Annotated in this window: 54 protein-coding genes (1 of these 54 running past the window's edge); 42 read left to right on the top strand and 12 right to left on the bottom strand. The window is 41.5% G+C overall.

Features of this window, described 5'->3' with window-relative positions; genetic code table 11:
* From HFD85_RS20440 to rpmA, 4 genes are all read left to right on the top strand, one after another.
* Positions 1-1,463: the 3' portion of a transglutaminase-like domain-containing protein gene (locus HFD85_RS20440; RefSeq protein WP_167614046.1), read on the top strand. 562 nt of this gene lie to the left of the window's left edge; the window shows 1,463 of its 2,025 coding nt (coding positions 563-2,025); its start codon lies off the left edge, out of view; the stop codon is at positions 1,461-1,463.
* An 11-nt stretch (positions 1,464-1,474) separates the two neighbouring features.
* Entirely contained in the window at positions 1,475-1,654 is a 180-nt protein-coding gene (locus tag HFD85_RS20435) for a hypothetical protein (RefSeq protein ID WP_167614043.1), read from the top strand.
* A 144-nt stretch (positions 1,655-1,798) separates the two neighbouring features.
* Positions 1,799-2,110 carry a 50S ribosomal protein L21 gene (gene rplU / locus HFD85_RS20430; protein WP_167614040.1) on the top strand — a complete coding sequence of 104 codons (312 nt, stop codon included), beginning with the start codon at positions 1,799-1,801 and terminating at the stop codon, positions 2,108-2,110.
* 20 nt (positions 2,111-2,130) lie between these two features.
* The gene (gene rpmA, locus HFD85_RS21975) at positions 2,131-2,685 is read left to right on the top strand and encodes a 50S ribosomal protein L27 (RefSeq protein WP_167614037.1); all 555 of its coding nucleotides are present in this window, start codon (positions 2,131-2,133) and stop codon (positions 2,683-2,685) included.
* 145 nt (positions 2,686-2,830) lie between these two features.
* Here the strand turns inward: rpmA and HFD85_RS20420 are convergent, their stop codons facing one another.
* The gene (locus HFD85_RS20420; protein ID WP_206082043.1) at positions 2,831-3,883 is read right to left on the bottom strand and encodes an alpha/beta hydrolase; all 1,053 of its coding nucleotides are present in this window, start codon (positions 3,881-3,883) and stop codon (positions 2,831-2,833) included.
* Between the two features lie 188 nt (positions 3,884-4,071).
* Between HFD85_RS20420 and serS the strand changes: the two genes are divergently transcribed.
* Positions 4,072-5,346: a serine--tRNA ligase gene (gene serS, locus HFD85_RS20415; RefSeq protein ID WP_167614034.1), complete on the top strand. Its 1,275-nt coding sequence runs from the start codon at positions 4,072-4,074 to the stop codon at positions 5,344-5,346.
* Between the two features lie 220 nt (positions 5,347-5,566).
* Positions 5,567-6,493, top strand: a complete 927-nt coding sequence (locus HFD85_RS20410) for a CHAD domain-containing protein (RefSeq protein ID WP_167614032.1) — start codon at positions 5,567-5,569, stop codon at positions 6,491-6,493.
* Here HFD85_RS20410 and HFD85_RS20405 read toward each other — a convergent pair.
* Positions 6,490-8,706 (bottom strand): DUF4838 domain-containing protein, encoded by a 2,217-nt coding sequence (locus tag HFD85_RS20405; protein WP_167614029.1) that lies wholly within the window; start codon positions 8,704-8,706, stop codon positions 6,490-6,492. The two genes, HFD85_RS20410 and HFD85_RS20405, sit on opposite strands and share 4 nt — an antisense overlap.
* Before the next feature lie 35 nt (positions 8,707-8,741).
* Complete coding sequence (gene folK, locus HFD85_RS20400) at positions 8,742-9,251, bottom strand: 2-amino-4-hydroxy-6-hydroxymethyldihydropteridine diphosphokinase (RefSeq protein ID WP_167614026.1); 510 nt, start codon at positions 9,249-9,251, stop codon at positions 8,742-8,744.
* A 158-nt stretch (positions 9,252-9,409) separates the two neighbouring features.
* On the opposite strand from folK, the gene sppA reads away from it, so the two are divergent.
* The 9 genes from sppA (at position 9,410) to HFD85_RS20355 (ending at position 20,671) form a co-directional block, all read left to right on the top strand.
* Positions 9,410-11,194, top strand: a complete 1,785-nt coding sequence (gene sppA, locus HFD85_RS20395; RefSeq protein ID WP_167614023.1) for a signal peptide peptidase SppA — start codon at positions 9,410-9,412, stop codon at positions 11,192-11,194.
* Between the two features lie 126 nt (positions 11,195-11,320).
* Positions 11,321-12,427: a tetraacyldisaccharide 4'-kinase gene (lpxK, locus tag HFD85_RS20390; RefSeq protein ID WP_167614021.1), complete on the top strand. Its 1,107-nt coding sequence runs from the start codon at positions 11,321-11,323 to the stop codon at positions 12,425-12,427.
* The gene (locus HFD85_RS20385) at positions 12,366-13,178 is read left to right on the top strand and encodes a purine-nucleoside phosphorylase (protein ID WP_167614019.1); all 813 of its coding nucleotides are present in this window, start codon (positions 12,366-12,368) and stop codon (positions 13,176-13,178) included. Before lpxK ends, HFD85_RS20385 begins: the two co-directional genes overlap by 62 nt.
* 212 nt (positions 13,179-13,390) lie before the next feature.
* A complete protein-coding gene (locus tag HFD85_RS20380) occupies positions 13,391-14,344 on the top strand; it encodes an SMP-30/gluconolactonase/LRE family protein (protein ID WP_167614017.1) in 954 nt (317 codons plus the stop codon).
* 2 nt (positions 14,345-14,346) lie between these two features.
* On the top strand, positions 14,347-15,051 hold the full coding sequence (locus HFD85_RS20375; RefSeq protein WP_167614015.1) for a PrsW family glutamic-type intramembrane protease: 705 nt from the start codon (positions 14,347-14,349) through the stop codon (positions 15,049-15,051).
* A gap of 516 nt (positions 15,052-15,567) precedes the next feature.
* Positions 15,568-15,879, top strand: coding sequence for a hypothetical protein (locus HFD85_RS20370; protein ID WP_167614013.1), 312 nt, complete (start codon positions 15,568-15,570; stop codon positions 15,877-15,879).
* Positions 15,880-15,935: 56 nt separating this feature from the next.
* Complete coding sequence (locus HFD85_RS20365) at positions 15,936-16,685, top strand: GLPGLI family protein (protein ID WP_167614011.1); 750 nt, start codon at positions 15,936-15,938, stop codon at positions 16,683-16,685.
* Positions 16,686-16,754: 69 nt separating this feature from the next.
* On the top strand, positions 16,755-19,421 hold the full coding sequence (locus HFD85_RS20360; RefSeq protein ID WP_167614009.1) for a TonB-dependent receptor: 2,667 nt from the start codon (positions 16,755-16,757) through the stop codon (positions 19,419-19,421).
* A gap of 302 nt (positions 19,422-19,723) precedes the next feature.
* Positions 19,724-20,671: a pyridoxal-phosphate dependent enzyme gene (locus HFD85_RS20355; RefSeq protein ID WP_167614007.1), complete on the top strand. Its 948-nt coding sequence runs from the start codon at positions 19,724-19,726 to the stop codon at positions 20,669-20,671.
* Between the two features lie 85 nt (positions 20,672-20,756).
* Here HFD85_RS20355 and cls read toward each other — a convergent pair whose 3' ends face one another.
* Positions 20,757-22,202, bottom strand: a complete 1,446-nt coding sequence (cls, locus tag HFD85_RS20350) for a cardiolipin synthase (protein ID WP_167614005.1) — start codon at positions 22,200-22,202, stop codon at positions 20,757-20,759.
* Positions 22,203-22,300: 98 nt separating this feature from the next.
* Here cls and HFD85_RS20345 point away from each other — a divergent pair, with 98 nt between their 5' ends.
* A complete protein-coding gene (locus tag HFD85_RS20345; protein ID WP_167614002.1) occupies positions 22,301-22,717 on the top strand; it encodes a DUF6146 family protein in 417 nt (138 codons plus the stop codon).
* On the opposite strand, the gene ribD is transcribed toward HFD85_RS20345, so the two are convergent.
* Positions 22,705-23,760, bottom strand: coding sequence for a bifunctional diaminohydroxyphosphoribosylaminopyrimidine deaminase/5-amino-6-(5-phosphoribosylamino)uracil reductase RibD (ribD, locus tag HFD85_RS20340; RefSeq protein WP_167613999.1), 1,056 nt, complete (start codon positions 23,758-23,760; stop codon positions 22,705-22,707). The genes HFD85_RS20345 and ribD overlap by 13 nt on opposite strands.
* A gap of 39 nt (positions 23,761-23,799) precedes the next feature.
* Here ribD and prmC point away from each other — a divergent pair, with 39 nt between their 5' ends.
* Both prmC and HFD85_RS20330 read left to right on the top strand, forming a co-directional pair.
* Positions 23,800-24,639, top strand: a complete 840-nt coding sequence (prmC, locus tag HFD85_RS20335; RefSeq protein ID WP_167613996.1) for a peptide chain release factor N(5)-glutamine methyltransferase — start codon at positions 23,800-23,802, stop codon at positions 24,637-24,639.
* A 106-nt stretch (positions 24,640-24,745) separates the two neighbouring features.
* The gene (locus HFD85_RS20330; protein WP_167613993.1) at positions 24,746-25,816 is read left to right on the top strand and encodes an endonuclease/exonuclease/phosphatase family protein; all 1,071 of its coding nucleotides are present in this window, start codon (positions 24,746-24,748) and stop codon (positions 25,814-25,816) included.
* A gap of 266 nt (positions 25,817-26,082) precedes the next feature.
* On the opposite strand, the gene HFD85_RS20325 is transcribed toward HFD85_RS20330, so the two are convergent.
* Positions 26,083-27,018, bottom strand: coding sequence for a bifunctional riboflavin kinase/FAD synthetase (locus HFD85_RS20325; RefSeq protein ID WP_167613990.1), 936 nt, complete (start codon positions 27,016-27,018; stop codon positions 26,083-26,085).
* Positions 27,019-27,288: 270 nt separating this feature from the next.
* On the opposite strand from HFD85_RS20325, the gene HFD85_RS20320 reads away from it, so the two are divergent.
* From HFD85_RS20320 to HFD85_RS20310, 3 genes are read left to right on the top strand one after another with little or no spacing between them, the layout of a single operon-like run.
* Positions 27,289-28,449, top strand: coding sequence for a TlpA disulfide reductase family protein (locus tag HFD85_RS20320; protein WP_167613987.1), 1,161 nt, complete (start codon positions 27,289-27,291; stop codon positions 28,447-28,449).
* 18 nt (positions 28,450-28,467) lie between these two features.
* Positions 28,468-29,214 carry a UDP-2,3-diacylglucosamine diphosphatase gene (locus tag HFD85_RS20315; RefSeq protein WP_167613984.1) on the top strand — a complete coding sequence of 249 codons (747 nt, stop codon included), beginning with the start codon at positions 28,468-28,470 and terminating at the stop codon, positions 29,212-29,214.
* Between the two features lie 22 nt (positions 29,215-29,236).
* Positions 29,237-30,319, top strand: a complete 1,083-nt coding sequence (locus tag HFD85_RS20310) for a 3-oxoacyl-ACP synthase III family protein (protein WP_167613981.1) — start codon at positions 29,237-29,239, stop codon at positions 30,317-30,319.
* Positions 30,320-30,401: 82 nt separating this feature from the next.
* On the opposite strand, the gene ung is transcribed toward HFD85_RS20310, so the two are convergent.
* On the bottom strand, positions 30,402-31,064 hold the full coding sequence (gene ung, locus HFD85_RS20305; RefSeq protein ID WP_167613978.1) for a uracil-DNA glycosylase: 663 nt from the start codon (positions 31,062-31,064) through the stop codon (positions 30,402-30,404).
* 127 nt (positions 31,065-31,191) lie between these two features.
* On the opposite strand from ung, the gene HFD85_RS20300 reads away from it, so the two are divergent.
* The 3 genes from HFD85_RS20300 to HFD85_RS20290 are packed head-to-tail and all read left to right on the top strand — an operon-like array spanning position 31,192 to position 35,323.
* A complete protein-coding gene (locus HFD85_RS20300; RefSeq protein WP_167613976.1) occupies positions 31,192-32,508 on the top strand; it encodes a DNA recombination protein RmuC in 1,317 nt (438 codons plus the stop codon).
* 6 nt (positions 32,509-32,514) lie between these two features.
* Positions 32,515-34,590: a sensor histidine kinase gene (locus tag HFD85_RS20295; RefSeq protein WP_167613973.1), complete on the top strand. Its 2,076-nt coding sequence runs from the start codon at positions 32,515-32,517 to the stop codon at positions 34,588-34,590.
* A gap of 4 nt (positions 34,591-34,594) precedes the next feature.
* The gene (locus HFD85_RS20290; protein ID WP_167613970.1) at positions 34,595-35,323 is read left to right on the top strand and encodes a LytR/AlgR family response regulator transcription factor; all 729 of its coding nucleotides are present in this window, start codon (positions 34,595-34,597) and stop codon (positions 35,321-35,323) included.
* A 253-nt stretch (positions 35,324-35,576) separates the two neighbouring features.
* On the opposite strand, the gene HFD85_RS20285 is transcribed toward HFD85_RS20290, so the two are convergent.
* From HFD85_RS20285 to HFD85_RS20265, 5 genes are all read right to left on the bottom strand, one after another.
* Positions 35,577-36,917: a dihydroorotase gene (locus tag HFD85_RS20285; RefSeq protein ID WP_167613967.1), complete on the bottom strand. Its 1,341-nt coding sequence runs from the start codon at positions 36,915-36,917 to the stop codon at positions 35,577-35,579.
* 26 nt (positions 36,918-36,943) lie between these two features.
* Complete coding sequence (locus HFD85_RS20280; protein WP_167613964.1) at positions 36,944-37,558, bottom strand: hypothetical protein; 615 nt, start codon at positions 37,556-37,558, stop codon at positions 36,944-36,946.
* The gene (locus tag HFD85_RS20275) at positions 37,548-38,063 is read right to left on the bottom strand and encodes an RNA polymerase sigma factor (RefSeq protein WP_167613961.1); all 516 of its coding nucleotides are present in this window, start codon (positions 38,061-38,063) and stop codon (positions 37,548-37,550) included. The genes HFD85_RS20280 and HFD85_RS20275 overlap by 11 nt, the downstream gene beginning before the upstream one ends.
* 170 nt (positions 38,064-38,233) lie before the next feature.
* Positions 38,234-38,728 carry an ORF6N domain-containing protein gene (locus HFD85_RS20270; RefSeq protein WP_240925087.1) on the bottom strand — a complete coding sequence of 165 codons (495 nt, stop codon included), beginning with the start codon at positions 38,726-38,728 and terminating at the stop codon, positions 38,234-38,236.
* Positions 38,729-38,794: 66 nt separating this feature from the next.
* Positions 38,795-39,529 (bottom strand): polyprenol monophosphomannose synthase, encoded by a 735-nt coding sequence (locus HFD85_RS20265; RefSeq protein ID WP_167613956.1) that lies wholly within the window; start codon positions 39,527-39,529, stop codon positions 38,795-38,797.
* Positions 39,530-39,759: 230 nt separating this feature from the next.
* Between HFD85_RS20265 and HFD85_RS20260 the strand changes: the two genes are divergently transcribed.
* From HFD85_RS20260 to modC, 18 genes are all read left to right on the top strand, one after another.
* On the top strand, positions 39,760-40,395 hold the full coding sequence (locus HFD85_RS20260; RefSeq protein WP_167613954.1) for a DUF2490 domain-containing protein: 636 nt from the start codon (positions 39,760-39,762) through the stop codon (positions 40,393-40,395).
* Between the two features lie 291 nt (positions 40,396-40,686).
* Positions 40,687-42,243: a sigma-54 interaction domain-containing protein gene (locus HFD85_RS20255; protein ID WP_167613952.1), complete on the top strand. Its 1,557-nt coding sequence runs from the start codon at positions 40,687-40,689 to the stop codon at positions 42,241-42,243.
* A 62-nt stretch (positions 42,244-42,305) separates the two neighbouring features.
* Positions 42,306-42,770 carry a GNAT family N-acetyltransferase gene (locus HFD85_RS20250; protein ID WP_167613950.1) on the top strand — a complete coding sequence of 155 codons (465 nt, stop codon included), beginning with the start codon at positions 42,306-42,308 and terminating at the stop codon, positions 42,768-42,770.
* Positions 42,771-43,135: 365 nt separating this feature from the next.
* Positions 43,136-43,960, top strand: a complete 825-nt coding sequence (gene nifH / locus HFD85_RS20245) for a nitrogenase iron protein (RefSeq protein WP_167613947.1) — start codon at positions 43,136-43,138, stop codon at positions 43,958-43,960.
* Between the two features lie 35 nt (positions 43,961-43,995).
* Positions 43,996-44,322 (top strand): P-II family nitrogen regulator, encoded by a 327-nt coding sequence (locus HFD85_RS20240; protein WP_167613944.1) that lies wholly within the window; start codon positions 43,996-43,998, stop codon positions 44,320-44,322.
* Positions 44,323-44,340: 18 nt separating this feature from the next.
* Entirely contained in the window at positions 44,341-44,715 is a 375-nt protein-coding gene (locus HFD85_RS20235; protein ID WP_167613941.1) for a P-II family nitrogen regulator, read from the top strand.
* Positions 44,716-44,732: 17 nt separating this feature from the next.
* Complete coding sequence (gene nifD / locus HFD85_RS20230) at positions 44,733-46,364, top strand: nitrogenase molybdenum-iron protein alpha chain (protein ID WP_167613938.1); 1,632 nt, start codon at positions 44,733-44,735, stop codon at positions 46,362-46,364.
* A 113-nt stretch (positions 46,365-46,477) separates the two neighbouring features.
* Positions 46,478-47,860, top strand: a complete 1,383-nt coding sequence (nifK, locus tag HFD85_RS20225; protein ID WP_167613935.1) for a nitrogenase molybdenum-iron protein subunit beta — start codon at positions 46,478-46,480, stop codon at positions 47,858-47,860.
* A 73-nt stretch (positions 47,861-47,933) separates the two neighbouring features.
* Positions 47,934-49,262: a nitrogenase iron-molybdenum cofactor biosynthesis protein NifE gene (gene nifE, locus HFD85_RS20220; protein ID WP_167613932.1), complete on the top strand. Its 1,329-nt coding sequence runs from the start codon at positions 47,934-47,936 to the stop codon at positions 49,260-49,262.
* Between the two features lie 6 nt (positions 49,263-49,268).
* Entirely contained in the window at positions 49,269-50,675 is a 1,407-nt protein-coding gene (locus HFD85_RS20215) for a nitrogenase component 1 (protein ID WP_167613929.1), read from the top strand.
* Between the two features lie 84 nt (positions 50,676-50,759).
* Positions 50,760-52,019 carry a radical SAM protein gene (locus tag HFD85_RS20210; RefSeq protein WP_167613927.1) on the top strand — a complete coding sequence of 420 codons (1,260 nt, stop codon included), beginning with the start codon at positions 50,760-50,762 and terminating at the stop codon, positions 52,017-52,019.
* A 166-nt stretch (positions 52,020-52,185) separates the two neighbouring features.
* Entirely contained in the window at positions 52,186-52,533 is a 348-nt protein-coding gene (locus HFD85_RS20205; protein ID WP_167613925.1) for a NifB/NifX family molybdenum-iron cluster-binding protein, read from the top strand.
* 208 nt (positions 52,534-52,741) lie between these two features.
* Positions 52,742-53,047 (top strand): (2Fe-2S) ferredoxin domain-containing protein, encoded by a 306-nt coding sequence (locus HFD85_RS20200; protein ID WP_167613923.1) that lies wholly within the window; start codon positions 52,742-52,744, stop codon positions 53,045-53,047.
* A gap of 135 nt (positions 53,048-53,182) precedes the next feature.
* The gene (locus HFD85_RS20195; RefSeq protein WP_206082042.1) at positions 53,183-54,322 is read left to right on the top strand and encodes a homocitrate synthase/isopropylmalate synthase family protein; all 1,140 of its coding nucleotides are present in this window, start codon (positions 53,183-53,185) and stop codon (positions 54,320-54,322) included.
* 17 nt (positions 54,323-54,339) lie between these two features.
* Positions 54,340-54,726: a hypothetical protein gene (locus HFD85_RS20190; RefSeq protein ID WP_167613919.1), complete on the top strand. Its 387-nt coding sequence runs from the start codon at positions 54,340-54,342 to the stop codon at positions 54,724-54,726.
* A gap of 23 nt (positions 54,727-54,749) precedes the next feature.
* Entirely contained in the window at positions 54,750-55,523 is a 774-nt protein-coding gene (gene modA / locus HFD85_RS20185) for a molybdate ABC transporter substrate-binding protein (RefSeq protein WP_167613917.1), read from the top strand.
* Between the two features lie 6 nt (positions 55,524-55,529).
* Positions 55,530-56,228, top strand: a complete 699-nt coding sequence (gene modB / locus HFD85_RS20180; RefSeq protein WP_240925086.1) for a molybdate ABC transporter permease subunit — start codon at positions 55,530-55,532, stop codon at positions 56,226-56,228.
* On the top strand, positions 56,225-57,319 hold the full coding sequence (modC, locus tag HFD85_RS20175) for a molybdenum ABC transporter ATP-binding protein (protein WP_167613915.1): 1,095 nt from the start codon (positions 56,225-56,227) through the stop codon (positions 57,317-57,319). The genes modB and modC overlap by 4 nt, the downstream gene beginning before the upstream one ends.
* The last annotated feature ends 352 nt before the right edge of the window (positions 57,320-57,671 follow it).

Here is a 57,671-nt window from a genome sequence, read left to right as displayed (position 1 = left end):
AATTGAACGGGGAAAAGTGGCAGACAACGTTGCTCGAAGAAGTGAACCGGGAAGTGGGTACCACCACAAAACTTTGGTTGAACGATGCGAACAGCGAACTTTTAAAACTTGAGGTGGCGGGCAGGCTTATTTACCTCGCCGACGAATCGGTGAAAAAGGACATCCAAACCGTTGACATGGAGTCGATGTTGTTTGCCAGGGTCAACAAAATGATTCCCAATATCCCCGACATTTCTTATATGAAAGTGGAAGCATCCATTTTGTCAGGAGGAGAATGGATAACTCAGGAAAACCTCAATTTCCCCGGGCAGAAATTCTCGGGGACTGTTACCAATAATTTGATCGAGGGTGTTTTCGAAATTGAACCATTTCGGTACCGGGGCGAAAATGCCCCCTCTTTTCCACCTTCATTTACTGATGAAAGTCTGAAAAGATACCTCGGACAGGAAAAACTGATTGAATCGGATAATCCGGTTTTGATCGCCGAAGCAAAGAAAATTACAAGCGGTTCCGAGAACTCGTGGGACGCAGCTGTGCGTTTGAGCAAGTGGGTGTCAGATAATATTCGAGGGGCAGTTCCGGGCGGAACATCAGCCATAAATACTTACAACACACGTGAAGGAGAATGTGGTTCACACTCGCGTCTCCTGACCGCTTTTTGCCGGGCGGTTGGAATACCGGCGAGGCTTTCTGTCGGCTGCATGTACACACCTTATTTGGGAGGAAGTTTCGGTCAGCACGCCTGGACCGAAGTATACATGGGTGATGCCGGCTGGGTAGCAGTGGACGCCACTGCAAGGGAATTTGACTTTGTTGATGCCGGGCACATTCGGCTGGGAGAAGCTGCTTCTTTTAATCCAAAAGCAATGAAGATTCTGGAATACAAAATGGGCAGTGGTGAGGTTGCTGATCTAGTTCCCAAAGAATTGGCGAAATATATTGGAAAATACCTTTTCGAAGAAAAAAACAGCATTTTCGAGATTCTTTACCGGGACGGAAGCCTTGCTGTTAATATTCCGGGTTCTCAGGTTTTAGCGCTCTATCCACCCGATGAAAAAGGGATCATGTATCCCAAACTAACGCGGGAAATCAATTTCTCGTTCAACGAAGATTTGTATGGAAACATAGCGAAGATGAAGCTGCAGCAGGTCTTTCTTCTCCCCAAAAAATCGGAACCGGAAAGCATCGACGAGAATGTTCCAGAAGAATTAAGAACATTGTTGGGCGTTTACCTTTTCCCACAGCCACAATCTGAGTTTGAAGTATTTTACAAAGACGGCATGCTTGCCTTTAACAATCCACTGGCGAATCAGGTCATTAAGTTACCGCATCAAAATGATGAGGGAGTTTGGATAGATGAATCGAAGTCGAAAGAAATTGAATTTGTGAAGGATGGGGATGGAAGCGTCATTCGAATGATCATTTCCATCAATTTATACATGCCAAAACAAACAGAAATTTAAATGTAAATGTCATGAAATATAAAGTGCATCATTTCGAAATTAAAATGGACAGAGATCAGGTGAAACTGGAACAGTTTTTAAACAGCTTAAGAGGCGAAGTCGTTTCCATTGTACCGAACGTAACGCCAATTTTTCGACCGATGGGAGCAACAGCCAAAGTAAATTTTCTTTTAATCGTCGAAAAGCTTTAAAAATCAGGCAGTAAATTCTTTGAAATATTTGCTAGTTATCCAAATTTAACTACTTTTGCAGTCCGAATTTTGAATCGATCAGGCTCAAATAAGTGAATTCCAGCGGGAAATCCGCCTGACGGTGTAAACTTTAAAAGAAAAATTATGTACGCGATTGTTGAAATTGCTGGACAGCAATTCAAGGTTGAAAAAGACAAGAAACTTTTCGTACATCACCTGGATGTTGAAGAAGGAACATCAGTTGATTTCGAGAAAGTTCTGTTGGTTGACAACAACGGTAAAGTAGCCGTTGGGACCCCCACCGTTAAAGGTGCGAAAGTAACAGCTAAAGTGCTGGAACATGTAAAAGGCGAAAAAGTGATTGTTTTCAAAAAGAAACGTCGTAAGACTTACCAGAAAATGAACGGTCACCGTCAGCAGTTCACACAAATTCAGGTTGAAACCATAGTTGGATAATTAAATAAAGAAAATTTACCATGGCTCATAAGAAAGGTGTAGGTAGTTCGAAAAACGGACGCGAATCGGAAAGTAAACGACTTGGTGTAAAAATCTACGGAGGTCAGTTTGCAAAAGCTGGTAATATTTTAGTTCGCCAGCGTGGTACAGCACATCACCCGGGAGAAAATGTAGGAATAGGTAAAGACCATACTCTTTTTGCATTGATCGACGGAACTGTTGTGTTCAGAAAGAAAAAAAATAACCGCTCATATGTTTCAGTTGACCCGGTTGTTGAAGTAGCAGTTGCTGAAGCTCCTGTGAAAAAAGCAAAGGTTGAAGCAAAAGAAGAGGTTAAGAAAGAAGCTCCTAAGGCTGAAGCTCCAAAAGCGGAAGTTGCAGGTGACGATCTTACAAAATTAACAGGTGTTGGTCCAAAATTGGCTGAAATCCTGGTAGAAGGTGGTTTTGCATCTTATGCCGCTGTAGCTGCTGCTTCAGTTGAAGATATTCAGAAAGTTCTGGAAGCTGCCGGAAGCCGCTATGCTTCAAAAGATCCGCAACCATGGATCGAAGAAGCTAAAGGTTTGGCTTAATCTTGAATAGCTACAGGTTTAAATCCTGAAGAAGATATTAAAAGCTCTTGTCGGTCTCGGCAAGAGCTTTTTTATTTGATCACCATTTTGGTCGGATATTCTGATTCTAGCGGAAGAAGTTTCCCGCATCGCGCATTGTTTTCGTTTACTTCAATGCTTTATCCAAAAACTCAATCATGATCCGTATCACTTTCGGATCGGAAAACTGAGGCCCTCCATGGTTAGCTCCTGAAATTACGTATCGGCTTGATTCGGCTCCGGCGTTACGAAGTGCATTGTGCACCAAAAGTGTCTGGCTGGGAGAAACAAGCTGATCTACTGATCCGTGAATAAAAAGGAACGGAGGATCGTTTTTGTCGACATAATTTACCGGGTTCGATTTTGCCACTACTTCCGGTTGATCGAGAATTGTCAAGCCGCTGTTTTTCCCGTGAACATAACCTGCTTCTGGCGCCGCAGTATTAAAATGGGCCTCTTCTGCTGCCTTGTCGTAATCGGCACCAATTTTTGTCAGATCAGATAAACCGTAACAATCAATGGCCGCCTGTACACTGCTGCTTTGATCGAGGTTTTCTCCTGTTTCAAACTCCTCGACGCCATTGGTGGTTCCCGTCATTGCGGTTAAATAGCCACCTGCCGATTCTCCCCAAACTGCAATGTTTTTCGCATCGATACCAAATTTTTCGGCATTGGCCCGAAGGTAGCGTATTGCAGCTTTAACATCTTTCACTGCATCGCTGTATAACCCATTCGAAACAACGTGGTATTCAATGCTTCCTACCACATACCCAGCCTTGACAATCTCGCACCGGTTATACAGGTTGCTGTTTTTTGGTGCCCACATAAAACCTCCCCCTGTAAGAAATAACACAGCCGGGTATTTCTTTTCATCTTTTGGGCGTACCACATCCATTTTTAAATTCAGAGGCTGTCCTTCCGAATTGCTTGATTCATGATAAACAAGGTCGGCAGTCAAAACCAAATCTTCAGGAACCTCCCGAATAAAGCGGTTTTCGGTCGATATATTTTCGAGCACAATGCTGGTGCTGTTGTCGCAAGGTCTTATTTCCGTTGGCATTAGCAAACCGCCCATTCCGGGAATTCCCTTTCGTTCTCCTGCCTGGTTTTGAGAAAAAGAATGGATTTGGAAAACAATCAAAAAGCTTAATGTGAGTAAAGAAGAAAAGTATTTTTTCATTTGGTTTCGATTTGATTTTTATATCGGAATACAAAGATAATTCGAAGCTTAGATATTCAATTTCAACTGAAGTTTAATTTGCCAGGGTGCTTTTATTAAACTTTTTCGGGGCAATTTAAATTCCGTTTCAGAAAATGGTGCTGTGCCACAACATTTATTAAATTTGCAGCTCATTAAAAGATTGAAACATGCTCAACTTAAAGTTTATTCAGGACAATCCGGAATTGGTGGTAGAAAAACTGAAGAAAAAGAATTTCGACGCATCATCCATTGTCTCCGAAATAATCGATTTATACAAGCAAAAAAATAGTCTTCAGGCGCAGGCCGACAATGCCAAAGCTGAAATGAATCAAATTTCGAAAGAGATTGGACTTTTATTTCGCGAGGGTAAAAAAGAAGAGGCCGAAGCAGCCAAAGAGCGTACATCTGTTTTAAAAGAAAACATCAAACAATACGATGCTGATTTTTCGGCCATCGAGGAAAAAGTTTATGAGCTGCATGTATTGCTGCCTAATCTTCCGGCTGAAATAGTTCCGTTTGGAAAAGGTGCCGACGATAACGAGCTGGTAAAAACCGGTGGCGAAATGCCACAAATGGAAACAGGTGCTTTGCCTCACTGGGAACTGGCCGCAAAATACAAGCTCATCGATTTTGAACTGGGAGTTAAACTTACCGGAGCAGGATTCCCGGTTTACCGTGGAAAAGGCGCTCAGTTGCAACGCGCCTTGATTAATTTCTTCCTGGCCGAAGCAGCCAAAGCAGGTTACGAAGAAGTGCAACCCCCATTGATGGTTAACGAGGATTCAGGTTTTGGCACCGGACAGTTGCCCGACAAAGAAGGACAAATGTATCACGTAACCGAAGACAATTTATACCTGATCCCGACTGCTGAAGTACCGGTAACAAATATTTACCGCGACATGATTCTTGATGCGAAAGACCTGCCTTTTAAAAACACGGCTTACAGCGCCTGTTTTCGAAGAGAGGCCGGTTCATACGGCAAAGATGTTCGTGGTTTGAACCGTTTGCACCAATTCGATAAAGTGGAAATTGTACAGATCGCTCACCCCGAAAAATCGTACGAAACACTCGATCAAATGGTGGCTCACGTTGAAGGACTGGTGCAAAAGCTTGGATTGCCATACCGTATTTTGCGTTTGTGTGGCGGCGATATGAGCTTTGCTTCTGCCTTGACTTTCGATTTTGAAGTGTTCTCGGCAGCCCAGGAAAAATGGCTCGAGGTGAGTTCGGTTTCTAATTTTGAAGCTTTCCAGGCCAACCGCTTGAAATTGCGTTTCCGCGAAGAAGGCGTTAAAAAACCGCAAATTGCACATACTTTGAACGGAAGTGCACTGGCATTGCCGCGAATTGTGGCTGCCTTGCTCGAAAACAACCAAACACCCGAAGGAATTAAAATTCCTGAAGCGCTGGTTCCGTTCACCGGATTCGATATGATTAGTTAATAACTGACAAAAGAAGAGTTATTAACGGAGAGATTGCTTCACTTCGTTCGCAATGACCACAATAGGATTTAAATAAGAAAGAGGGGAGTTTAATGGCGGTAATGTCGCCATTTAACTCCCCTCTTTACATACACTTAGAATACCAGTCATTGCGAGTATAGCGAAGCAATCTTTGGCTTCGACCTGATAATAAATAGGTTCGAAAAATGATATTCTTACAATGAAATCTGTCGGAAATGACAGCTTTTTTTGTATCTATACACCTGGTATTTTACTATTAACAAAGCATATGGAAGAGGTTCACCGGAAGGAGTTAATTGCTGCAGTTCAACTGCAAATCAGTAAAGTGACAGAGTTTTGTGTGGCTGGCGATGTGTCGTCCGAAATCAAGGTACACGAAATACGAAAAGCATTTAAACGCTTAAATGCCTTGCTGAAATTATTTCCGGCCGAACTTCAGCCTGAAGTGGATAAGTTCAGAAAGCCCATGCGCATTATTGCACGCCGGCTTACACTTGGACGCGAATCTACCGTGAATCTGCAATTGTTTGATCGGTTGGTTATTGAAACCGGTGGCTTGAATGAAGCCGCTAATGCAAGACTAAGAGACAGGCTTGTTCAAACAAACGAAGAAAGTCTGGATGAGCTGGTTGTAAAGGAAAAAGTACTCGACGATATTTTGCAGCTGATGACCTACGGCCGCGACATGCTCATGCCTGTTTTAGTAGCTGAAAACTACCGGGTTCAGATTTTTGATGAAATCAGGGAGACATTTACCAAAGGCAAAGACTGGTACCGTTTTATTGCCGAAAGTTACGATGCCGAGTTGTACCATAACCTCCGAAAATTAATGAAAACCCTGTGGTATCAATCCGAAATTGAGGCACCCGGCCAGACAGAAGTTCCGGGTACCGTTCTGGAAAAATTGCACAACATCACCGATCAACTCGGCGACGACCACGACTGGTATATTTTTATCAAAGAAATTAGTCGCGAGATCTATGATTTGAGTGTAGATGACATCAGGCAATGTAAAAAACTTGTCCGCCAAATTCAGGATAAAAACCTGGCTGAACTCAATCCAAATCTGTCTGATTTCTTTAGTACATCAGAACAGCGGTACATCGGGTTACTTCGTGAGCTTTAGTTAACGATCACTTCATCGGCAAATATCCACACCGGCAATCCCGAGGCATTGTGCCATTCCGGAGCTTTTGAAACATTCTTTGCAACTATTTTGATGTAGCGCGCCGTTGTGGGCCGGTTTACCATCTCAAACAGTTCAATGTCATTTTTTGTGCTTTCGGGCGTGATCGGATGTTGTGTTGAAACGGATTTCAGCAGCGAATAGGTTTCCCCATTTTCTGAGGATGAAAAAGTAACCTGTTCCGGGAAAAATACGATGTGGTTGGTCACCTGGAGAAAGGCCACCGAAATATTGCTGAACTTTTTTTCCTCCCCCAAATCGATAACCACTTCCATGTTATTGCCTTCAAAACCCAGCCAGTTGGCAAAAAAGCTGCTTCCGCCATAAGCACCGTCGGTGAGTACCTGCGGATCTTCATTGGCATATTTTTTAGGAGCAGTGAGCAGGGTTACCTTTTTCCCTTTGGCCAGATTTGGTTGAGCTGCTCTTTCCAATAGATCGTTATAAGCCGCTAGGTATTCATCGGTCGTATAGCCCATTTCATTCATCATGGTTATTCCGGCGTTACTACAACTTTTATTGAAACGATTCAGGGTGCTTTGTACTTTCGCAGAAATTTCATCGTCATCCAGCAACTGAAAATCAGGTGACATACCGTTTCTCGCCATTTCCAGCATCGCATAATCAGTGCTGATTCGTGCCGTTCTAACTCGTTGCAGAATTTCCGGTTTCCCGGCTACCGCATTTTCTGCTTCATCAAAAAAGGTCATGTAGGATTTCAAAAGTTCAGGTGCTAAAAACGAATTAAACGCCTGCGACGGATCGCCATACAAATACAGAAAAAAATCGGGGTGTTTTGCCAGTTCCTCGTGTATCTTGTCGATGTATTTTTTGATGTAAACTCCGGCTTCGTCGTAATATCCGTTTACAAATTCGGTGATCAGGTCATCCGTATTTAGGTCAGGATTCCACAACAATTTTGCTGTTAACCACGAACGTAATTCGAATAATTCACTTGGATTATGACTGTGTTGTTCAAAGATCCAGGTGGCATTATTATCCCTGAAAAAACGGATATTGGGTTGCAGGGTCTGAATATTCGGGAAAGGTGCCAGAAAGTTTGTAAACTGTGTTGTGTAATCCCAAATCCTGATATTTTGGGTAAGCGCTTTCCAGCCGATCAGGTCTTCAGCAAAGTCGGTGCATTTTTCTTCAATCGGTGCACTGCGGTCGCATTCAATCGAACACAGCGTGACGAGAACATTTTCCAAAGGTTTGGTTTTGCAGGGTTTACGGGTGTGCTGGTAGGCCAGGGTTGATATGGTTTTGCCGGGAAATTCCCTGGCAACTTCATTTACAAAGCGGATCATCGAACCACTTGGCGATCCTTCCTCTTCATCAATTTTACTGCATTCCTCACACTGGCAATACTGGGTATTATCGTCCTGACTTACCGAAATTACCTGCTCGTCCGGGTACCTTTCAAACCAGGTTCTAACAGAGTCTGTCACAATGTTCAAAACGTCGGTGTTGCTCAAACACAGTTGAGTATGTCTTCGTTTGCCACTTCTGAGTGCATAATATTCAGGATGACTACTAAAATATTTTTCTGCCGGAATCAATCGATGAAAAGTGTGTACACGGGCAATAGGTACATAATTTGGAAAGGCATCATGACTCACTTTTAGTTTATTCGCAAAATCCGGATTATCATAAAACAGTTTAGAGTGAACGGTTCGTGTGCTGATTTCAGGAGTGTATATGTAATTGGTATTTCTGGGAATAGTAATATTTGTTGATACCGGTATTTTCTCAGCATTTGGTGCGAACCACCTGCAATTCAGCTCATTTCCCAAAAACTCGTAAACTGCGAACAGCGTGCTTTGCTCATCGGAACCCGAAATGATGAGCTTATTGGTTTCGCAAAAATAGGTGACAGTATTTGCAGCCAGGTTTTTATCAGATGTAACAAGGATTGTTGATTTTGTTTCGTCGGCATTCGTTTCCGATACCACAGGAATGCTTACCGAAGTGATTTTTTGCAGGTAATGTTGAAGTTCGGTGGCAGCTTTAACAAGTTTCTCTCCGGCATCATCCGGAACCTGAATTTCATAAAAGCTTTGCCCGTTTTTAATCAAAGTAAGTTCATTTCTGTGTGTACACGAAAGAAGTATCACAACCATGAAGAAGAGTATAGTCAGTGATTTGTTCATAGTCAGATAGTTTAGAAAAGTGATAAAATTAAAGTTTACTGCAAGGGCGATTCCGGGGGGATTTCTACCTTCCTGATGATCGATTCATCTTTGCAGTTTTCAAGCATGGTAAGGTTGGTCATGCGCAAAAGCGGGTGCTTAAAATCAGGAGCAATTTCTGCCAGCGGGACCAATACAAATTTGCGTTCGTGAATCCGTGGATGTGGAATTATGAGGTTTTTGTTTTCAAAATACTCCTGGTCAACATACAAAATATCGATATCCATTTGGCGGTCGGTGTAGCGTTCGTCACCTGATTTTATTCCAAACGATTCTTCTATTTCTTTAATGCGCCACAACAGTTCGATGGGTTCAAGAATGGTTTCAATACTGATCACCTGGTTCCAGAATACATTCTCGGAATGAAAACCCCAGGGTGGCGTTTCATAAATGGATGAAGTGGCTGATATTTTTCCCAGTTTTCTGGAGATGATCTCCTGAACTTTTTGAAAATTGTTAAGTTTATCTCCTATATTTCCGCCAATTCCCAGAAAAACCTTGTGCATTGTAGTTTATCTTTGTAATTATGTATTTAAATGCCCTACGAATTCAGAACAGATAACATTACAACAAACAAAATTAGAAAACGGATACGAGAATTTGTCCGAAACAGGAATGAATTTAGCGGAATCAGCTTCGAAAAATAAAATCAAAGAATAATAATATGAAAGAATTTTTTAAATATGTTTTGGCCACCATCGTCGGAATTATTGCAATTTCGATTGTAGGTACCTTGCTGATGTTTATGGTTATCGGAGCAATTGTGGCCTCAACCGAAAAAGAGGTGGTTGTGGAGAATAATTCCATGTTGCTCATCGACCTCAATCGTTCACTGGTCGACCGGTCGAAGAACGATCCGTTTGAAGATCTCGAGCTACCGGCCATGTTTGCGAGTGCAAAAACGATTGGTCTAGATCAGATTTTGACTTCACTCGAAAAAGCCGTTTACGACGATCGGATTAAAGGTGTTTACCTTGATCTGTCTGCAATCAGTGGCGGAATGGCCTCTGTTGAAGAGATCAGAAATGCATTGATCGCATTTAAAGACAGTTGCGACAAGCCGGTTTATGCCTGTGCCGATAAATTGATGCTCGGACAAAAAGCATATTACCTTGCCACGGTAGCCGATAAAATTGTAGTGCACCCAGAAGTTGCAATCGATTTCAGAGGTTTGGGTGGCGAAATGATGTTCTACAAAGATGCACTCAAGAAAATTGGTGTTGAAGTGGAAGTTGTACGGCATGGTAAATTTAAAGCTGCCGTCGAGCCCTTTCTGTTGGATAAAATGAGTGAGGAAAACCGTGAGCAAACCATGAGTTACCTGAATAGTTTATGGAACCAAATGTTAAACGGAATTTCTGAAGAACGGGGACTTTCTGTAGAAGAACTAAACCAAATTGCTGATGAAGTTCAAACTTTTAAGATGGCCGAAACTGCTGTTGAAAACGGCTTGATTGATGCGGTGGAATACAAAGATCAGGTACTCGACGACCTGCGTGAGATTGCAGGAATAAAAGGAACCGAAGGAATTCCAATGATCGGGGTGAAAGATTATGCCAACGCTCCTGTAAAAGGCAAGACTAAAAAATACAGCCGTAATAAAATTGCGGTGATTTATGCCACCGGTGAGATCGGCATGTCAATATCAGGAGATGAAATAATTGAAGGAGATAAACTGGGAAGAGAAATTCGAAAGGTGCGTCAGGATAGTTCTTATAAAGCTATTGTACTTCGGGTAAATTCTCCGGGAGGGCTGACCTTTGATTCTGAAACCATTTGGCGCGAAGTAAAACTGGCTGCTGAAACTAAAACTTTGGTTGTATCATTTGGTGATGTAGCTGCTTCCGGCGGTTATTATTTTTCTTGTCCGGCTGATAAAATTGTAGCCAGTCCGAATACCATCACCGGTTCGATTGGAGTTTTTGGTCTGCTTCCCAACGCCGGAGAGTTGATTCATGATAAACTCGGCATTTCTACTGATGAAGTTAAAACGAATAAAAACACGGTAATTCCAACATTTACACGCCCAATGAATGGCTTTGAAAAGGAAATGAGGCAAAAAAGTGTTGAAAATGCCTACGACACCTTTATCTCGCATGTTGCCGAAGGACGTGGAATGACAAAAGAAGCTGTTGACGAAATTGGACAGGGCCGTGTCTGGACTGCTGAACAGGCCAAAGAAATTGGTTTGGTCGACGAATTTGGAGGCATCCAGGATGCGATCGCACTGGCCGCCGAAATGGAAGGGCTGGAAGATTACCGCACCGTGGCGCTGCCATCCTTACCAAGTCCGTTCGAAGAAATCTTTAAAATGGGTGGCAACAGTGTTCGAATCAACTTGCTGAAAAACGAACTCGGCGAAAAGTACCGCTACTACGAATATTTCAAGAAAGTTAGCAGCATGAACGGCATTTATGCCCGCCTGCCTTACGATATTTATGTAAACTAATCTTTGCAAACTTTCAGAGATGGCATCCGTATTTGATTCAACTCAAACGGATGCCATCTTTTGTTAGCATCATTCCGTAGTGCATCCTTTTTTATTATCTTAGCTTTTTATAGAAATCAGTTTTCCATGCTCAAGATTTTACTTTATCCTCTTTCCTTGTTGTACGGAATGGTTGTGTTCGTACGTAACCGTGCTTACGATCTGGATATCTTAAAATCGCGTGAATTTGAAGTGCCGCTGATTTCTATTGGCAACATCACCGTTGGTGGTACCGGCAAAACACCACACACCGAATACCTTGTTCAGCTTTTAAAAGAGAAGTACAATGTGGCTACTTTAAGCCGCGGTTACAAGCGAAAAACAAAGGGATTTCGCTTGGTGGAGACCGATTCAACTGCAGAGGAAGCCGGCGACGAGCCTTTGCAGATCAAAAACAAATTTCCGGAAGTTACGGTTTCGGTTTGCGAAAACAGGGTGGATGGTGTTGAAAAACTACTCGATGCAAAGAATGAACCAACGCCCGACGTGGTTTTGCTCGACGATGCCTTTCAGCACCGGCGGATCACTCCGGGGATAAATATTCTGTTGATCGACTACAACCGGCAAATCAAAGATGATAAGCTGTTACCCCTGGGGCGCTTGCGCGAAGGAACTTACCAGGTGCGCCGGGCCAACATCATTATTTTCACAAAATGCCCCGATGTCGTGACGCCAATCATGCGCCGAATTCTGCAAAACGATGTGCATTTACTGCCTTATCAGAAACTGTATTTAACGCGTTTTGCCTACGATAAGCTGGTGCCGGCATTTGATGGGAAAAGGCTGGGTAAGTTATTCTACGAGGATAAAAAATATGCGCAGTTGGTGCTTACCGGAATTGCCTCGCCCGGTCCTGTTTACAAACACTTGCAACAGTATACCGATCGGATGAAGACCTTGTCTTTTCCGGATCATCATGCCTATTCTGAGGAAGATATTAATACCATCAAGCAAAAATTTGAAGCGCTTCAGGCCGAAAAAAAGATTATCGTTACAACCGAAAAAGATCTGATGCGTTTGAAGAATTGCAATAATCTGAGTGAAGAACTGAAAAAGGCAATGTATTATTTGCCGGTGACCGTTCAGTTTCTCGACGACGATCAAAAATCGTTTAACAAGAAAATTTTAAACTATGTTGGAGAAAATAAAAGCAACCGCGAATTACATAAAAGAAAGAATTCAGGCAAGTCCTGAGGTGGGGATTATTTTGGGAACCGGTCTTGGCGGACTGGTGAAGGAGATCGAAATAATCGATTCGATACCTTATACCGAAATTCCTGATTTCCCTGTATCGACGGTTGACGGTCATGCCGGGCGTTTGATCTACGGTAAACTGGGCGACCGCGAAGTGCTGGCTATGCAGGGCCGCTTTCATTTTTATGAAGGCTACGATATGAAAGAAGTAACCTTCCCGGTACGGGTGATGAAATACGTTGGAGTTTCGCACCTGTTTGTTTCCAATGCCAGTGGAGGGCTAAATCCTGACTGGAAAGTGGGAGAGATTGTGGTGATCAACGATCACATTAATTTTTTCCCGGAACATCCCTTGCGGGGCAAAAACAACAACGAACTGGGACCACGTTTCCCCGATATGAGCAAGTGCTACGATAAACGGCTGCGAAATAAGGCCAAACTTATTGCGCTCGAACACAACATCGATATTAAAGAGGGAGTGTATGTGGGTGTTTCAGGGCCAACTTTCGAAACGCCGGCAGAGTACAAAATGTTTCGTATTTTGGGTGGCGACGTTGTGGGCATGTCAACTGTTCCGGAAGTGATTGTTGCCGTTCACATGGACATGAAAGTGTTTGGTATCTCGATTGTAACCGACAGCGGCGTGCCGGGTGAAATAGTAGAGATCTCGCACGAAGAAGTACAGGAAGTGGCGATGAAAGCCGAACCCAAAATGACCAAGATCATGAAGGAATTGATCAGAAGTATTTAGAGTTCAGAGTTCAAGGTTCAGAGCTTGAAGATCAATGATAAAAACTCTGTAAGGGTTTGATTATAATAACCCGGGTTTTAACCCGGGGAAGAAAGTGGAGTTGAAAAATCGGCGCACCGAAAAAGCAGATAGAATTACCGGCTAAACTGCGCCGAAAAACATAAAAGTTGTTCAGAAAGGAAATGTAAAGCAAGGTGTTAATTCAAATTATTATGGTACAAAGAATATTTTTTACGCTTTCAGTTTTCATCGTTTTGTTCAGTTGCTCAACTCAGAAGTCAAGCGAAGTTCAACTGGTCATCGATTCGAAATCGACATTGGGCGAAGGAGCACTCTGGAATTACAAAAGCGGCGAACTGATGTGGATCAACATCAAAGGTGAAATCCTGAATTTTTACAATCCGGCTACGGGCAACAACAAGGAGATGTTTACCGGGCAAATGATCGGAACGGTGGTTCCCAAAGAATCGGGCGGCGTTTTGGTGGCACTGCAAAATGGTATTTATGCTTTTGATCCTGAATCAGGTTCAAAACAGTTGATTGTGGATCCGGAGGCCGACAAGCCCGATAACCGTTTTAACGATGGCAAATGCGATCCGTCGGGAAGGTTTTGGGCAGGTACCATGAGTACCGTTGGAGGTGGAAAAGTTGGAGCGCTTTACCGGCTCGATCCCGATAACAGCATTCATAAAATGATTGATAAAGTGAGCATTTCCAATGGAATTGTGTGGTCGGCCGACAAAACAAAAATGTATTATGTTGATACGCCAACCATGAAGGTGATGAGGTACGATTACGATGATGCCAGCGGCGAAATATCGAATCCGAAAGTTGCGGTTGAAGTACCGGCCGGAATAGGGGCGCCCGACGGGATGACCATTGATTCCGATGGAAACCTTTGGGTGGCACTTTGGGGTGGTTCTGCAGTGGGTTGTTTTAATCCTGAAAGCGGCGAACTGATTCGTAAAATTGATGTGCCGGCAAAAAATGTTACTTCCTGCGCTTTTGGCGACGACGACCTTGGAACCTTGTACATTACCACTGCCCGCGAATCAACCAGCGATGAAGAGTTGACAAAATTTCCGCATGCCGGTGGTGTTTTTAAAGTGCGACCCGGAGTTCACGGAGTAAAAGCATTCTTTTTTAACGATCCTGATTCTAAATAACTATGAGTCTATTGATCCTTTCGCTGGCACCCGTTTTTGTTATTGCAGCCTACATTTATTTTCGCGATAAGTACGAAAAAGAGCCGATTCGTATGCTGCTTTTTGCTTTGCTTGCCGGTGCGGTGACTGTTCTTCCGATTGTATTTGTTGAAATGTTTTTGAGCCGCTATACCTCTCTGTTTCCGCGATATGTATCGGCGGCGTACCAGGCTTTTGTGGTTGCTGCTTTTTCGGAAGAACTATTCAAGTACCTGGCGCTTTATGTACTCATCTGGAAAAGCCCCGAGTTTAACGAAAAGTTCGATGGCATTGTGTATGCCGTTTATGTGTCGCTGGGATTTGCTGCTGTTGAAAATATACTTTATGTGGTAAATGGCGGACTGGTAACCGGTATTTCGCGAGCGATAACGGCTGTGCCCGCGCATGCCATTTTCGGCGTTACCATGGGATTTTATTTCGGACTTGCCCGGTTTTACGAGCGTGAAAGCGCAGCATTGAAACGCAAGGCACTTTTAATCCCGATACTGCTCCACGGCATTTACGATTTTATTCTCTTTACCGGGCTTGCCTGGCTTACCGTGGTTTTTATCGCTTTCGTAGTTTTCCTGTACATTTCCGGGTTGAAGCGAATCAAAGAACTTTCAAGTGTTTCCATATACAATACCGATTATCGTTTGCTGAACGAAAAATTTTCAAAACACGATTAATTTCTTGGGAATATTTATAGTTTGAAAGATATTTTAGATGGCTCAATTAGTTTAATATATAAACATTAGCCCATTGTAAGTATTTTCCGTTTTCTTTGATAAAGTAACCTTTTCAGGCGTAATAATTTCTTGTGTTTTATAACAATTAATTTCGCCTATATTTTTCTCAATTTGCTGGCATATAGGCTTTTCTGTTGATTTTTGAAACTAGTTGGGATATTCTTTTTTTGCTTTTTTCCTTTTTTTTTCTTAAAATTTGAACTACCAAAATTAATGTGACCCTTGTCTTGAACACAGGCAGGACCCAAAAAACAAATGACATATTTAGCCCAAATAGGAAAAAACAAGTTTAGCGAGTAAGCCTCCCCGGGGGCAAGCACTCACAATATTTGTTCCCGGCCCGGGGAGGCAGGCAGTTTTTGTAAACCGCCTATACAAAACTACCATCCGGGACGCACTTTTACAAATTGGCAACTGTAAAAGTGGGGCTTTGCCAAAGTATTTAAATTTTGACAAATGAAGAAAATATTCATTTTAGCATGCTTGTTCATTCTAATTGGAACTACAGCATTTACTAATTATTCAAAAATTGATAATGATTTGAATGAGCAGACTGTAGTCCAATCGGGAAATGAAGTTGTACTAGAAAGTATTACAATTTACTCAGCAACTGGTGATGGTGGTACCTGTGAAATGACTGCGGAAGTGAGTTTGGGATATAACAACACCTATGTAAGAATCACCTTTACGGTTACCGCAGATACTTGTATTGAAGCATTAGAAGTAGTAATGGATACAGTAGAACAGATTAAAGAATGGATAAGATAATGTTTAATTCAAACGAGGGGAGATTATCATTCCCCTCGTTTAAAATTTAACTAACCATGCGGACTATTAAAATTACAATATTGACTTTTACTCTTGTGAGTTTGTATGTTTTGGCAATCGGACAAGTAAATTCAGGAAAGGCAGAATATGTTGTTGAGCTTAAACTAGATAGAAAATCTTCATTGGATCCCAATGTTTATAGCAGTATACTTTATTTTTCTGATTTAGAGTCAGTAACAGAAGATGATGGTATTTCTTTAACAAAAGAAAATAATGGAGGGTTAAACACTTTTACTGACCTGTCAAATAATAGTAACCTCCCTGTATATAAGAATTTTAAGACCAATGAGATGGTATCGCAGGGATTTGTTCTTGACAAATTATTTCGAGTTTGTGAACCAATTCCTTCTATTAATTGGTCATTAACATCAAATAAAAAAGAGATTGCGGGAATTACGTGTTTAAAAGCATTAGGACATTTTAGAGGACGAGAATACGTTGCATGGTATGCACCAAACATACCTGTAAATAATGGACCTTGGAAATTTGGCGGTTTGCCAGGTTTAATATTTGAAATTACTGATACCAGTAATGAAGTTAAATTTAATTTAACGAAAATCAGCCTGGGACTTTCAAAAAATGAATTAAAACGAATTCGGGAACCCCAACAAGGACGTAAAATAACTTTCGATCAGTATTTTGATCTTTGGGATAAAAAAGCAGAAAACCTGAATGATTTTCTAAGTGCTGAGTTAAATGATTTACAAATCAACAGCCAAGTATTTCGTATTGAAAAATGTAAATAGCCTCTTTTATTAAAAGTCATTTTTTAGTGCGAGAAAATTATATTCTAAAGAACCATTAAAGTAAAAGTATTGAGGTATATTTTTATTCTACTATTTTTAGTTGTTTCTAACAAGCATTATGGTCAGAATATTACTGCACTGGTTGGGAAAGTTGTTGATAATAAGAACGATCCGGTTGAAAGAGCAAATGTTATACTTTCTGGTGGTCCTTCCATTACCGACAACATAATCAGTTATACTTTCACCGATTATAATGGAGAGTTTCATTTGCAATTGGACACCACTTTATCAGATTCTTATTTGTTCGTTTCATCAATAGGAAAAGTCGTATACAAATCAAAAATATCTGATTCAATTGATTATAATTCTCCATTTCTTCAGATTATTCTCGACGATAAAGATTTTTTAATAGAAGAGGTTACCATCAACAAAAAAAGATTACCGTATTCTATAAAGAAAGATACTATTAGTTACGATGTAAATTCTTATATCGATGCTAAAGATATTAATGTTGAAGATCTCTTGAAAAAGTTACCAGGTGTTATTGTTACCAAACAGGGAGACATTTTTTTTAAGGGAAAAATGATAAGTAGAGTTTTTATCAACAACATGGATGTCTTTGATAAAAATATAAAAATTGCCTCTCGGAATATAGGTGCTGAACTGATAGATACTATACAGATTATTGAAAATTTTACAGAAAATGTATTATTAAAAGAATTTGATGAAGATAAAGAAAGTGTTATTAACCTAAAATTTAGGAAAGGATTAACAAGTGTTTTTACAAAGATACAACCCGGAGTTGGATCCAGAGCCCGGTTAAACTCGCAAATAAATCTATATGCATTAAATAATAAATCGGGGAATGTCTTTCTTCTCAATCATAATAATACCGGAGAAACTATTAACATGATTGGTATTTCTGATAAAAGTGACGATAACATGCACAAATTAGAAAACTTACCACCAGTCGATATTTTCTCTTATAATTATCGGGGCCTGGATTTTTTAAATGATTTGGGAAATTTTAATAAGTTAACACTGGGGAACTATAATTTTAATCATCGATTAAACAAAAAACAGAGTTTAAAAGGGAGTTTTCAAGGTTATTGGGATATAAATGATTTCACTGATTACCAGAAAATAAATTACACTTTTCCTCAAGATCCGTTTTCATATTCATTTACTAGCGACATAAGAAAAAGAAATCGCCATGGAGAAATGGATTTACAATATTCAAACAGCCTAAAGGAGAACTCAAATTTAACCTCTACCATTAAGTTTACATCTGGAAATGAATCTAATTCCTTTATGGAAAATGTGAGCTTAGAAAATTCGCAAGCAAACCTGGAGGGAAATAATGATGGCAGACTAACAGAGTTTTATAGTTCATTAGACTATACTTTATCCATCGATAAATCCAAAATTTTACTGATTAATTCAAGTTTGGCATTAAACCAGCACCCGCAGAATCTTGAACTAATAAACAGGGAGTATGAAAAAAATGCACTGTATTCTGTTGATTCTACATCTCAGATTTCAAACACAAATATGATCTTCTTTTCAGGAGCAGTGAATTACTTACTTAAAAATAATAGATTAAATAATACTTTGAAATTGACTGGTGGTTTTACCTACCTACGTCAAAACTTGAAAACAGAATTACAGGATGAATTGCTTCAGAGCCATCTGTTAACAAATAATATTGGCTTTAATAAAACAAAATTATTTGTCGCAGGTAAGTATAAACATTCATTTCCTATTTTTAAACTTGCATTTGAGCTTAGACCGGTTTTAATGAACCTGTCAGATGATCTAATGGAGGAAAATGAGTCATCAGTTTCGACTAATCATCTGTTTCTTGAAACTTTTTTTTCACTGTCAAAAAAGAAATTAAATTATAATGCATTGCTGTATTACGGCCTAGATTATTCACAGTCGAAAATTCAGGATATTACATCGGAATTTTATATTAAAGCCCCAAGAGTATATTACAAAGGAGGTGATATGTTTTTGATTAAATCTCACAGGATTTTAGTGAATTATACCTATTTCAATTTATTTCAAAGTACTACATTCTTTTTTAATGCCTTATATAATTATCAGACTCCAGGAACGGGAACTAATATTTTAATTGAAGACGAGTTTAAATTCTACAAAACAATCCAAACTCCTTCTGACAACGCATTGTTTATCAATACACGTTTGGATAAATTCATCCCATTAATTAATAGCAAGCTTAGCTTAAGCTATAATCTTTCTAGCTTGAGCCTTTACAAGCAAATAAACGAGCTCCCTTTTCAAGAGTTTCAAAATTTTTCTCACACTTATGGTTCGAAATTGGTCACAAATTTTGAGAACCCTTTTAATATGGAGTTAGGGTTAAATTATAGCACTCACCATTATAGTGAAGAAAATGAACAAAATAGAACTAATTCCATTCACGGAGAGATTGGAATTAGGCTTGATTATAGCCAGAGATTTATGTCATTACTGAATACAAATTTTTATCAATATGAAAAGAACAGTAAATTATTTACATTCTTGGACTTCTCGACAAAGTACGCTCTGAACAAGCCAAATGCAAGTGTGGAGTTTGTAGTAAGAAATATTTTAAATACAAAAAGAATCACTCAATCAACCTTATCTGAATATTCTAAAAGCACTATTGAATCAGTAGTTCAACCATTTTATATTCTATTTAAAATAAGTTTTTATATCCCGAATCAGAACTGATTTTCAGAAAGCAAATATTGCATTCGGAAAATGATTTTACAGAGTGGCTTTAGAATTGGTTCAATCTCTCAATTTCGATGGTTAAAAAGCAATTTTTTGAGTTATATTTGATTTGTGGTATTGTTGATCTGATTGATAGAAAACAGTAAGAATTGGACGACTTGAGCAAAATATGTTCAGTAATAAACTTTGTTTAAAGCTGAGCACAGAGTTATCCTATGAAAAATTGATTATGAAGCTTGGAAGTGAAAAATAGTTACCTGCTATAGAAGAAAAAGTTTAATAAAAGATTATTATACAGAATGCTAAACATCCCAGTTTTTTCTGATATCGAAAATGCACATCAATTGATTAAAAAATATGCCCATTATACGCCGGTGTTTAGTTCTTCTGGTATCAACTCCATTGTTGGGGGAGAACTGTATTTTAAGTGCGAGAATTTGCAGAAAGTAGGTGCGTTTAAATTCAGGGGAGCCTGTAACGCGGTTTTTTCATTATCGGAAGCAGATGCACAAAAAGGAGTGGCAACGCATTCTTCAGGTAATCATGCGGCGGCGCTGGCACTGGCAGCCCGAATGCGGGGTGTTGCTGCGCATATTGTTATGCCATCGAATTCGCCTGAGATCAAGAAAAAAGCGGTGGCCGGTTATGGTGCAAGTATTACGTTTTGCGAACCTACTTTGCAGGCCCGCGAAAGCACACTCGCAAAGGTTATTGAAGAAACCGGAGCGACCGAAGTTCATCCATACAATAATTTTTATGTGATTGCAGGACAGGGGACTGCAGCTAAAGAACTGATTGAAGATTCGGGTGATTTTGAAATAATAATGGCACCTGTAGGAGGTGGAGGTTTGTTAAGCGGAACAGCTATTTCAACAAAACATTTATTGCCAACATGTAAAGTTATTGCTGCTGAACCGGCCGGAGCAGATGATGCGTACCGTTCGTTTTATTCCAAAACCCTGGTGCCTTCGGTTCAGCCAAAGACTATTGCCGATGGTTTGCTGACTTCACTCGGGGAGCGCAATTTTGCCATCATTCTCGATAAAGTGGATGCAATTGTTACGGTTTCAGAAGAAAGCATTGTCGCTGCCATGCGACTGATTTGGGAACGCATGAAGATCATCATCGAACCATCATCAGCAGTGCCACTGGCTGCTATTCTCGAAAAGAAAGTGGATGTTCAGAATAAAAAAGTAGGTACCATTCTTTCGGGTGGAAATCTTGATTTAGGTAAACTGCCTTTTTAATTCAATCCTTCAGTCCTTCAATCCTTCAGTCCTTCAATCCCTCAATCCCTCAATCCCTCAATCCCTCAATCCCTCAGTCCTTCAACTAATACATCGGACTAATAATGTGTGCCAGCGATTCGCGCAGTTTAAAAAACCACCCGCGTTTTCGCCATTGACTCAATTTTATTCGCCGGCTGTTTTTCTGATCTTCCAGAAAATGTTCCTCGAGTTGAGTGGCAAAATCTCGGCAGTAAACAAAGGCGTTGGCTTCGAAATTGGTTTCAAAGCTCCGGAAATCGAAATTACTGGTGCCGATTGTTGCCAGACAATCATCCACCACCATGTACTTGCTGTGCAGGAATCCTTTTTGGTAAAAATAAACTTTCACTCCTGATTCCAGTAATTCTTCAACGTAAGAAAAAGAACCCCACATCGAAACTTTTGCATCCGATTTTTCGGGGATGATAATACGTACATCAACCTGGCTGAGTGCCGCAGTTTTTAGGGCTTGCAGTAAGGCTGGCGGTGGCATCAGGTAGGGCGTTGCGATGTACACTTTTTTGCGGGCACCAGCAATCGATGCAAAATAAGCCTGCGCAATCGCTTCCCAGTCGTAATCGGGTCCGCCGGCACAAATCTGAACCGGAGTTCCCGGTGCTTCCGAAAATGGAGGTAAATACTGTTTTTGTTCCAGCTTTTGTCCGGAAACAAAATACCAGTCGGCAGTAAAAATAAGTTGAAGACTGGTAGCTGCATCACCTACTATTTTAAGGTGCGTATCGCGCCAGGGGCCCAGTTTTTTAAGGCCGTGAATGTAGCGGTCGGCAATGTTTATCCCGCCTACAAAACCGGTTTTTCCATCGATGACAATAATTTTACGGTGGTTACGGTAGTTCACCCGCGAAGTCAGACGTGGAAAACGTACTTCCATAAAGGGATAAATCTCGATTCCGTTTTCACGCAGCCGCCTGAAAAATTTCTTCTTGAGATTCCAGCTTCCTACATCATCAACAATTATGCGTACCTCAACCCCTTCCTTACGTTTTTTCAGCAGCAATTCAGTAAGTTGCTTGCCAATGTCGTCGTTATCGTAAATATAATATTCAAGGTGAATGTGATGCTTTGCCTTTTTAACAGCTTCAAAAATCGATGCAAAAGTGGCCTCACCATCTTTTAAAATTTCGAGTTCGTTGCCCGAGGTTAACAGCGAATTTGAGTTATTTAATAGCAGGCGAATCACATTTTCGTGAGCCTTTGTTTCTTCGTTATACGGCGATTCTTCAAACTCGCGTAATTGTCTGGAACTGTTTAGCCGCAGGATTTTCAGCATTTTTAATCCGCGCACGGAGAACATTTTTCGTTTGCGGTATTCCTGTCCAAAAATCAGGTAAAACAGTACACCGAATATCGGAATAAGAATGAGCACCATAATCCAGGCTGCTGTTTTGTATGGCGATCGCTTTTCGAGCAGGATCATAAATGCCACCGGAATAGCAGTTAGCAGAAAGATGAGGTAAAACCAGCCTGTAAATTGGTACCAATCGAACATTTTTCCGAAATTTGACTGACAATAAATGTCTGAATTTTGAACAATAAAAACAATATTTGTCGTTAATTCGTATAGCTATCAGAACAAAACAGATAAAAATGAGACAGTTCCTTTTTGTTGTAGCACTTGTTGTTTTTGTAGCTGCCTGTTCCACACAGAAGTCGGCGGTGAATGTTACAAAAAATGATGTTGAGGAAGGTGCTGCAGATTCAACCGAGTACGATGTTGAAACTTTCGACCAGAAATTTGAAAGCTGGTACCAGTTTAACAATAAACCTTCGACATATCGTTCGCAGGATTATTATGAACGCTGGAACCGGGAATATGTAATTGCCTGGAATGCCAAATGTGCAAGAGCCGGAAAAGACTGGCATTTTGAGCCGGTGGTTGGCTACAATCCTAGTGAAGATTATGGTTTTGAAATGAACCATAAACTGTTTTACTATTTCATGTATGTTGAAAATGTGCTGAAGATAAAGATCATTCCAAACGGGCCGACCATTTATGATCCCTGAACAGGATTGCGAAATATTTGCAAAAAGTCTCTCCCGATGATTTCGTTCGCAACCACTTCTCCACTTAGTTTTGGCGCTGGCACGCCGCCGTTAAATGTTTTCGATCCGTTGAAAATGTGTGCTTCATCCCACAAATTCTGGTCGATAAAACTTTGCAGCAACTTTCTGCCGCCCTCAACTATCAGCGAAAGTTTTTCTTTTTTGTATAAGATTTCGAGGATTTGAGGCAGAATATCCAGACTATAATCCACCTGAACCAGCTCGGTATTTCCCCTCTTTTCGCTTTTTAAGGAATTAATCACCAATGTTTCCGTTGAATTATCGAAGAGGTTTAAGCGGGGCGAAAGTTTTAATTTTCGGTCGAGGATGATACGTAATGGATTTTTACCTTCCACCAATCGAACCGTAAGCGAGGGATTATCTTTTTCGGCGGTTCCGGTGCCAACCAGAATGGCATCTTCCATTGCCCGCATTTGGTGTACCCGAACCAGGGCATCGGAGCCGGTAATCCAGGTTGGTTCGCCGTAACTCTCGGCGTTCCGGTCCACGTCGATAAACCCATCCGAAGTTTGTGCCCATTTTAAAATGATAAACGGCCTTTTCTTTTCGTGGAAAGTAAAAAAGCGTTTATTCAGTTCGAGGCACTCTTTTTTTAGCACGTCAACTGTAACCTCGATACCGTTGTTTTTTAGTTTTTCAATGCCTTTCCCGGCCACTTCGGCAAATGGGTCAACAGTACCAATAACTACCTTCGGAATTTGTTTTCTTACAATGAGATCGGAACAGGGTGGTGTTTTTCCGTGATGTGCACAAGGTTCGAGCGAAACATAAAGCGTACATTCGCACAATAAATCCTTATTTTTTACCGATTTTATGGCATTCACTTCAGCATGGGCTTCACCATATTTTTCGTGATAACCTTCACCAATAATTTCATTGTTATGCACCAAAACACAGCCCACCATTGGATTTGGCGAAACCTCCATTGCGCCTTTTTTTGCCAGCTCTATACAGCGGCTCATGTATTTTTCGTGGGTGTTCATGTTGCCGGAAAAATTACCTTTGTACTGCAAAAGTAAGCAATGCAAACAACTATTCAATACATCGAAAACGAATTGATGCCACTTTATCCGGCCAGCGAAATCAGCAGTTTTATTCGTCTGATACTGGAAAAGGTTTACGGATTGAGTTATACGGAACAGGTAATACTGAAGCACGAAAAGCTGGATGGCAATAAATTTCAGGATGTTGAGGGTATTGTTGCACGTTTAAAGCAGTTCGAGCCCATTCAGTACATTTTGGGCGAGACGGAGTTTTACGATCTGATGTTAAAAGTCAACCCTGCAGTTTTGATTCCACGGCCCGAAACTGAAGAACTTGTTGCCTGGATGCTTGAAACTGAGTGGGAACCGGGCGCCCGCGTACTGGATATTGGAACCGGAAGTGGGTGTATTGCACTGGCTTTAAAATCGAAGCTGCCCGCAGCACAGGTTTTTGGTGTCGATGTTTCCGCACCAGCACTGGAAACGGCCGGCGAAAATGCTGCTTTAAGCCAGCTCGAAGTGCAATTTATTCAACAAAATATTTTGGATTGGAAAGCGACTGAATGGGAAAAATTCGACCTGATTGTTAGCAATCCGCCGTATGTACGCGAAAGTGAAAAACAGTTGATGGAAGCCAATGTATTGAAACACGAACCTACCGGTGCGCTTTTTGTCAGCGATGAGGATCCATTGATTTTTTACCGGGCGATAGCCGAATTTGCTCAGGCAAATCTCAACCAAAATGGCAGTTTGTTTTTTGAAATAAATGAGTACCTGGGAAAGGAGATGAAGGCCTTGCTGGAAGGATTTGGTTTTAAATCAATTGAGCTTCGGAAAGACCTGCAGGGCCGCGACCGCATGATCTGCGGCTCAAAATAAATTCAGGAAAATGTTAGCCAAATTAACTTTACCGGATAAGTATTTCAATATTTTTACGTTTTTGCAAAAACAGAATTTCATATATTGCTTTTAGAAAAACAAAGAGGTGAGAAAAGCCCTACAAAGCATATTATTTGCCCTTAATATTTTGGCTGTCATTAGTTTGCTGGCAGCTTATGTGTCGGTTTATATTCCGCCCGATAAATTTTGGGTTCCGGCATTTATCGGCTTGTCGTATCCCATCATTTTGGGCGTTAATGTTTTGTTTATTGGCTTTTGGCTGATCGTTCGGTTTCGCAATGTCTTTTTATCGCTGATTGCGATTCTTATCGGTTTTGGCTTTTTTACCCGTTTCCTGCAGTTTAGTGGCGAAAATTCGGATGATACGGATGTAAAGGTATTATCGTACAATGTCCGGTCGTTTACCGGTGACGGCGACAAACGCGACAAAAAAGAAAACGCCGAGCAGATTATTTCAATGCTCGATTCGCAAAACGCTGATATCATCTGTCTTCAGGAAAGCCGGCTCCGGAAAAACAATATTTTCAACCTGGCAAAAACGGTTAACGATCTTGAAAACATTAAACATTACCAGTTTGCCCGGTCGAGCAGTACTTTTGGTTCGGTTACAATGACCAAATTCCCCATCATTAACATGGGGGAGATCCGCTTTGAAGAATCGCGAAACATTACCATTTTCACCGATATGCTCATCGGTAAAGATACAATTCGGGTGTACAACCTGCATTTGCAATCGTACCACATCGAGCCCAAAGATTATGCAGCTCTTGAAAGTATGGATATTCAGGAAGAGAAAAACAGGGAGGTTTACCGGAAAGTTGGTGTGTTGATGAAAGATGCTTTCGAGCGACGTGCCTACCAGGCCAATGAGATACGAAAGCACATTGATGAATGCCCCTACAAAGTGATTGTTTGTGGCGATTTTAACGATACTCCTACATCTTATTCGTACCACACGATAAGCGAAGATTTGTCGGACGCATTTGTAAATTCAGGAAAGGGATTTGGGCGAACTTATGTAGGCGAACTGCCATCGTTTCGCATCGATTACATTATGCACAGTAAATCGCTGAAGTCTTACAATTTTGAAACCCTGGATTTCAAATTCTCGGATCACCTGCCTATTGTATGCGATCTGGCTTTGAACGACGATTGAGATTTGAAAATCTCAATTGAAGTTTAATATATCGATTTTTCCTGCCGGAGGCCTTCATCTTTGCCTTGAAGCAAAGACGAAGCAGAAAATTCAAGGCTGCTTTTAATCTTTACCCTTCATCTTCGCATAACCTTAGTTCAAAGGAGTGATCTTCTCGCTTACTCGAAGCTTCTCCTTTTCTCTATGGTTTTGCTTTGATTCAAGGCTTGATTAAAAAAGGCCGTTCCAGTCGGGAACTATAGTGAAGAAGCAATGCAATAGATAAACTAGGAATTTTTCAGAATTTCCAAAGCACTTTCCCTATCCAGTTTCAACTGTTCGATAAGCGCATTAATTCCCGGAAATTTCTGTTCTTCCCTGATTTTTGCAACAAAACTAATGGTAATCTTTTTGCCGTAAATGTCTTCTGAAAGGTCAAAGATATTGACCTCGATACTTCGGTTGTCGGCATTTTTATTAAAAGTAGGCCGGGTACCGATGTTCAGCATTCCTTTATGTTTTCTGCCATCCAATTCAACCTTAACGGCATAAACTCCGTAGCCCGGTATAATTTTGTATTTATCTGAAGCTTCAATATTTGCAGTTGGGAAACCCATTTTCCGGCCCACCTGTTTGCCTTCAACAACGGTACCGTGCAAGGTAAATTCATGGCCAAAATAATGGTTCGCTTTTTTAATATCACCGCTTTGAAGTGCCGCCCTGATCAGGGTAGAGCTGATATTTTCCCCTTCAACGCTCAATGCGTCCAGTTTTTCAATTTCGAAACCATATTTTTCAGCACAGGCTTGTAGGTACTCAAAACCACCTTCACGGTTTTTTCCGAACTTATGATCGTAGCCTACAACCAAACATTTGGTGTGCATTTTATCTACCAGAATCTGTTTCACAAATTCAGCGTAGCTTAATGCTGCAAAGGCTTTATCGAAGGGGTAAATAACCAGGTGATCGATTCCCTGTTTTCTGAAAAGCTCGGTTTTTTCATCCTTAGTGGTAAGCAAACGCAGGCTGCTTTCATCGGGCGCCGTTACAACCCGCGGGTGTGGGTAAAAAGTAAAAACAACGGTTTCTCCGTTTTTTTCAGCGGCCAGAGCTTTCAACTTATTCAGAATAAGTTGATGACCTTTGTGCAAGCCGTCGAAAGTACCGATGGTAACCACAGGTGAACGGGCGTCGAAATTATCAAGCGAATAATGAATCTTCATTTTTTTAAGCGTTCAGCTCAACTAAATTTGCTACAAACCTATTGAAAATTTTCATGCCACAGAAAATCAGTATTTAGGTTTTCATTTATCGCAGCCTAAAATTACCGCAGTATCCTTGGTTATTATCAGCAATTCTTGTAGGTAAATGCCTGTAAGTCTAAAATATAGAGCCTGATAAAGGGATTGAAGAATTAAAATATGTTATAAATGGTGTTTTGCTATTTTTCCTCTATTCAAATTTATTAATTTTACGCCCTTTAATTCAACGCAATGGCTAAGAAAATCTCATATTTCGTACTACTTATAGCAGTTATTTTGGTTAGCTGCTCAAAAAATGAAAATCAGTTTACCATTAGTGGTGTAATCACGCATGCCGAAGGCGATACCATATATTTGGAAGAATTGCATACCAGTTCGCTAAAGTCACTCGGGAAAGTTAAGATCAACAAAAAAGGCGAGTTTAAATTTGAAGGACAGACCAGTATTCCAACCTATTATTTGTTGAAACTGAATGAGCGCAATTTTATTACCTTGTTAGTTGATTCTGCTGAAAATGTAGTGGTTAGTGCCGATGCAGCAAATTTTCACAGGGAATACAGCGTAAGTGGCTCAACCGGTTCGGAACAGGTGCACATGCTTGATTCAAAGTTGAAGCAGACACAAAATAAACTTGATTCGCTGCAGTCGCTGAATGACTTATACGAAGGAAATCCCGACTACGATGCGGTTCGTCCGAAATGGGCCGCTGAGTATGACAGGATTGTGGAAGAGCAGATTGAGTTTTCAACCAATTTCGTGCGCGAAAATCCCTTTTCGATGGCCAGCGTACTTGCATTGTACCAGAAATTCAATCCTCAGGACCGTAATTATATTGTTCGCGATTTGCAGTTGATGAAAACAGCTGCCTCGGCGCTTAATTCAATTTACCCGCAATCGGAACAGGTGCAGGCTTTATACAATAACACCTTGCAATTTGTGCGTCAGGAACAAGCTGACCGGATGAAAAAATTTATACAGGAACAAGGCGAAAACAGTCCTGACATCGTTTTGCCCGATCCTGATGGAAATGAAATATCACTCTCGTCTTTACGAGGGAAAGTGGTGCTGGTGCATTTCTGGTCGGCAGTCGACCGGGGTTCACGCATTCAAAATCCGGTATTGGTTGAATTGTATAAGAAGTACAAAAATAAAGGTTTCGAAATTTACCAGGTAAGTATCGATCAGAACCGTGCCGAATGGGTGGATGCCATCGACCAGGATAAACTGAGCTGGATTAATGTTGGCGATATGCAGGGTAGCGTTCTGGCTTCCCGTATATACAACATCCAGTCGGTGCCGTCGAACTATCTGCTCGATAAAGACGGCTCTATTGCTGCTAAGAATCTTCAGGGACCAGGCTTGGAAAAAGCTGTGGCAAACCTGCTGAAATAAATAAAAAACTACCTCGTTTTGGCTGAAAAAGGCTCAATATATTTCGTTTCCGATGTTCACCTTGGAGCACCAGCGCTCAAAAATAACCGGGAGCGAGAATTACGTTTTACCCGTTGGCTCGACGAAATAAAAGACGATGTTGCCGAATTGTACCTGATGGGCGACATTTTCGATTTCTGGTACGAATACAAAAAAGTTGCCCCGCGTGGTTTTACCCGGGTTCTGGGACGGATCGCAGATCTTACCGACCGCGGAATTCCTGTACATTTTTTTACGGGCAATCATGATGTTTGGGTGTATGATTACCTGGCTGAAGAAACCGGCGTGGTCGTTCATCACGAAGAATTTATTACCGAAATCAGGGGTAAAAAATTCTTTTTAGCACATGGCGACGGCCTGGATGCTTCGGATAAAGGTTACCTGTTGCTAAAGAAGGTTTTTACCAACAAACCTATGCAATGGCTTTTTTCGAGATTACATCCGAATTTTGCATTTTGGCTCGCACATAAATGGTCTGCGTCCAGTAGGTTATCAAAATCTGATATTGATGATGATTTCATGGTAGTTCAGGATGGAATGTATAAATTTGCCGCTGATTTTTTGAAAAACACGCCGGTAGATTATTTTGTAATGGGACACAGGCACCGGATGGTAAAACATAAAATGGACGGAAATGCCACCTTTATTTTACTTGGCGACTGGATAAACAGTTTTTCCTACGGTGTTTTCGATGGCGAGGATTTTGAATTAAAACAATACAATTGAAGCATAGGCTTAGCAGAGGATTATGACAAAAAAGACATATACCAGAATTATTGGAACAGGAAGTTACCTTCCTCCTCAAATAGTAAAAAACAGCTACTTTTTGAAGCATGAGTTTTTTACACCTTCAGGAAAAAAAATTGAAGACAAAACCAATGAGGAGATCATCCAAAAATTCAGGGAGATCACAAATATCGAGGAGAGAAGGTATGTGGCAGAAGATCAGGTAACTTCTGATATTGCTGCTTTTGCCATCGATGAAGCCTGCAAGGATGCTGGTATTTCAAAGGAAAGCCTCGACTTTATTATACTCGGTCATAATTTTGGCGATATCACTGAGGGTAATGTTCGTACCGATATTTTGCCGGGATTGGCCAACAAAGTGAAAATGAAGCTCAAGATTAAGAATCCGGCTTGTATATGTCATGATGTGGTATCGGGTTGTCCGGGATGGACACAGGCGATGATTGTTGCCGATGCCTACATTAAAAGTGGATTCTGGAAACGTGGAGTGGTTGTTGGTGCCGATGTTTTGTCGCGTATTTCCGATCCGCACGACCGCGATTCGATGATTTACGCCGATGGCGCCGGAGCTACTGTTGTTGAGGCTGTTGAAAGCGAAGAACCAATTGGTATCATTGCTCATTCAAGCCGTTCTGATTCTGTTCAGTACGCCAGTTTGCTGACCCTGGGACCATCAAGTAATCCCGATTTTGAAGGCGACGAGCTGTTTATAAAAATGACCGGTCACAAATTGTACATTTACGCCATTACTACCGTTCCCGGAGTTGTGAAAGACAGCATCGAAAAAGCCGGTATTGAATTGAGCGATGTGAAAAAGGTTTTTATTCACCAGGCCAACGAAAAAATGGACGAGGCTATTCTTGCCGGTGTTTTTAAAGCTTACGGTGAGAAAGAAATTCCGGAAGGAATTATGCCAATGAGTATCCGTAAACTTGGTAACTCATCAACAGCTACCGTACCAACGCTGCTCGATTTAGTACTAAAAGGAAAAATGGAAGGACAGGAAGTAAACGAAGGTGATTACACGATTCTCTGTTCAGTAGGAGCCGGAATGAATATCAACTCGATCGTTTACAAGTGGTAACTTTAGTTTAGAGTTCAGGGTTTAAAGTTCAAAGTAGAATAAAATATTGGAAAGCCGGAGCAGTTTTGTTTCGGCTTTTTTGTTACCAGTTTATTGGTTTCAATCCTTTGCTAACTAAAAACTCATTTGCCCGGCTGAAATGTTTGTTCCCGAAAAATCCCCGGCTGGCAGATAGTGGCGAAGGATGAACTGATGTCAGAACCAAATGTTTATTTTCATCGATCAATCTTCGTTTGCTGATAGCATAATTTCCCCACAACAAAAATACCAGGTGCTCTTTTTGTTCGCTGGCTGTGTGGATGGCCGCATCGGTAAATTCTTCCCAGCCTTTTTTCTGGTGCGAACCCGCCTGGTGTGCACGAACCGTTAAAGTAGCATTCAGCAACAAAACGCCCTGCTTCGCCCAGTCGGTAAGATCACCGCTCTTTGGAATTTCTTTGCCTACATCGTCTTTCAGTTCCTTAAAAATATTGCGCAAACTTGGCGGAAAAGGAATGCCATCGTTCACCGAAAAACAAAGGCCGTGCGCTTGTCCAGGACCGTGGTATGGATCCTGCCCGATAATAACCACTTTCAGATCTGCGAAAGGACACTGGTCAAAAGCATTAAAAATAAGTTTGCCGGGAGGATAAATCCGTTTGGTTTTGTATTCCTCATGCACAAAAGTGATGAGTTGCGAGAAGTAGTCTTTTTCAAATTCAGTGGCCAGTTGACTTTTCCAGCCGGCTTCGATTTTAACATCCATAGTCGGGTATTTTGGCGGTCTAAAATAACAAAATATCAGGGGGCTGAAAATTCGTTCATTAGTTTTTTGCCCGAATCATCAGTGCGTAGCTTCTATTTTGTATTTTTAAGTTTCAAATAATCAATTTATGGAAATCATCTACCTTGTTGTTGGTCTTGTGTTGGGGGCTGTTGTTGTATTTTTATGGAGTCAGTTAAAATCGAAAACAAAGAATACGGTCTGGCTGGAACAGAAAAGCGAATTCGAAATTAAACAGGCCCAGCTCAGCGAAAGGCTGTCGTTTCTTACTACTGAAAACGAAAATTTAAAGGAAGAAATAAAAACACTTGAGAGCCAGAATGAAGTTAATTTACAGCGTTTGGCAAAGGCCGAGGTGGAGTTTGTAAACCTTCGCGAAAAGCTGACCACCCAAAAACAGGAGATGGAAGAGCTGCAAAAGAAATTTACAACCGAATTTGAAAATGTGGCCAATAAAATACTCGAAACAAACAGCAAAAAATTTACTGAAGTCAATCAAAAGAATATTGGCGATGTATTGAACCCGCTCAAGGAAAAGATCCTGCTTTTCGAACAAAAAGTGGAAGATACTTACCAGAAGGGCTTAAAGGACCAAACACAACTTCGGGCAGAGCTCCTGAAATTATACGACCTGAACAATAAGATCAGCGAAGAAGCCAGCAACCTGACCAAAGCCTTAAAAGGTGATGTGAAAAAACAGGGTAACTGGGGTGAAGTGGTACTTGAGCGCATTCTCGAACGGTCGGGATTGAATGAAGGCGAGGAAGGCTATCAGAAACAATTCAGCGATACCACTGAAGACGGCAGACGTGTTCAGCCTGATATTGTGATCAACCTGCCCGATAACAAGCACATTATTGTCGACTCGAAAGTTTCGTTAATTGCTTATGAAAGAGCAGTAAATGCCGAAGCGGAAGAAGAACGTCAGAAACACCTGAAAGAACATTTGCTGAGTTTGAAAACCCACATCAAAGGCTTGAGCGAAAAACATTACCAGTCGGCCAGCAAACTGAATTCACCTGATTTTGTGCTGTTGTTCATTCCGATTGAATCCTCATTCAGTGTGGCCATTCAGGAAGACCAGGAACTGTTTTCTTTTGCCTGGGACCAGAAGGTGGTGTTGGTTAGCCCATCAACTTTACTGGCTACATTGCGTACCATTTCATCCATTTGGCAACAGGAAAACCAAACCCGAAACGCCATTGAAATTGCCAAGCAGGGCGGTGCGCTCTACGACAAGTTTGTGGGTTTTATTGCCGACATGGAGAACATTGGCAAGAACCTCGATACAACCCGAAAAACTTACGATTCGGCTCTAAATAAATTACATATAGGAGCCGGAAACCTGGTTCGCCGGGCCGAAAACATTAAAAAACTGGGAGCAAAAGCCACCAAGGAATTGCCCCGGAATATGTTGGACGAATAATATTTAATGAAACGTATTCTGACATCCATATGGTTTCTCGCTCTTCTCATCACAATTCCGATAATTGCGATGTTACCGCCGGTGTTCAGCAAATACAAAATCACACTGGATTCCATAGAACGAAAAGCAGGAGTAAATGGCACTGTTTACTTTCATGATCTACAAAATGACGGGCTGTTAGAACGTGTTGAATCATTCGGAGCCGAGCAAAATCTACTGGCGTTTCATTGTTACACTGAGAATAAATTGTATAACCAATTTAACTTCCCATATTTTTACAACAATGGTCTGTCCCGGCTTTTTTTTGTTGATGCTGACCGGGACGGATTAACAGATGTTTATGGTTTCACAATGAAAGAGGACTCGCTGTTTATGAGTTGGAACGAGCCCTACGATACTGATACGGAATTTCACACTTTTTTTGTTACCACCATCGACACACGTCGTTCTAATTTTGATGTTTCGGTTGCGCAAATGGAATTCTTTGACTTTGATGGTGACGGAAATAAAGAATTGGTTTTTTCTGTATTAGTTGGATATAACTGGTTCCCAAGAAAATTGTTTGTTTTTCATCCTGACACTGAGAAACTGGACACTTCTGAAGAATTTGGTGTGCATTTTTCTGCTTTGACTCCTTTTGATTTGGGTGCCGATGGGAATAAAGAATTGCTGTGTGTAGGTTCATCCGCCGATAATATTACTCCTGAAACCGATGTGAAATACCACGATGATCGGCCGCGCCTCTTTGTTTTTAATTCTAATCTGGAACCTGTTTACCCACCGGTTGAGTTTCCTCCCGGGATTGCTTCGCACATTTATTATTACTTTCTCGATGAGAGTAGAGGTGAAATACTGGCGCTATATCACAGCTATTCAAGCGAGAATAATCTGACCTTTGCCACAAAGGTTTCTTTGGATGGCAACGGAGGCGATAGAGATACGCTGTTTTTCGAAGGCGATTTGGGGAAAGCCGTACAATTCTACCGTTTAAGTGAAAACGATTTTATACTCTTTTCCAGTGGAGGAAGAGTTTTTTATTTCGATCGTGATTTGAAGATCAGTAAAACACGGAATTTAGGATTCATATCAGAAAATCTGATCCGTGCTGCTTTCGATTTAACAGGAAATACCGGGTTGGTGTATTTTACCATTGACCTTAAGAACCAAATTCATTTATTTCTTGAAGATTTAAACGATGAAATTATCCTGAAACCGGATCTTGGTATCGATAACTCTGCAATGATTGCACCTAGTCCCGTTCAAAATCAGTTTATGGTAATTAATTCTGATAATGTTCAATACTATACGCTGAACTCGAATCCATTTTTTTGGCTAAAATATCCTTTTTATTTGTTGGTTTATTTTGTGATAGCATACATTATCTGGATGTGGCAAAATGCCAGATCGAGGCAACTCACAGAGAAATATGAATTGCAAAACCAGGTGCGCGATTTGCGTTTGAAATCGTTTCGTAATCAGTTAAATCCACATTTTATTTTTAATACTTTTAACGGAGTGGCTTCTGTAATCAAAAAAGGAGATACCGAACAGGCTTATGAGGTTTTTATGCGTTTCTCGAAAATGACCAGAACGCTGCTCGATAATTTTGACGACACACTTATTCCGTTTGAACAGGAAATGGATTTGGTAGTGAACTATTTAGAACTCCAAAAATTTAGGTTTAAACAGTTGTTTGATTACGAAATAAAGGTTTCAGACCATAAACTAAATGAAATTCAGATTCCGCGGATGATGGTTCAGGTGCATGTTGAAAATGCTGTTAATCACGGTTTAATTTCCAAAGGAGGCAATGGCTTATTAAAAGTAAATGCCCGCCTGGATGGCGAAGCTTTGAGAATTACGATTGAAGATAACGGAATTGGACGCGAACAGTCGTCGAAAATGCAGCGCGATTCAAAAGGATTGGGTATTAAGACAATACAGAGCGTTATTGATGAAATAAATGCCAAAGGAAAACATATTATTGTACAGGAAATTCATGATTTGAAAGACGGTTCAGGAAATGCGACAGGAACTAGAATCGAACTGTTCATTCCAATTAAATTAACTGATAAAACTTAAAACCATGCCGGATAAGATCAATGCAATAATTGTTGACGATGAGCAGGAGGCGATTGATTATCTCTCGATTTTGCTAAAAGAAAACTGCCCGCATGTAGAGTTGCTGGCAACCTGTACGAATTCGGATGATGCCGTACGCAGAATTGACATGTACCAACCTGACCTTGTTTTTATGGATATTCAGATCGACCACAGAAACGGATTTGATGTGGTGAAAGAAATAAAACCTCAGAACCAGGAACCTCACATAATTTTTGTAACCGCATACGATCGGTATGCAGTTGAAGCTTTTAAGGCCAATGCAACCGATTATTTACTGAAACCGGTAGAGAAAGATGAGCTCGTAAGAGCTGTGAAAAAATATGCAGGATTTTCAAAGAATCAGGTTGATCTGGAATACATCCAAAGATTGATCGGGAAAGCTCCGTCGAAACTGCGGTTTAATACACGAAATGGTTATATTTTGGTAAATCCGGATGAGATTGTTTATTGTCAGGCTGATGGAAACTACACCGAATTATTCCTTCAGGATAACAGTAAAAAGCTTATCAGCTACAATTTGAGGACACTGTTTGCACAACTTCCCGGAAACTCATTTAAACGAATCAGCCGTTTTCATGCCATAAACGAGAAATTTCTTCGCGAAGTAGATCGGGGAAAACACCAGTGTTTGCTGCAGAACGGTGCGCAAAAAGTAACATTAAGTTATTCTCCTAAGATTTTTTTCGACTGATTTTATACACGATCGCTTATTGTTTATACAACTCAGGCTAAGCTTTATACAATAACTCAATTAATTGTTGCGAGGTGTATTCTGCTTTGATATTTTTAAGCTAAGATCTAAGCGGCCAACGTTTTAATAATACCAATTTGAACGTACCTCTTGAAAACCGAATGCCTGAATTTGGTAGCATATTAAGCCCTCTTAGATTTCCCTCAACAAGCTATAATTGCACATCCTTCCAAGTCCCTGGAGGGATGTGTTTTTATTGAAAGGTGATACGTTTTCCGCGAATGTCGTTCTTGATTTTGTCCTGATCGTAAACCAGTTGCCCGTTTACAAAAGTTGAAACCACCTTGTGCGAGAATTTGGTTCCGTCAAATGGCGACCAGCCACATTTGTAAAGAATGTTTGCCGGGCTTACGATCCAGCTGTCATTCGGATCGACTAAAACAAGGTCGGCAAAATAACCCTCACGAATGTAACCTCGTTTGTTAATCCGGAACAGATCGGCAGGTGCGTGACACATTTTTTGGATTACTTTTTCGATGCTGATAAATCCTTTCTTACTCATTTCGAGCATGGCCACCAGCGAGTGTTGTACCAGCGGTCCGCCGGACGGCGCTTTAAAATAGGTGTTGCTTTTTTCTTCCAGTGTGTGCGGCGCGTGGTCGGTAGCAATCACATCAATTTTATCAGTCAGCAAAGCTTCCCACAGCGCTTCTTTATCTGTTGTACATTTTATCGATGGATTCCATTTTATAAGCGTGCCTTTCTCAATGTAATCGCGTTCATCGAACCAAAGATGGTGCACGCAAACCTCGGCTGTAATTTTTTTGTCGCTTACTTTTCCCGGCGAGAAAAGGCTCATTTCTTTTGCCGAAGAAAGATGGAGTATGTGTAAACGGGTATCGAATTTCGAAGCCAGTTCTACCGCTTTTGATGAGGAAATGTAACAGGCTTCGTCGCTGCGAATGTGGCAGTGGCGCGAAATTGGTACATTTTCGCCATAACGCTGACGGGCAATTTCGGTATTTTTTTTAATGGTAGCTTCGTCTTCGCAGTGTGTTGCAACAAGTGTTGGTGCATGTTTGAAGATTTCGGATAAAGTTTGTTCGTCGTCAACCAGCATATTTCCGGTTGATGAGCCCATAAAAACTTTAATGCCGCAAACCTGAGTCGGATCGGTTTTCAAAACTTCATCGAGGTTGGTGTTGGTGGCACCCATGAAAAACGAATAGTTCACAGCCGAAACTTCAGCGGCACGGTCGTATTTCTTTTGCAGCTCTTCCTGGGTAACAGCTTGCGGATTGGTATTGGGCATTTCCATGTATGTGGTAACACCACCTGCGGCAGCTGCACGGCTTTCGGTAGCAATCTCGCCTTTGTGTGTAAGTCCCGGTTCGCGGAAATGTACCTGGTCGTCGATTGCTCCGGGGATCAGCAATAATCCGCTTGCGTCAATTACTTCGGTTCCTTCCAAATTAAAATCAGCCGGAACTAATTGAGGAAATATCTTTTCAATGGTTTCGCCATCAATTAAAACACTTCCCTTAAATTTTAATCCCTCATTTACTATCGTTGCATCCTTGATCAAAGTCTTCATCTTCCCTACATTTTTAGCAAAGTTAGTCAATGCTCATCAAACCCTGCCAACATTTCATCGATTTTCAGTAAGATTGGTTTTTTCTTTTTTGTCCACGATTTTTTCCCCATAAAAAAACCAAAAGCGAGTAAGCCAAAATATAAGAGTTGAGAAATAATTAGTGCGGATGCGTTGTTTATGAAATCGAAGTATTTTGAAATTGAAAACATACTTGCAACATCAACCAGCAGTACAACCACAACGAGCCACAACTGATTCCTATTCCAGAAGCGGAACCTTTTTTGGGCTTCCTCCAAAAAGCTTTTAGGAGTAGATATGTACATGCTATTCTTGATTTTCTTATGTTTTTTTCTAAATAAAATTGCAAGTATTATTGATGCCAAAATATAGGCACTGCCTGCCAGTCTGTTCTCTAATGTCAAATCAGGATCGGGATTGATAATAAATACAACAACATAAACTATTGCTGCAATTGAAGTAATGATATAAAACTGCTTAGACTGTTTTTTTGAATAGGCATTGTGTTGTTCTATCTTTTCAAATAAACTGTTTGCAGTAACCGAATCATTTGTTGAAGTTGCCAATGATTCATCGGGCGATTTTATTGTTCTGTATTTTTTTGATAACTGTTCAAAATCCATTTTCCTGTTCCTCCATCATTTGTTTAAGTTTCTTTTTTATGCGGTGAAAACGAACACGCACATTCACTTCGCTTAATCCGCAAACTTCAGCAATACCTGCATGATCGATTCCTTCAAGCTGTAAACTCATAATGGTTTTTTCAAGCAATGGGAGCTTGTTTATGGCATCAAACATTCTCTCGAGTTCCTTTTCCTGTTGGAACTTTTGCTGTAGTTCTTTTTCACTGACGGACAAAACGTCTTTTTTGATTTCCTCGCAACGTTTGTCGCTGGCACTTTGCAAGCGGCAAAAATTAATTGAAGTGTTAATTGAAATCCGGTATATCCAGGTATTGATATGGCTTTCGTTTCTAAAGGTTGAAAGGTTCTTCCATACATTTATAAATATCTCCTGGAAAAGATCCTGACGGTTTTGGTCACTGCGGACGTAGGCACAGCAAATTCTGAAAACGCGGTCTTTGTTTTCTTCAAATAAGCTTCTGAATTTTATTTCCTGTTCGGTCATTTTTTGTCTTTCTACCTACATAGACAAACAAAGATTAATTTGTTACAAACAAACACAAAAAAAGGCTGCACCCGGCAACCCTGCATTTTTTGATTTGCGAATATCGTTTAACGATTTTTGATTTCAGATTTTGTGAAACAACATTTACTTCCGTCTCAAATCGTTAATCATCATTCGTTTTTCCTTTTGTATCCAATCTGTTTTCTTGGTTTGGGATTGTCTTGTTTCTCGATTAATTCATCAAGGTAGTTAGACACCAATTCTATGTTTTTATCATGGTTAGTCAGTTTCTTCTTGATTTCTTCCAATTCAAGTTTTATGCTTAAGTTATTGGTCCGCATTTCACGAATTCTTGTAAATATTCGCATGATCTGGATGTTTACTTTGATTGCTTTTTCACTATTTAGCACGCTGGAAAGCATCAATGCGCCATGCTCCGTGAAAACAAAAGGAAGTTTGCGACGTCCTCCCCAACTTGATGTCGCAAATTGCGATTTCAAGTTTTCATATTCAACTTGTGACAATTGAAACATAAAATCTTCAGGAAATCTTGAGGAATTTCTTTTTACCTGCTCGTTTAAACGTCGTGTTTCAACTCCATACAATTCTGCGAGATCACTGTCGAGCATTACTTTTTGATTTCTGATGAAAAATATCTTACTCATAATTATCTCATCAGGAAGCATTAAATTGTCAGTGTTTTCTGAGGGTATGGAATTTGATTTAAAAGGTTATTGTTTTCGCTCGTATTTCGTTGTCAGGCTTCGAAGTTTCATTTTGAGCACGCCCCATAAAGCTTCGTTAAAAATACCACCGCTCATTTTCGAGGTTCCTTCCTGGCGGTCGGTGAACACGATGGAAACTTCCTGAATATTAAAACCGAATTTGAAAGCAGTAAATTTCATTTCGATCTGGAATCCGTAACCAATCAGTTTTATTTTGTCGAGGTTGATGGTTTCCAGTACCTCGCGGCTCCAACATACAAAACCTGCAGTTGTGTCGTGAATTTTCATGCCGGTAACAACTTTCACGTAAATGGATGCAAAATACGACATCAGCACACGTCCAAGCGGCCAGTTAACTACATTGATACCGCTTACATAGCGTGAACCAATAGCAACGTCGGCTCCGTTTTCAATAGCAGCAAAAAGTTTTAGCAAGTCATCGGGATTGTGCGAAAAATCGCAATCCATTTCGCAAACTGCTGTGTAATCCCTTTCCAGTGCCCATTTAAAACCGGCAATGTAGGCCGTTCCCAAACCCAGTTTTCCTTTTCTTTCAAGGATGTGAAGTTGTTCCGGAAATTCTTTCATTAGCGTTTTTACAATTGCTGCCGTTCCATCGGGCGAATTGTCTTCAACGATCAATAAATCAAAGGGCTTTTCCAACGAAAAAACCTTACGGATCATCTTCTCAACATTTTCCTTTTCGTTATAAGTGGGAATTATTACCAGATTCTTTGACACGGTTTCTACATTTAAATTAATGAAGCGAATGTACAATATTTTGATAGTATTTCCGAAAGGTTTTTGATTTCGATGTTTTTGCCGTTTGAGTTGCTATATTTACGCTTCGCTTCATGAGAGCGGATTGAAACAGGGAGGAACAGCCGATTAATTGGTTGTGTTTTTGGCTTGAAAAGTAAGAACAGATTATCGATGCGTTGATCGGTATGTAAAATAGTTATTAGGTTATTATGATAAAATGGATTTGCACTTTAGTACTGGTATTGATTGGATTCATTTCTGTAAATGCTCAACGAACCTGGCTTGAGTTTGAAATTTCAAAAGAATTGACCAAAAAACTGGAGATCAGTCTGGCTCCTGAGATTCGCTTCAGGGAAAATTTTGAACTGCACGAATATTTTTTCGAGCCAAAAATAGAATACGATTTTAACAAGTATTTTTCGCTGGGTGCAAATTATCGTTTTGGAAACAACCCTGATAAAGATGGTAATGCACAATGGTTTGGGCGTTACGCCGTAGAAGCAAAAACCGGTTACGACTGGAAAAAGCTGGAAGCACAGTTTCGTTTGAGGTACACCAATTTCGACGATTTTGGTGGCGACGACAGCGATCGTAGCAATTACCTGCGCATGAAATTCCAATTGGAATACGACATCAAAAAACTCGATCTGAAACCCTATGCCTTATATGAACTTTACCGTAACCTTGCTCAAGGTGAATTTACAAAAGCCCGCTGGGAAGGTGGTTTGCAGTACAAAATCAATAAACATCATCATGTAGGTGCCTACTTCCGTTTAAACGACTACCTGGTTAACGACGATGAAAGTGTAAAAATACTGGGGCTTTCCTATAAATTCAAATTCTAGTAGCCCTTTCAATTTTGGCGGCACACAGCATCTTGATAGAACCTTGCTAAAGCGCAATCGCTGACCTTCACTTCTTTGTGAATTTTCGGTTCTGAATAAGTATTCTAATTTTTCGCGAATCAGAATCGTTTTCACCTATCTTACCTCTTTGTTCTTTATTGTCAATTAATCTTGTTTTTAAAATTCAGGTTAAAAAAGTGTAGTATTGTTTTGAAAATGTGACATAATATGACAAAATACACGATAAATGTTCATTTTTGTGACAACGGGTAGTTGTAATATTGTTTGAAGATGGAGATAAACTGCAAAAAAGTCGGGAATGAATGTTACGGATTACGCGAGATGATCTTGCTTTTCGACATCAGTCAACGCTTGATCCAAACCCGTCAGCTAAAAGATGACCTGCCAACCGTTCTGCGTATGATTGTTGAATACCTGGAAGCAGAACGCAGTTTTTTGAGCATATTTAATCGCGAAAATTCAAAAATTTATATTGAGGCGGCTTATGGATTAAGTTCGGCTCAGCAGGCAAAGGGAAAATACGACCTGGGCGAAGGAATTACCGGAAAAGTGGTGGAAATGGCGCGGCCGGTGGTGATTGAAAAAATCTCTAAATCAAGTTTGTTTCTGAATAAAACCAATCAGGAAACGTACAAAGACGGAAAGGAATTGTCGATTATTTGCGTACCCATCGTTGATAACGCAAAGGTAGTTGGCACATTAAGCGTAGTTCGTGTTTTCAATCCCCGCATCAGTTTCGATGAAGACATCAGAATGCTTACCATCATCGGTTCACTGATTGGTCAGGTAGTCCGTTCGAAACAGGAGCGTCTGGAAGAAATGGAACTTTTGAAGCAGAAGAACCTGGAACTCGAGAGCAAACTTTCGGGGGTAAAAAACCTGAATATGATCGGCAATTCATCGAAAATGCGCGATGTTTTTTCGTTGGTTCAAATGGTTGGCAAAACCAATTCCACCGTGCTTATTCGCGGAGAAAGCGGGGTAGGTAAAGAGCTGGTAGCCGATGCCCTGCACATGGCCAGCACCCGTGCAGGCAAGCCTTTTGTAAAGGTAAACTGTTCGGCTTTGCCCGAGTCGCTCATCGAAAGCGAATTATTTGGTCACGAAAAAGGAGCTTATACAGGTGCCGATTCGCAACGCAAAGGCCGTTTCGAACTGGCCGATAAAGGAACCATATTTCTCGATGAGATTGGTGATATTCCACTTTCGGCCCAGGTGAAAATTCTGCGTATCATTCAGCAGCGGCAATTCGAGCGTTTGGGAGGCACTGAAACAATAAGCAGTGACGTTCGGATTATTGCTGCCACCAACCGTAACCTCGAAGAAATGATTAAGAACGGAGAGTTCCGCGAGGACCTGTATTACCGGATCAACGTATTCCCGATTTTTATTCCTTCGTTGCGCGAACGTCGGAACGATATTCCGCTGTTGGTGGATCACTTCATCGAAAAATTCAATAAACAGAATAATTCAAAAATAAAACGAATAACCACTTCGGCCCTGAATATGCTGATGGTTTATTCGTGGCCGGGCAATATTCGAGAGCTTGAAAATTGCATTGAACGTTCGTGTATTTTGAGTACCGACAATGTAATTCACAGCTACCATTTACCGCCATCGCTGCAAACGGCTGATTCTACCAATACATCGGCCAAAGGAGGAATGATGTACACCGTTGAGCAGGTTGAAAAACAATTGATCAGAGAAGCACTGACTACCTCGAAAGGCAATATTGTAAAAGCTGCCGAAAGCCTGAAAGTTACCGAGCGGATGTTGGGGACACGCCTGAAAAAATACCGGATAGAAGCGTGGCGCTATAAAGTTTAGAGCTTCTTCATGTCGATTTTACAAAATCTGTTTACTTTTATATCCTTATAGATTTCAATACCATGCATCTCGTACAAGTCGACTTAAATAATGACAATCACTGTGTGGCAGTAGTAAGTTTGCTGAACGACTACATGCTCGATGATATGGGAATTGGTGAAGAAATGCCTCACGGGCTTGGACCAAAAATAATTAGCGGTCTGAGGCGTCACAAGGCTTATCTCGGTTTTCTGGTTGAAATAAAAGGTAAATATGCGGCACTTGCCAATTGTAACCTGAACTTTTCGACCTGGAAAGCCAAACCGCTGATAAATATTCACGATTTTATTGTTTCTCCTGAATTCCGGGAAAGGGGAGTAGGCTTATTTCTTTTAAAAGCCATAGAGAATTATGCCATAGAGAATGGCTATTGCCGTATCAATCTCGAAGTTCGGCAAGACAACTACAAAGCCCAAAATCTTTATAAAAAGGCCGGATTCAAAGAATGCGATCCCAACAATTATTTCTGGGAAAACCTAATCGTCTGAAAACATAAACATCTTCCGTATTCCGACTCCCTCACACGATTTACCGTCTTTTGATGCGCTATCATCCTGTAAATTTTTTTCCTACCAAATTGTAGGTTAAGCCTATGTTAAGTGAGGTTATGTGCTTGGTATTCAGTGCTTGGTGTAATGTGTCACCTAAATGTGCTGTTGGTTCGACGATCCTACATATTTGTAGGATTTACAATAAGTTTTTTCTCCCGCAATTAAAATTTTGAATTTTTAATCGACAGATATTCAATGTGATAGAATTGAAGTTTTTGGTCTACGTGTTCTTTAACATGTTTTTTGGCACAGCTATCGTTAAAGGTCTGCCAAACGAAAAATAAATTTTAAAACTAAGAACGATGAGAAAGATTGCTATTTACGGAAAAGGTGGTATTGGGAAATCAACCACAACGCAAAACACAGTTGCAGGGCTTGTTGAAGCCGGAAAAAATGTAAAAGTAGTAGGATGTGATCCAAAAGCTGACTCAACACGCTTGTTACTTGGTGGCTTGGCACAAAAAACTGTTTTGGATACGCTTCGTGAAGAAGGCGAAGATGTAGATCTCGACGACATTGTAAAAGTAGGATACGGCGGTGTACGTTGTGTTGAATCAGGAGGTCCGGAACCAGGAGTTGGTTGTGCCGGTCGTGGTATTATCACCTCAATTAACCTGTTGGAACAACTTGGTGCATGGGACGAAAGCTTCAAAATCGACTATACCTTCTACGATGTATTAGGTGACGTTGTTTGTGGTGGTTTCGCTATGCCGATCCGCGAAGGTAAAGCCGAAGAGATTTATATCGTTGTTTCGGGTGAAATGATGGCCATGTATGCTGCCAACAATATCTGCAAGGGTATTAAAAAATATGCTCAAGCCGGTGGTGTTCGTTTAGGCGGTTTGATCTGTAACTCACGAAAGGTTGACAACGAATCTCAAATGATCGAAGAGTTGGCTAAACGTTTGGGAACTCAAATGATTCACTTTGTTCCTCGCGACAACATGGTTCAACGCGCCGAAATCAACCGAAAAACGGTAATCGAATACGATCCTGAACATTCTCAGGCTGATGAGTACCGCGCTTTGGCAAAAGCGATTGATCAAAACGAATTGTTTGTCATTCCTGAGCCACTTGAAATTGAAGAGCTCGAGAAATTATTGATCGATTTCGGAATTGCCAGCTAATAATTTTAAAAATCAACTTAAAAGGAGGACTAACCATGTTAATGATAAGAGCCATAATTCGCCCTGAAAAATCAAGTAAAGTTTTGAAGGCGTTATTCGAAGCCGGTTACATTGCAGTAACCAAAATCCCTGTTGTGGGACGTGGAAAACAACGCGGGATTAAAATCGGAGATATAACCTACGATGAACTTCCAAAAGAAATGTTGATCATGGTGATAAAAGACGAGGACAAAGACTTCGCAATTAGCACCATTATGGAAGCTGCGCGCACCGAGCCTAAAGGTGCATTCGGCGATGGGAAAATTTTTGTAACCTCAGTTGAAGAGGCCTATACCATCAGCCGCGGAACAAAAGAATTATAATCCTAAAATCAGACGATTATGAAGATGATATTAGCGATTATCCGCATCGATAAAATGAACGAAACAAAAAAGGCTTTGACTGAAGCCGGCATCACATCGATGACTGCAACCGGAAAAGTTTTCGGACGCGGAAAAGGTTTTTGGGATGCCAAAGTGATGGAAGGTGCCAAGCAGGATATGCCTGAAGCACTTACCCATCTCGGAAAAGAACCCAGGCTCAGACCTCAGCGTGTACTCAATATTGCGGTTTCCGACCACAATGTGCAATTAACAATCGATACAATTATCGAGGTTAATCAAACACCTGCTCCCGGCGACGGAAAAATCTTTGTACTTCCACTGGACGATGCATTCCGTGTTCGTACCGGCGAAACAGGAACGACTATTCTTTAATTAGTAAAGACAATATTATGCCGAACAAAAAAAATTATATAAACGGATTACCGGATCCCTCGGAATTTAAAGAGGAGATGCTGAAGAAATACCCGCGAAAAGTGGCAAAGAAAAGAGACAAGGCAATGATCATAAACGATCCTGCCGAAGGTCAGGAAATTCTTGCCAACGTTCGTACCATTCCTGGGATTATTACACAGAGAGGATGTACTTATGCAGGGTGTAAAGGTGTGGTTCTCGGGCCAACACGCGACATTATAAACCTGGTTCACGGACCGATCGGATGTAGTTTTTATGCCTGGTTGACAAGGCGTAACCAAACGCGTGCCGAAAAGGGCGATCCCAATTTTATGACCTATGCTTTTTCTACCGATATGCAGGACGAAAACATTGTATTCGGTGGAGAAGAAAAACTGAAAAACGCCATCCGCGAAGCTTTTGAAATATTTAATCCAAGTTCAATTGGTATCTTTTCAACCTGTCCGGTTGGTTTGATCGGTGACGACGTTCACTCGGTAGCACGTGAAATGAAGGCGGAGCTTGGAATCAACATCTTTGGTTTTAGCTGCGAAGGTTACCGCGGAGTTTCGCAGTCGGCCGGTCACCACATTGCCAATAACGGAATCTTTAAACATGTTGTGGGTAACACAGATCGTCCGCGCACCGGAAAATTTCAGGTGAACCTTTTGGGTGAATACAACATTGGTGGTGATGCTTTCGAAATTGAAAGAATATTCGAAGAGTGCGGTCTTACACTGCTTTCAACTTATAGCGGTAACTCAACTGTCGAAAGTTTTGCTTACTCGCACACCGCCGACCTGAACATGGTAATGTGTCACCGTTCCATCAACTACATTGCTGAGATGATGGAAGAAAAATACGGTATTCCATGGATCAAAGTGAACTTTATTGGAGCTGATGCTACGGCTAAAACACTGCGAAAAATTGCCGATTACTTTGGAGATAAAGAATTATCAGAAAAAGTGGAAGTGGTTATCGCCCGCGAATCGGCTAAAGTAAAAGCTGTTGCCGACCTTGTTAAACCTAAAGTGGAAGGAAAACTGGCCATGATGTTTGTAGGTGGATCACGTGCTCACCACTACCAGGAATTGTTTACCGAACTTGGAGTTCGCGTGGTTTCTGCAGGTTACGAGTTTGCTCACCGCGACGACTACGAAGGCCGCGAGGTAATTCCTAACATCAAAATTGACGCCGATACCCGTAATATCGAAGACCTGAGTGTAACGAAAGACGATGAAAATTACCGCGACGACCTCGTGGCTAAAAAAGCCCAACTCGAAGAGAGCGGTTATGAATTCAGAGATTACAAAGGTATGATGCCTGATATGTCAAAGAATTCACTGGTAATCGACGATGTAAACCACTGGGAAACTGAAAAACTGATTGAGTTCTACAAACCCGACATTTTCTGTGCGGGTATTAAAGAAAAGTATGTGGTTCAGAAATACGGAATTCCGTTAAAACAGCTTCACTCTTACGATTACGGTGGCCCATACGCTGCTTTTGGCGGTGCAATTAATTTCTACAAAGAAATGGAGCGCATGCTTGGTACCGATATCTGGAAACTGGTTGATGCTCCCTGGAAACATGAGCCGGAAATAGTGGGAAGTGTTACTTATGACTCATAAAATTAGGAGGAAACGACCATTATATCCGATCTGATATTGTACAAGGATGAAGAATTAATGGGAGTTACATGAGTTGCCTTTTTAAGTTAATAATTTAAACGAATGAAATTATCATGTTATTACGACATACAACAAGCAACGTAAAAGAGAGAAAAGCATTAACAGTAAACCCGGCAAAAACCTGCCAGCCGGTTGGTGCAATGTACGCAGCACTCGGAGTGCACGGATGTTTACCACACAGCCACGGTTCACAGGGCTGCTGTTCGTATCACCGTAGCGCTTTGACACGCCACTACAAAGAACCGGTAATGGCTGCAACCAGTTCGTTTACTGAAGGTTCTTCGGTATTCGGCGGTCAGGCCAACCTTTTGCAGGCGATCGATAATATTTTTACCATTTACGAACCTGATATCATCGCAGTGCACTCAACCTGTCTTTCAGAAACCATCGGTGACGACCTTGGACAGATTGTAAAAAAAGCACTCGACGATGGTAAAATTCCGGAAGGAAAACACGTGGTTCAGGCATCAACACCTAGTTATGTTGGTTCTCACGTAACCGGATATGCCAACATGCTGGAGGCTTTTGTGAAGTATTTCGCCTACAACACCGAAGAAAAAATCCGTCAGGTAAACCTGCTTTCAGGTTGGGTGGAGCCTTCTGATATGCGCGAATTGAAAAGAATTGCAGGTTTAATGGATATTAAAACCGTGCTTTTGCCTGATACTTCCGATGTGCTTGATACGCCAATGACCGGTGAATATAAAATGTATCCCAAAGGTGGAACCACCGTGGAAGAAATTGCAAGCATGGGAAACAGCATGAAAACCGTTGCCATGGGCGAGTGGGGTGCTAAAAGCGCTGCTGTAATGCTCGACAACAAATGCAAAGTGCCGTTCAGCCTTACTGAAGTGCCAATCGGATTAAAAGCTACCGACCGTTTCATTCAGGAATTGTCGCTGGCCGGCAAAATTTCTATTCCTGAAGTCATTACAGAAGAACGCGGACGCCTGGTTGACGTGATCACCGACATGCACCAGTATTTATATGGTAAGCGTGTAGCTCTTTTCGGCGATCCTGATACACTGATCCCATTGACTGAATTCCTGGTTGACCTGGATATGAAACCGGTTTACATTGTTTCAGGAACTCCGGGTAAAGTTTTCGATAAACGCATGGCCTCGATTCTGAGCGAAAAAGTACCGGAAGCCAAATACAAAAACGGCCCGCAGGCCGATATGTTCCTGATGCATCAGTGGATCAAGGAAGAGCCGGTGGATCTGTTGATCGGTAACACTTACGGTAAATACATTTCTCGCGACGAAGGTATTCCTTTTGTTCGCATGGGATTCCCGATCCTCGACCGCATTGGTCACAGCTACTTCCCTACAGTTGGTTACCAGGGAGCCATTCGTATTCTCGAGAAAATGCTCGGAGTGATCATGGACCAACAGGATGCCACTGCTCCGGAAGAGTCTTTCGAGTTGGTTATGTAACTAAACAACAATAACTACCTCTCCTCCCGGGGAGCTCGTTTTCCCGGGAGGTCATCTTTAAAACAAGTGCATCATGAACAGTTTTTTAAAAGACCGCGAAACTCAAATTGTAACCAAAGGGAAAAACAGCGCAGAAGTTGCCTGTGAAAAGAATAGTCTGGCCGGTTCAGTTAGCCAGCGTGCGTGTGTGTTTTGTGGTTCGAGGGTGGTATTATACCCGATAGCCGATGCACTTCACGTCATTCACGGCCCCGTAGGTTGTGCTTCATACACCTGGGATATCCGTGGTGCGCTTTCATCAGGACCGCAACTTCACCGCCTGAGTTTTACCACCGATTTAAAAGAAAAAGATGTGGTGTTTGGAGGTGAGAAAAAATTATATCATTCCCTCTGCGAGTTAATCGACAAACATCAACCCAAAGCTGCCTTTGTTTTTTCAACCTGTATAATTGGTGTTATCGGTGATGATGTGGAAGCCGTTTGCCGCCAGGTGACTCGTGAAAAAGGAATCGATGTTATTCCGGTAATGTCGGAAGGTTTTAACGGAACCAAAAAGGATGGCTACAAAATTGCCTGCGATGCCATTTCAAAACTGGTGGGAACCGACGATTCTTACACACCTTCGAAATACTCCATCAACATTTTGGGGGATTTTAACCTCGCCGGTGAACTCTGGATTCTTGCTGAATATTACAGAAAGCTTGGAGTTGAGCTGGTTTCGTGCATGACCGGAGATGGTCGTGTAGCCGAAATTCGCCGCGCACACAAGGCCACACTCAATGTGGTACAATGTTCCGGATCGATGGTCCATCTTGCCAAAGACATGAAAGAAAAATACGGGATCCCGTTTATGAAAGTTTCCTACTTCGGAATCGAAGACATGTCGGATGCTTTGTACGAAGTGGCCCGTTATTTCAAAGATGAGGAGATGATGGAAAAAGCCCGTACACTGGTTCGCGATGAAATCTCAAAATTACTTCCGGCACTGCAACCTTACCGTCAGAAACTGGAAGGAAAGAAAGCAGCCATTTATGTTGGCGGTGCATTTAAAGCCATTTCGCTGGTGAAAGCGCTGCGACTGATCGGAATGAAAACAGTGGTGGTTGGATCGCAAACCGGTAATACCGACGATTACAAACTGCTGAAAGAACTTTGCGACGATGGAACCATAATCGTTGATGACTCAAATCCGAATGAACTTTCGGAATTTGTAAAACTCACCGGGGCAAACCTGTTCATCGGTGGTGTTAAAGAACGCCCGATTGCACACAAACTCGGTCTCGGGTTCTGCGACCACAACCACGAACGCAAGGAAGCACTCGCCGGCTATGTCGGTATGATGAACTTTGCAAAAGAAGTGTATGCGTCGGTAACCAGCCCGGTTTGGAAATTCATAAAATAGACAGCCATGTTCGAAACAAATAAAGTATTACATAAAGGTACAGATTACAAAGCCACACAAAACGCATGTAAATTGTGTTCGCCGCTTGGTGCCAGCGTGGCTTACAAAGGTTTTGAAGGCTGTGTTCCGCTTATTCACGGCTCGCAGGGCTGTGCCACGTACATTCGCCGCTACCTGATCAGCCATTATAAAGAACCCATCGATATTGCTTCATCAAATTTCACCCAGGATTCCACTATTTTCGGAGGTGACAGAAATTTTAAACTTGCGGCTCAGAATATTATCAATCAATACAAGCCCAAAATTATTGGAATTTCTACCACCTGCCTCAGTGAAACCATCGGTGATGATGTAACGCTTTTTCTTCATGAGCTGAAAAGTGAGGATTTTGATGGCAAAACAGAATTTGTTGTGGCTTCAACACCCAGTTACCAGGGCACGCACATCGACGGTTTTCATGAAGCTGTTGCGTCGGTAGTTCGCAAGTTTGCTAAAAAAGCTGCTCCCGGAAACCATATCAACCTTTTCCCGGGCTTTATTTCAACAGAAGATATTCGTCTTTTAAAAGAAATAGTTGCTGATTTTGGTCTTGAAACGGCCATTCTTCCTGATTATTCCGAGAGTCTGGATAACCCGGTTTGGGATACTTACAAACGTATTCCCGAAGGCGGAACCACAATAGAGGAAGTTGAAAAAAGCGGTTCTGCCAAAGCTTCCATCGAATTCGGTACCGTGCTGAATCTTGGAAAACTGAGTGGCCGGGTAAAAAATCTGAATGTCACAAAAACCGGGGCACAGTACCTTGAAAAGCAAATGGATGTGCCGCTTGTACGTTTGCCTATGCCAATCGGGATCACTCAAACCGACAGCTTTTTTGAAGAACTCGAAAAACTTTCGGGAAAGAAAACGCCAGAAAAATACACCAAACAACGTGGCCGCCTGATTGATGCCTACGTCGATGCCCACAAATATGTATTCGGAAAGAAAGCCGTGGTTTACGGCGAAGAAGATTTTGTGGTAGGCATGTGTGCCTTCCTCGACGAGATCGGGATTGAAATTGCACTGGCAGCTTCAGGTGGCGAAAGTGGTTTGCTCGAACAGGAAATTTTGAAATACTGTCCCGAGAACGGGAATAAAATCACTGTTCGTGAAGGCTACGATTTCGAGTCGATAAAAGAATGGTGCCAAAGTAACAAACCTGATATTCTGATCGGGCACAGCAAAGGATATTACATCGCCCGCGAACTGGGTATCCCGATTATCCGTGTTGGATTTCCAATTCACGACCGTATCGGCGGACAGCGCATTAAACACCTGGGCTACGCCGGAACCCAGGAACTATTTGACAAAATAGTTAATGCGCTGATCGAGTACAAACAAGATTCATCACCGGTAGGATATAAATATATGTAGTAACAAGTAGTGAGTAGCTAGTAATGAGGAGTGAGGTTGGCTCAAAGCTCACAGCTCGAAGCTCACAGCTAAAAAAGATAAGTTATGATTGACATTAAAACACATCCATGTTTCAATAAAGAAGCCAAAGGCAAATATGCCAGGGTACATCTTCCGGTTGCTCCGCAATGCAATATTCATTGTAATTATTGTAAACGCGATTTCGACTGCGTGAACGAAAGTCGTCCCGGTGTTACAAGCGAAGTACTTTCTCCTGAACAGGCTTTGGCTTATACGATCAGGTTGAAAGAGAAAATGCCGAATTTATCGGTGGTGGGAATTGCAGGTCCCGGCGATCCGTTTGCCAACCCGATTCAAACCATGACCACGCTTCGCCTGATCCGTAAAGAATTTCCGGAAATGATTCTTTGCCTTTCTTCAAACGGGCTGAATGTGTTGCCCTATGTCGATGAACTGGCCGAATTGAAAGTCAGCCATGTAACAATAACTATAAATGCTACTGAAGCCGAAACGTTATCGCAACTGTATAAATGGGTGCGTTTCGAGAAGCGTGGATATTTCGGAAAACAGGCAGCTGAGATTCTGCTAAAAAACCAGTTGGAAGCAATAAGGGCCTTAAAACGTGCCCGAATTACCGTGAAGGCAAATACAATTGTGGTTCCGGGAATTAACGACGGCAAAGTGATTGAAGTGGCTAAAAAAATGCAGGAACTTGGTGTTGACCTGATGAATACTATCCCGCTTTACCCGGTTGAAGGAACTCCTTTCGAAGATTTTGAAGAGCCTTCTCCAAAAATGATGAAGGAACTGCGTCAGGAGATAAAAGAATATCTGCCGCCAATGACACACTGTGCACGCTGTCGTGCAGATGCTGTTGGGTTGCTCGGACAAGATGATGCGGAAGCAAAACGTATTCTTTCTGAAGTTTCCAATCTTTCGGTTAATCTCGATGAGTCGCGTCCGAATGTAGCCGTGGCCAGTTACGAAGGTTTGCTGGTGAATCAGCACCTGGGAGAGGCTCAGCAGCTATTTATTTTCCGCGAAACACCAAACGGTTATAAGTTGGTTGAACAACGTCCGACACCAAAACCGGGTGCAGGCAACTCGCGCTGGGAAGAGCTGGGTGGAGTGATCAGTGACTGTCGTGCTTTGCTGGTGGGAGGAATCGGGCCGTCACCATCTTCAATTATCGGTCGTTCGGGAATAAAAATAGTGGAAATGACCGGTTTAATCGATGAGGGACTCGACGCCGTCTATAAAGGAAAAGAACTGAAAACCCTGAAAAAAGCCGATGTATTCAAATGCGGTGCCGATTGTTCGGGCAAAGGAACCGGCTGCGGATAAAAGCCCTGAAAGGGCGAAAACATTATAGCCCGGGGCAACACCCAGAGAGAGAAATAAAGTACGAAATCACGCTCCACGTTGCGGAGTAGATAAAAGAGGAAAAGTTATTTGGAGCGCAAGTAAGAGCAGTTCAAAAAAGAAAGAATTCTAATAATATTTATAAGTTATGAGAATAGCAGTAACAACAACCGATGGGAAGAAAGTGGATCAGCACTTTGGTAAAGCTACCCGATTTGATGTGTACGATGTAGAAGGCACTGAAATGACATTAGTCGAATCGCGCGATGTGACATCATATTGCGATTGTGAAAAAGATGTACCCGCTGATCCGGCTCACAAATTCTCGCCCGATCGGTTTTCAGTGGTAAAAGAAAAGTTACATGACTGCGACAAATTGTACACCGTTCAGATTGGCGAAACACCAAAATCGCAATTCGACATCATCGGGATTGCCGTGCAAACCTGCACCTGCGACGTAAATAAAATTCCCGGATGCAGCGGAAACTGTAAATAACAAATCAACAAAGTATAAATCTTCGGAAGTCTGTTGATTCTTCAAATCTCCCCTAGAGGGGAGATCCCGGGTCCCGGGAGAGGGGTGAAGTTGAACTTCCGACTAAAGAAATCAATCATGAAACGAGCGAATAATACAATTCTTTTATAGAAAAATTATTCCTGGCGAGTTACATCGAATACAAATAAAAACTTTAAATAATAATGAGATGAAAAAACCAGATTATCACATTCTTGTGTGCAACTCGTACCGGGTTGCCGGCGATGCCAAAGGCTACTGTAACAAAAACGGGGGAGCCGATTTTATACAATATATAATGGAAGAATGCAACGACCGCGGATTAGACGTCGCAGTTTCATCTACTGCCTGTTTAAATGTGTGTTCGCAGGGTCCGGTGATGGTGATCCACCCCAATAACTTTTGGTACGGAGGATTGACCGAAGAAAGAATTGATGACATTTTAGATGCACTTGAAGAGGGGGAAGCTGTTGAAGAGTATCTCATAAGCGATTAGAAAAGTTAAACTGTTTATACCAACAGTTTACCTCCTCTTTTTCCATAAATCGAATCAAACCTGAATAATCCCCGGATTTAATCCGGGGATTCAATTAATTGTTTTGTCGGGCTCATGCTCATAAAAATGGAAGTTATGATGAATAAGAGGAATCCATATATTATTGATACTACCCTCCGCGACGGGGAACAGGCTCCGGGAGTGGTTTTTTCGCTGAAGGAAAAAATTGAGATAGCCGGGTGGCTGGATCGGTTGGGAATACCTGAGCTCGAAATCGGCACACCGGCCATAAGCCGCTCGGAACAAAACGACATTCGGTGTTTGCTGAACCAGGGATTTGCGTTTAAATCAACTTGCTGGGCACGCGCCACCCGTCATGATTTGAATGCTGTGCTGAATACCGGGGCCGATCGCGTAAATCTGAGTTTTCCGGTTTCCGATATTCAGTTAATGGCACTTGGGAAATCTACTGATTGGGTGTTTAGCGAACTTCCCGAAATAATGAAAATGGCTACCGACCATTTTTCGTTTGTAGCCGTCGGTGCGCAGGACGCTTCACGAGCCGACAGAAACCTGCTGAAAGAATACATTGCCGCAGCACACTATTATGGCGCCCAACGCATCCGGATTGCAGATACGGTTGGCATCCTTAATCCACAAAGTACAAAAGAACTTTTCGAAGACCTTAGTTTTGCATTTCCGCAAATTGATTTTGAATTTCACGGCCACAACGATTTTGGAATGGCTACGGCCAACCATGCAGTTGCGTTGACTTCAGGAGCTTCATCAGCGAGTTTAACGGTTAATGGTTTGGGTGAGCGTGCCGGCAACGGAGCGCTGGAAGAAGTGATTTATGCGTTGAAATATTCGTACGGGATCGATCTTGGTTACAACGGAAATCTGTTGAACAGACTTTCTGCTTTAGTGGAAACTATCTCAAAACGGCAGCTTCCATTGTCGAAACCGGTAACAGGCGCCATGGCATTTTCGCACGAGTCGGGCATTCACTGCCGTAGTTTGAAAGAAAATCCTTTAAGTTACCAGCCTATTAATCCTGAAGAGATTGGCCGCGATATGTTATTTGTTATCGGCAAACATTCCGGCACAGGGGCGCTTTCCGATTTTCTCGAAAAAAGAAACATTTTCCTTTCAAAAACTGACTTGACTGACCTTGTATCGAGGATAAAAGCAAAGTCATCCAAGCTTAAACGAGACCTCAACTTTAGTGAAATTAAAACATTGATACCTGAACATCAGGTTCGACTTTCAATATAAACTTAACAACAGACATCATGGAAGAGTGGAAAAAATATTACGATGAGGCAGCCAGTTATTCGAAAGCAGCTTCCGGAGCGTTTAGAAAAAAACGCCTTGGTGCACATGTTATATATAACCTGATTGGGCTGGCCATTGAGAATTACCTCACAGCAGTTTGTATGAGCATGAATATGCTGCCCGAACACAGCAGCGTTGGTTCTATGCTGGCATTATTAAAAAAACAGGTGGAAGTTCCGGAAACTTTCTTTGGAGAAGCACGCTTTATGAATAAATTTATGAATTTTTGTTCCCTGGATATAATGGAAACACCGGAACCTGATTCGTCTGCACTGGAAAGAATGTTGAGTTTTACGGAAGATGTGAAAGGTTTTACCGAAGAAATTCTGAATGTTCAGTCATAGCAAATTTGATTTTTCAGGATAATATGAGAGTAGTACGGACAATTACATATTTAATAGTACTGGTAGTTCTGTTTTCAGCGTGCAGCTCGAAGAAGTCGCCACAGAAACAGGAACTGCTGGTTTTTTGTGCTGCCAGTTTAACCGATGTGATTACCGATATTACTTCCTCTTTTGAAGAAACAACAAAAATTGATGTAAAACTTAACCTGGCGTCTTCAGGAACTTTGGCGCGTCAGATAGAAAATGGTGCTCAACCCGATCTTTTTATTTCGGCTAATAAAAAGTGGCTCGATTATTTAATTGAAAAAGGAATTGCCGATTCAACATTGTCAAACCGGATTGCCGGGAACCGGATGGTTTTGGTGACGCCTTTAAAATCCTCTTTGCAAGCTTTTCAATTTTCCGATACCACTAATTTGCCTGAATTGTTCGACGGCCGCCTGTCCATCGGAGACCCGCAACATGTGCCGGCCGGAGCGTATGCCACGCAGATTCTGGAGAACCTTGGCTATGCTGATGAATTGAAGCCGCGCTTCCTTCCTGCAAAAGATGTGCGTTCGGCACTCATGGTTGTTGAACTGGGCGAGGTTGAAGCCGGCATCGTATATAAAACCGATGCACTGAAATCGGGGAAGGTAAAAGTGCTGGCCGAGTTTCCCGATTCGCTGCACCAGCCGGTAGGATATTATATGTGTAGTATAAAAGGAGCCGAAAATGATCGTTCGCTCCAACTATATAATTATATTGTATCCGAAAAAATGACGCCGGTTTGGGAAAAATACGGTTTCAAACGCTAAACAGTATTGATTGACCTTTTCACATATTCTCCGGCCGAGTGGGATGCAATTCGGCTGTCGCTCAAAGTCGCCGTACTTTGCACCATCTTTATTTTACCCATAGCCATTCTCGTCGGATGGGGCCTGGCCCGGAAAGCATTTTTCGGAAAATCCATCATCGAAGGTATCGTTCACTTACCACTTGTACTTCCTCCTGTTACAGTTGGCTATATATTATTAATAGTATTTGGTAGAAATGGCTGGCTTGGAAGTTTCTTTTACGAGCATTGGGGAGTCCAGATCGCTTTTTCATTTCCGGCAGCGGTCATCGCTGCAATTGTTGTAGCCTTTCCACTGGTTACCCGTTCAATCCGATTGTCGGTTGAACTGGTTGACAAAAACTACGAAGATGCTGCCCGGACTTTGGGAGCTTCCAACCTGAGAGTATTTTTCACCATTACACTTCCGCTGGCACTGCCGGGAGTATTGAGTGGGGCCATCCTTGCATTTGCCCGAAGCCTGGGCGAGTTTGGTGCCACCATTTCTTTTGCCGGTAACATTGCCGGCGAAACACAGACCTTGCCGCTTGCTATTTTTTCCAGTATGCAGGTACCGGGTCAGGAAGCTTCAACCTTAAAGCTGGTAATTGTGTCGGTGCTGCTTTCGCTGGCTGCCATGATTGGAGCCGAATACCTGAACCGTCGAATTTTAAATCGGAAAAGATGAGTGCGGTAATCAAATTCGATATACAATTACGACGGAAGGAGTTTTTCCTGAATGTAAAAGCCGAAATCTCGGAAGGCATTACGGGTATCTACGGTCCGTCGGGACATGGCAAAACAAGTATGCTAAATGCAATTGCCGGGTTGGTTAAACCAGAGTCGGGTTATGTAATATTAAACGAAACCCCGGTTTTCGATTCGAAAGAACGGATTAATATGCCGGTCCGCAAGCGAAAAGTAGGTTACGTTTTTCAGGATATCAGGCTTTTCCCACACCTTTCAATTTTGAAAAACCTGGAATACGGTATCAACAGAAATACCGAAAGCAACATTAGTGTTGATGAAGTAACCGACATATTAAAGATAAAGCATCTGCTGGATAAAAAGCCCGATGAGTGTTCGGGAGGAGAGAAGCAGCGGATTTCTATTGGGCGCGCACTGTTAAGTGGTGCGCAGGTGTTAATGATGGACGAGCCGTTCTCGGCTGTCGATGTGCAACTGCGCAGTACCATTATTCCTTTTCTGACTGCCCTCAACAAACGTTTCCGGATTCCAATATTAATAGTAAGTCACGATCTGCCCGATCTGCTTAGTCTTACCGACCATTTATTATTATTAAAGAATGGGGCAATAAGTGCCTTTGGAAAGTTTCAGGATCTGATAGTTGATGAAAACAACATTGAATTAATGCGCGATGCCGGACTCTACAATGTTTTTGATCTTTGTGTTTTTGCCACGTTGCCTCAAAAGAACATGGTATTGCTGCATAGTCCCGCAAGCGAATTTCAGGTACAGGTGCTTTTGCAATCCTTTTTAAATCCGAATATCGAAGTTGAACAGAGAATTAAAGTGCTGATTCGGCCCGAAGATATTTCCATTGCACTAAAACCGGTTGACCAAATTTCGCTCCGAAACCAGATTCCGGGTACTATCGAAAAGATATTTTCAAGGAATGGACTTGCATTCTGCCTGGTTGATGCAGGAGAAAAGGTGCTGGTCGAAATCACCGAGGCGTCGAAAAAGAATATGAATCTGAACGTGGGTACTACGGTATACTGCCTCTTCAAATCGGCGGCCCTAAAAATGTTTGAATAATTTTCAATTGGCTTGTATTTGATCTTCAGTTCATTGTATGTATGGACGAAATATTTCTTTAATTATTTTGTAGAACATGTTTGGAAATATAAAATCCTTGTTTACTTTTGCACCCGCTTTTACAGCGAAGTTCACTGAGGGATTGAAACACGGAACATAGCAAAGGAGACGATGCTTTGAGGTGGATTATATATTTGATGAGATTTTCAACGAATAAAAAAACTTCAAAAAAATCGAAATAAAATTTGGATTATTAAAAATGATCTTTACCTTTGCAGCCGCTTTTGAATAGAGGCGAAGTTCTAAGAGATGATGAAGGGGATTTTTGGAATGGAAACGGGCTTGGTTAACG

It is taken from the genome of Maribellus sediminis, from assembly GCF_011799805.1.
Classification (GTDB): domain Bacteria; phylum Bacteroidota; class Bacteroidia; order Bacteroidales; family Prolixibacteraceae; genus Draconibacterium; species Draconibacterium sediminis_A.
This window is presented reverse-complemented; position numbering and strand designations above follow the sequence as displayed.

Bases quoted from the DNA above. Each gene is read 5' to 3' on its own strand.
- HFD85_RS20435 (WP_167614043.1), top strand. From the start codon at position 1,475: ATGAAATATAAAGTGCATCATTTCGAAATTAAAATGGACAGAGATCAG.
- rplU (WP_167614040.1), top strand. From the start codon at position 1,799: ATGTACGCGATTGTTGAAATTGCTGGACAGCAATTCAAGGTTGAAAAA.
- rpmA (WP_167614037.1), top strand. From the start codon at position 2,131: ATGGCTCATAAGAAAGGTGTAGGTAGTTCGAAAAACGGACGCGAATCG.
- HFD85_RS20420 (WP_206082043.1), bottom strand. From the start codon at position 3,883: ATGAAAAAATACTTTTCTTCTTTACTCACATTAAGCTTTTTGATTGTT.
- serS (WP_167614034.1), top strand. From the start codon at position 4,072: ATGCTCAACTTAAAGTTTATTCAGGACAATCCGGAATTGGTGGTAGAA.
- HFD85_RS20410 (WP_167614032.1), top strand. From the start codon at position 5,567: ATGAAATCTGTCGGAAATGACAGCTTTTTTTGTATCTATACACCTGGT.
- HFD85_RS20405 (WP_167614029.1), bottom strand. From the start codon at position 8,706: ATGAACAAATCACTGACTATACTCTTCTTCATGGTTGTGATACTTCTT.
- folK (WP_167614026.1), bottom strand. From the start codon at position 9,251: ATGCACAAGGTTTTTCTGGGAATTGGCGGAAATATAGGAGATAAACTT.
- sppA (WP_167614023.1), top strand. From the start codon at position 9,410: ATGAAAGAATTTTTTAAATATGTTTTGGCCACCATCGTCGGAATTATT.
- lpxK (WP_167614021.1), top strand. From the start codon at position 11,321: ATGCTCAAGATTTTACTTTATCCTCTTTCCTTGTTGTACGGAATGGTT.
- HFD85_RS20385 (WP_167614019.1), top strand. From the start codon at position 12,366: ATGTTGGAGAAAATAAAAGCAACCGCGAATTACATAAAAGAAAGAATT.
- HFD85_RS20380 (WP_167614017.1), top strand. From the start codon at position 13,391: ATGGTACAAAGAATATTTTTTACGCTTTCAGTTTTCATCGTTTTGTTC.
- HFD85_RS20375 (WP_167614015.1), top strand. From the start codon at position 14,347: ATGAGTCTATTGATCCTTTCGCTGGCACCCGTTTTTGTTATTGCAGCC.
- HFD85_RS20370 (WP_167614013.1), top strand. From the start codon at position 15,568: ATGAAGAAAATATTCATTTTAGCATGCTTGTTCATTCTAATTGGAACT.
- HFD85_RS20365 (WP_167614011.1), top strand. From the start codon at position 15,936: ATGCGGACTATTAAAATTACAATATTGACTTTTACTCTTGTGAGTTTG.
- HFD85_RS20355 (WP_167614007.1), top strand. From the start codon at position 19,724: ATGCTAAACATCCCAGTTTTTTCTGATATCGAAAATGCACATCAATTG.
- cls (WP_167614005.1), bottom strand. From the start codon at position 22,202: ATGTTCGATTGGTACCAATTTACAGGCTGGTTTTACCTCATCTTTCTG.
- HFD85_RS20345 (WP_167614002.1), top strand. From the start codon at position 22,301: ATGAGACAGTTCCTTTTTGTTGTAGCACTTGTTGTTTTTGTAGCTGCC.
- ribD (WP_167613999.1), bottom strand. From the start codon at position 23,760: ATGAACACCCACGAAAAATACATGAGCCGCTGTATAGAGCTGGCAAAA.
- prmC (WP_167613996.1), top strand. From the start codon at position 23,800: ATGCAAACAACTATTCAATACATCGAAAACGAATTGATGCCACTTTAT.
- HFD85_RS20325 (WP_167613990.1), bottom strand. From the start codon at position 27,018: ATGAAGATTCATTATTCGCTTGATAATTTCGACGCCCGTTCACCTGTG.
- HFD85_RS20320 (WP_167613987.1), top strand. From the start codon at position 27,289: ATGGCTAAGAAAATCTCATATTTCGTACTACTTATAGCAGTTATTTTG.
- HFD85_RS20310 (WP_167613981.1), top strand. From the start codon at position 29,237: ATGACAAAAAAGACATATACCAGAATTATTGGAACAGGAAGTTACCTT.
- ung (WP_167613978.1), bottom strand. From the start codon at position 31,064: ATGGATGTTAAAATCGAAGCCGGCTGGAAAAGTCAACTGGCCACTGAA.
- HFD85_RS20300 (WP_167613976.1), top strand. From the start codon at position 31,192: ATGGAAATCATCTACCTTGTTGTTGGTCTTGTGTTGGGGGCTGTTGTT.
- HFD85_RS20295 (WP_167613973.1), top strand. From the start codon at position 32,515: ATGAAACGTATTCTGACATCCATATGGTTTCTCGCTCTTCTCATCACA.
- HFD85_RS20290 (WP_167613970.1), top strand. From the start codon at position 34,595: ATGCCGGATAAGATCAATGCAATAATTGTTGACGATGAGCAGGAGGCG.
- HFD85_RS20285 (WP_167613967.1), bottom strand. From the start codon at position 36,917: ATGAAGACTTTGATCAAGGATGCAACGATAGTAAATGAGGGATTAAAA.
- HFD85_RS20280 (WP_167613964.1), bottom strand. From the start codon at position 37,558: ATGGATTTTGAACAGTTATCAAAAAAATACAGAACAATAAAATCGCCC.
- HFD85_RS20275 (WP_167613961.1), bottom strand. From the start codon at position 38,063: ATGACCGAACAGGAAATAAAATTCAGAAGCTTATTTGAAGAAAACAAA.
- HFD85_RS20270 (WP_240925087.1), bottom strand. From the start codon at position 38,728: ATGAGTAAGATATTTTTCATCAGAAATCAAAAAGTAATGCTCGACAGT.
- HFD85_RS20260 (WP_167613954.1), top strand. From the start codon at position 39,760: ATGATAAAATGGATTTGCACTTTAGTACTGGTATTGATTGGATTCATT.
- HFD85_RS20255 (WP_167613952.1), top strand. From the start codon at position 40,687: ATGGAGATAAACTGCAAAAAAGTCGGGAATGAATGTTACGGATTACGC.
- HFD85_RS20250 (WP_167613950.1), top strand. From the start codon at position 42,306: ATGCATCTCGTACAAGTCGACTTAAATAATGACAATCACTGTGTGGCA.
- nifH (WP_167613947.1), top strand. From the start codon at position 43,136: ATGAGAAAGATTGCTATTTACGGAAAAGGTGGTATTGGGAAATCAACC.
- HFD85_RS20240 (WP_167613944.1), top strand. From the start codon at position 43,996: ATGTTAATGATAAGAGCCATAATTCGCCCTGAAAAATCAAGTAAAGTT.
- HFD85_RS20235 (WP_167613941.1), top strand. From the start codon at position 44,341: ATGAAGATGATATTAGCGATTATCCGCATCGATAAAATGAACGAAACA.
- nifD (WP_167613938.1), top strand. From the start codon at position 44,733: ATGCCGAACAAAAAAAATTATATAAACGGATTACCGGATCCCTCGGAA.
- nifK (WP_167613935.1), top strand. From the start codon at position 46,478: ATGTTATTACGACATACAACAAGCAACGTAAAAGAGAGAAAAGCATTA.
- nifE (WP_167613932.1), top strand. From the start codon at position 47,934: ATGAACAGTTTTTTAAAAGACCGCGAAACTCAAATTGTAACCAAAGGG.
- HFD85_RS20215 (WP_167613929.1), top strand. From the start codon at position 49,269: ATGTTCGAAACAAATAAAGTATTACATAAAGGTACAGATTACAAAGCC.
- HFD85_RS20210 (WP_167613927.1), top strand. From the start codon at position 50,760: ATGATTGACATTAAAACACATCCATGTTTCAATAAAGAAGCCAAAGGC.
- HFD85_RS20205 (WP_167613925.1), top strand. From the start codon at position 52,186: ATGAGAATAGCAGTAACAACAACCGATGGGAAGAAAGTGGATCAGCAC.
- HFD85_RS20200 (WP_167613923.1), top strand. From the start codon at position 52,742: ATGAAAAAACCAGATTATCACATTCTTGTGTGCAACTCGTACCGGGTT.
- HFD85_RS20195 (WP_206082042.1), top strand. From the start codon at position 53,183: ATGATGAATAAGAGGAATCCATATATTATTGATACTACCCTCCGCGAC.
- HFD85_RS20190 (WP_167613919.1), top strand. From the start codon at position 54,340: ATGGAAGAGTGGAAAAAATATTACGATGAGGCAGCCAGTTATTCGAAA.
- modA (WP_167613917.1), top strand. From the start codon at position 54,750: ATGAGAGTAGTACGGACAATTACATATTTAATAGTACTGGTAGTTCTG.
- modC (WP_167613915.1), top strand. From the start codon at position 56,225: ATGAGTGCGGTAATCAAATTCGATATACAATTACGACGGAAGGAGTTT.